The 57,671-nt window shown below is 42.0% G+C and carries 54 protein-coding genes, 1 riboswitch and 1 other annotated feature (1 of these 56 cut by a window edge); of the genes, 45 read left to right on the top strand and 9 right to left on the bottom strand.

Features of this window, described 5'->3' with window-relative positions; genetic code table 11:
- Positions 1-135 precede the first annotated feature (135 nt).
- The 3 genes from TV75_RS14000 (at position 136) to TV75_RS13990 (ending at position 1,757) form a co-directional block, all read left to right on the top strand.
- Positions 136-675: a GNAT family N-acetyltransferase gene (locus TV75_RS14000; protein WP_044339406.1), complete on the top strand. Its 540-nt coding sequence runs from the start codon at positions 136-138 to the stop codon at positions 673-675.
- A gap of 84 nt (positions 676-759) precedes the next feature.
- On the top strand, positions 760-1,128 hold the full coding sequence (locus TV75_RS13995; RefSeq protein WP_044339405.1) for an iron chaperone: 369 nt from the start codon (positions 760-762) through the stop codon (positions 1,126-1,128).
- A 35-nt stretch (positions 1,129-1,163) separates the two neighbouring features.
- The gene (locus TV75_RS13990) at positions 1,164-1,757 is read left to right on the top strand and encodes a YdeI/OmpD-associated family protein (protein ID WP_044339404.1); all 594 of its coding nucleotides are present in this window, start codon (positions 1,164-1,166) and stop codon (positions 1,755-1,757) included.
- 554 nt (positions 1,758-2,311) lie between these two features.
- Here the strand turns inward: TV75_RS13990 and TV75_RS13985 are convergent.
- Positions 2,312-3,253, bottom strand: coding sequence for a DMT family transporter (locus TV75_RS13985; protein ID WP_044339403.1), 942 nt, complete (start codon positions 3,251-3,253; stop codon positions 2,312-2,314).
- Positions 3,254-3,464: 211 nt separating this feature from the next.
- On the opposite strand from TV75_RS13985, the gene TV75_RS13980 reads away from it, so the two are divergent.
- From TV75_RS13980 to ileS, 3 genes are all read left to right on the top strand, one after another.
- Positions 3,465-3,941 (top strand): Lrp/AsnC family transcriptional regulator, encoded by a 477-nt coding sequence (locus TV75_RS13980; RefSeq protein ID WP_044339402.1) that lies wholly within the window; start codon positions 3,465-3,467, stop codon positions 3,939-3,941.
- 335 nt (positions 3,942-4,276) lie between these two features.
- Positions 4,277-4,366, top strand: a complete 90-nt coding sequence (locus TV75_RS22385) for a putative holin-like toxin (RefSeq protein ID WP_219927342.1) — start codon at positions 4,277-4,279, stop codon at positions 4,364-4,366.
- A gap of 282 nt (positions 4,367-4,648) precedes the next feature.
- Positions 4,649-4,905, top strand: a binding site (T-box leader).
- Between the two features lie 49 nt (positions 4,906-4,954).
- The gene (gene ileS, locus TV75_RS13975) at positions 4,955-8,047 is read left to right on the top strand and encodes an isoleucine--tRNA ligase (RefSeq protein WP_044339401.1); all 3,093 of its coding nucleotides are present in this window, start codon (positions 4,955-4,957) and stop codon (positions 8,045-8,047) included.
- Between the two features lie 240 nt (positions 8,048-8,287).
- On the opposite strand, the gene TV75_RS13970 is transcribed toward ileS, so the two are convergent.
- From TV75_RS13970 to TV75_RS13960, 3 genes are all read right to left on the bottom strand, one after another.
- Positions 8,288-9,160: a DMT family transporter gene (locus TV75_RS13970; protein WP_044339400.1), complete on the bottom strand. Its 873-nt coding sequence runs from the start codon at positions 9,158-9,160 to the stop codon at positions 8,288-8,290.
- An 80-nt stretch (positions 9,161-9,240) separates the two neighbouring features.
- Positions 9,241-9,885: a peroxiredoxin-like family protein gene (locus TV75_RS13965; RefSeq protein ID WP_044339399.1), complete on the bottom strand. Its 645-nt coding sequence runs from the start codon at positions 9,883-9,885 to the stop codon at positions 9,241-9,243.
- 27 nt (positions 9,886-9,912) lie between these two features.
- Positions 9,913-10,473 carry an NAD(P)H-dependent oxidoreductase gene (locus tag TV75_RS13960; protein WP_044339398.1) on the bottom strand — a complete coding sequence of 187 codons (561 nt, stop codon included), beginning with the start codon at positions 10,471-10,473 and terminating at the stop codon, positions 9,913-9,915.
- Positions 10,474-10,732: 259 nt separating this feature from the next.
- On the opposite strand from TV75_RS13960, the gene TV75_RS13955 reads away from it, so the two are divergent.
- The 16 genes from TV75_RS13955 to TV75_RS13880 all read left to right on the top strand — a co-directional run bounded on the left by TV75_RS13955 (position 10,733) and on the right by TV75_RS13880 (position 26,137).
- The gene (locus tag TV75_RS13955) at positions 10,733-11,050 is read left to right on the top strand and encodes an ArsR/SmtB family transcription factor (RefSeq protein WP_044339397.1); all 318 of its coding nucleotides are present in this window, start codon (positions 10,733-10,735) and stop codon (positions 11,048-11,050) included.
- 376 nt (positions 11,051-11,426) lie between these two features.
- Positions 11,427-12,707 (top strand): ABC transporter substrate-binding protein, encoded by a 1,281-nt coding sequence (locus TV75_RS13950; protein WP_044339472.1) that lies wholly within the window; start codon positions 11,427-11,429, stop codon positions 12,705-12,707.
- A 92-nt stretch (positions 12,708-12,799) separates the two neighbouring features.
- Positions 12,800-13,690 (top strand): carbohydrate ABC transporter permease, encoded by an 891-nt coding sequence (locus TV75_RS13945; RefSeq protein ID WP_044339396.1) that lies wholly within the window; start codon positions 12,800-12,802, stop codon positions 13,688-13,690.
- Between the two features lie 15 nt (positions 13,691-13,705).
- Positions 13,706-14,515, top strand: coding sequence for a carbohydrate ABC transporter permease (locus TV75_RS13940; RefSeq protein ID WP_044339395.1), 810 nt, complete (start codon positions 13,706-13,708; stop codon positions 14,513-14,515).
- A gap of 11 nt (positions 14,516-14,526) precedes the next feature.
- Positions 14,527-15,267, top strand: a complete 741-nt coding sequence (locus TV75_RS13935; protein ID WP_044339394.1) for an MBL fold metallo-hydrolase — start codon at positions 14,527-14,529, stop codon at positions 15,265-15,267.
- Positions 15,268-15,382: 115 nt separating this feature from the next.
- A complete protein-coding gene (locus tag TV75_RS13930) occupies positions 15,383-16,168 on the top strand; it encodes an HAD-IIA family hydrolase (protein WP_044339393.1) in 786 nt (261 codons plus the stop codon).
- A 246-nt stretch (positions 16,169-16,414) separates the two neighbouring features.
- Positions 16,415-17,332: a proline dehydrogenase family protein gene (locus tag TV75_RS13925; RefSeq protein WP_044339392.1), complete on the top strand. Its 918-nt coding sequence runs from the start codon at positions 16,415-16,417 to the stop codon at positions 17,330-17,332.
- A gap of 39 nt (positions 17,333-17,371) precedes the next feature.
- Positions 17,372-19,003 (top strand): L-glutamate gamma-semialdehyde dehydrogenase, encoded by a 1,632-nt coding sequence (pruA, locus tag TV75_RS13920; protein ID WP_044339391.1) that lies wholly within the window; start codon positions 17,372-17,374, stop codon positions 19,001-19,003.
- A 106-nt stretch (positions 19,004-19,109) separates the two neighbouring features.
- Positions 19,110-20,381 (top strand): PucR family transcriptional regulator, encoded by a 1,272-nt coding sequence (locus TV75_RS13915; protein WP_044339390.1) that lies wholly within the window; start codon positions 19,110-19,112, stop codon positions 20,379-20,381.
- Positions 20,382-20,871: 490 nt separating this feature from the next.
- Entirely contained in the window at positions 20,872-21,618 is a 747-nt protein-coding gene (locus TV75_RS13910) for a class I SAM-dependent methyltransferase (protein WP_044339389.1), read from the top strand.
- A gap of 157 nt (positions 21,619-21,775) precedes the next feature.
- Complete coding sequence (locus TV75_RS13905) at positions 21,776-22,549, top strand: nucleotidyltransferase domain-containing protein (RefSeq protein ID WP_044339471.1); 774 nt, start codon at positions 21,776-21,778, stop codon at positions 22,547-22,549.
- A gap of 198 nt (positions 22,550-22,747) precedes the next feature.
- Positions 22,748-23,446, top strand: a complete 699-nt coding sequence (locus TV75_RS13900; protein WP_253275543.1) for a DUF402 domain-containing protein — start codon at positions 22,748-22,750, stop codon at positions 23,444-23,446.
- A gap of 153 nt (positions 23,447-23,599) precedes the next feature.
- Positions 23,600-23,923, top strand: coding sequence for a hypothetical protein (locus tag TV75_RS13895; RefSeq protein ID WP_253275542.1), 324 nt, complete (start codon positions 23,600-23,602; stop codon positions 23,921-23,923).
- 90 nt (positions 23,924-24,013) lie between these two features.
- Complete coding sequence (locus tag TV75_RS13890) at positions 24,014-24,955, top strand: alpha/beta fold hydrolase (RefSeq protein ID WP_082051283.1); 942 nt, start codon at positions 24,014-24,016, stop codon at positions 24,953-24,955.
- A gap of 84 nt (positions 24,956-25,039) precedes the next feature.
- Entirely contained in the window at positions 25,040-25,534 is a 495-nt protein-coding gene (locus tag TV75_RS13885; protein ID WP_044339387.1) for a hypothetical protein, read from the top strand.
- A 162-nt stretch (positions 25,535-25,696) separates the two neighbouring features.
- Complete coding sequence (locus TV75_RS13880; RefSeq protein ID WP_044339386.1) at positions 25,697-26,137, top strand: SMI1/KNR4 family protein; 441 nt, start codon at positions 25,697-25,699, stop codon at positions 26,135-26,137.
- 193 nt (positions 26,138-26,330) lie between these two features.
- Here the strand turns inward: TV75_RS13880 and TV75_RS21560 are convergent, their stop codons facing one another.
- On the bottom strand, positions 26,331-29,315 hold the full coding sequence (locus TV75_RS21560) for a lamin tail domain-containing protein (RefSeq protein WP_172655770.1): 2,985 nt from the start codon (positions 29,313-29,315) through the stop codon (positions 26,331-26,333).
- Between the two features lie 382 nt (positions 29,316-29,697).
- Here TV75_RS21560 and TV75_RS13870 point away from each other — a divergent pair, with 382 nt between their 5' ends.
- Complete coding sequence (locus tag TV75_RS13870; protein WP_253275541.1) at positions 29,698-30,231, top strand: MgtC/SapB family protein; 534 nt, start codon at positions 29,698-29,700, stop codon at positions 30,229-30,231.
- A gap of 46 nt (positions 30,232-30,277) precedes the next feature.
- Here the strand turns inward: TV75_RS13870 and TV75_RS13865 are convergent, their stop codons facing one another.
- The gene (locus TV75_RS13865) at positions 30,278-30,799 is read right to left on the bottom strand and encodes a glycerol-3-phosphate responsive antiterminator (RefSeq protein WP_301280431.1); all 522 of its coding nucleotides are present in this window, start codon (positions 30,797-30,799) and stop codon (positions 30,278-30,280) included.
- A 316-nt stretch (positions 30,800-31,115) separates the two neighbouring features.
- On the bottom strand, positions 31,116-32,288 hold the full coding sequence (locus TV75_RS13860) for an iron-containing alcohol dehydrogenase (RefSeq protein WP_044339384.1): 1,173 nt from the start codon (positions 32,286-32,288) through the stop codon (positions 31,116-31,118).
- Positions 32,289-32,805: 517 nt separating this feature from the next.
- Positions 32,806-32,912: riboswitch (SAM riboswitch) on the top strand.
- Between the two features lie 112 nt (positions 32,913-33,024).
- Here TV75_RS13860 and TV75_RS13855 point away from each other — a divergent pair.
- From TV75_RS13855 to TV75_RS13835, 5 genes are all read left to right on the top strand, one after another.
- Complete coding sequence (locus TV75_RS13855) at positions 33,025-34,050, top strand: methionine ABC transporter ATP-binding protein (RefSeq protein WP_044339383.1); 1,026 nt, start codon at positions 33,025-33,027, stop codon at positions 34,048-34,050.
- The gene (locus tag TV75_RS13850) at positions 34,040-34,702 is read left to right on the top strand and encodes a methionine ABC transporter permease (RefSeq protein WP_044339382.1); all 663 of its coding nucleotides are present in this window, start codon (positions 34,040-34,042) and stop codon (positions 34,700-34,702) included. The genes TV75_RS13855 and TV75_RS13850 overlap by 11 nt, the downstream gene beginning before the upstream one ends.
- Before the next feature lie 11 nt (positions 34,703-34,713).
- Positions 34,714-35,550: a MetQ/NlpA family ABC transporter substrate-binding protein gene (locus TV75_RS13845; protein ID WP_044339381.1), complete on the top strand. Its 837-nt coding sequence runs from the start codon at positions 34,714-34,716 to the stop codon at positions 35,548-35,550.
- A gap of 12 nt (positions 35,551-35,562) precedes the next feature.
- Positions 35,563-36,759 (top strand): M20 family metallopeptidase, encoded by a 1,197-nt coding sequence (locus tag TV75_RS13840; RefSeq protein ID WP_044339380.1) that lies wholly within the window; start codon positions 35,563-35,565, stop codon positions 36,757-36,759.
- A 118-nt stretch (positions 36,760-36,877) separates the two neighbouring features.
- Positions 36,878-37,180 carry a DUF5661 family protein gene (locus tag TV75_RS13835; RefSeq protein ID WP_044339379.1) on the top strand — a complete coding sequence of 101 codons (303 nt, stop codon included), beginning with the start codon at positions 36,878-36,880 and terminating at the stop codon, positions 37,178-37,180.
- Positions 37,181-37,324: 144 nt separating this feature from the next.
- On the opposite strand, the gene TV75_RS13830 is transcribed toward TV75_RS13835, so the two are convergent.
- Positions 37,325-38,077, bottom strand: a complete 753-nt coding sequence (locus TV75_RS13830; protein WP_044339378.1) for a DeoR/GlpR family DNA-binding transcription regulator — start codon at positions 38,075-38,077, stop codon at positions 37,325-37,327.
- A gap of 498 nt (positions 38,078-38,575) precedes the next feature.
- Here TV75_RS13830 and TV75_RS13825 point away from each other — a divergent pair, with 498 nt between their 5' ends.
- The 13 genes from TV75_RS13825 (at position 38,576) to TV75_RS21890 (ending at position 49,947) form a co-directional block, all read left to right on the top strand.
- Positions 38,576-39,286: a ribulose-phosphate 3-epimerase gene (locus TV75_RS13825; protein WP_044339377.1), complete on the top strand. Its 711-nt coding sequence runs from the start codon at positions 38,576-38,578 to the stop codon at positions 39,284-39,286.
- Positions 39,283-39,843, top strand: coding sequence for a 6-phospho-3-hexuloisomerase (gene hxlB / locus TV75_RS13820; RefSeq protein ID WP_216593410.1), 561 nt, complete (start codon positions 39,283-39,285; stop codon positions 39,841-39,843). Before TV75_RS13825 ends, hxlB begins: the two co-directional genes overlap by 4 nt.
- A 41-nt stretch (positions 39,844-39,884) precedes the next feature.
- A complete protein-coding gene (locus TV75_RS13815) occupies positions 39,885-41,069 on the top strand; it encodes a mannitol-1-phosphate 5-dehydrogenase (protein WP_044339376.1) in 1,185 nt (394 codons plus the stop codon).
- 16 nt (positions 41,070-41,085) lie between these two features.
- Positions 41,086-41,523 carry a PTS sugar transporter subunit IIA gene (locus TV75_RS13810; RefSeq protein ID WP_044339375.1) on the top strand — a complete coding sequence of 146 codons (438 nt, stop codon included), beginning with the start codon at positions 41,086-41,088 and terminating at the stop codon, positions 41,521-41,523.
- Between the two features lie 119 nt (positions 41,524-41,642).
- Positions 41,643-43,064, top strand: a complete 1,422-nt coding sequence (locus tag TV75_RS13805; RefSeq protein WP_044339465.1) for a PTS mannitol transporter subunit IICB — start codon at positions 41,643-41,645, stop codon at positions 43,062-43,064.
- 426 nt (positions 43,065-43,490) lie between these two features.
- Positions 43,491-44,471 carry a LacI family DNA-binding transcriptional regulator gene (locus TV75_RS13800; protein ID WP_044339374.1) on the top strand — a complete coding sequence of 327 codons (981 nt, stop codon included), beginning with the start codon at positions 43,491-43,493 and terminating at the stop codon, positions 44,469-44,471.
- A gap of 6 nt (positions 44,472-44,477) precedes the next feature.
- Positions 44,478-45,368, top strand: coding sequence for a ribokinase (gene rbsK / locus TV75_RS13795; RefSeq protein WP_044339373.1), 891 nt, complete (start codon positions 44,478-44,480; stop codon positions 45,366-45,368).
- Positions 45,365-45,751: a D-ribose pyranase gene (gene rbsD, locus TV75_RS13790; RefSeq protein ID WP_044339372.1), complete on the top strand. Its 387-nt coding sequence runs from the start codon at positions 45,365-45,367 to the stop codon at positions 45,749-45,751. Before rbsK ends, rbsD begins: the two co-directional genes overlap by 4 nt.
- A gap of 18 nt (positions 45,752-45,769) precedes the next feature.
- Positions 45,770-47,260 carry a sugar ABC transporter ATP-binding protein gene (locus tag TV75_RS13785; RefSeq protein ID WP_044339371.1) on the top strand — a complete coding sequence of 497 codons (1,491 nt, stop codon included), beginning with the start codon at positions 45,770-45,772 and terminating at the stop codon, positions 47,258-47,260.
- Entirely contained in the window at positions 47,253-48,206 is a 954-nt protein-coding gene (rbsC, locus tag TV75_RS13780; RefSeq protein ID WP_044339370.1) for a ribose ABC transporter permease RbsC, read from the top strand. The genes TV75_RS13785 and rbsC overlap by 8 nt, the downstream gene beginning before the upstream one ends.
- A 10-nt stretch (positions 48,207-48,216) precedes the next feature.
- A complete protein-coding gene (gene rbsB, locus TV75_RS13775) occupies positions 48,217-49,155 on the top strand; it encodes a ribose ABC transporter substrate-binding protein RbsB (protein ID WP_044339369.1) in 939 nt (312 codons plus the stop codon).
- 89 nt (positions 49,156-49,244) lie between these two features.
- On the top strand, positions 49,245-49,583 hold the full coding sequence (locus TV75_RS13770; protein WP_044339368.1) for a hypothetical protein: 339 nt from the start codon (positions 49,245-49,247) through the stop codon (positions 49,581-49,583).
- 187 nt (positions 49,584-49,770) lie between these two features.
- Positions 49,771-49,947: a hypothetical protein gene (locus TV75_RS21890; RefSeq protein WP_156142441.1), complete on the top strand. Its 177-nt coding sequence runs from the start codon at positions 49,771-49,773 to the stop codon at positions 49,945-49,947.
- 574 nt (positions 49,948-50,521) lie between these two features.
- Here TV75_RS21890 and TV75_RS13765 read toward each other — a convergent pair.
- The gene (locus TV75_RS13765) at positions 50,522-53,065 is read right to left on the bottom strand and encodes a helicase C-terminal domain-containing protein (protein ID WP_044339367.1); all 2,544 of its coding nucleotides are present in this window, start codon (positions 53,063-53,065) and stop codon (positions 50,522-50,524) included.
- Between the two features lie 226 nt (positions 53,066-53,291).
- Between TV75_RS13765 and TV75_RS13760 the strand changes: the two genes are divergently transcribed.
- From TV75_RS13760 to TV75_RS13745, 4 genes are all read left to right on the top strand, one after another.
- On the top strand, positions 53,292-54,458 hold the full coding sequence (locus tag TV75_RS13760; RefSeq protein ID WP_044339366.1) for an ABC-three component system protein: 1,167 nt from the start codon (positions 53,292-53,294) through the stop codon (positions 54,456-54,458).
- A gap of 2 nt (positions 54,459-54,460) precedes the next feature.
- Positions 54,461-54,973: a three component ABC system middle component gene (locus TV75_RS13755; RefSeq protein ID WP_044339365.1), complete on the top strand. Its 513-nt coding sequence runs from the start codon at positions 54,461-54,463 to the stop codon at positions 54,971-54,973.
- Positions 54,970-57,150, top strand: a complete 2,181-nt coding sequence (locus tag TV75_RS13750; protein WP_044339364.1) for a DUF3732 domain-containing protein — start codon at positions 54,970-54,972, stop codon at positions 57,148-57,150. Before TV75_RS13755 ends, TV75_RS13750 begins: the two co-directional genes overlap by 4 nt.
- A gap of 296 nt (positions 57,151-57,446) precedes the next feature.
- Positions 57,447-57,671, top strand: partial view of a deaminase domain-containing protein gene (locus TV75_RS13745; RefSeq protein WP_044339363.1) — the 5' end (the start) only. Its footprint extends 354 nt past the window's final position; 225 of the gene's 579 nt are visible here — the first part of the coding sequence; the start codon lies at positions 57,447-57,449; its stop codon lies beyond the right edge, outside the window.

Here is a 57,671-nt window from a genome sequence, read left to right as displayed (position 1 = left end):
GCAACCATTTTAAAGGAAAATAGTTGCCAATCGGAGAAAATAGAACATGACGGATTTTATGTGAGAAGGTAATATTTTAGTATAGAAGATATGATACCAAGTTCACGACTCCAAGAATAAAAGGGGAATTCAACGATGAATCTATTATATGAAGTGATTCCAGAAGAAAAGGCAGAACTCTGCGGTGATCTCTGCAATGAACTGATGGACTACCAACAATCAAAGGCTACCATTACCCCGGAACGGTTCGACACCATGAATTTTGATACAAGGATGCTGCCATCGATCCAAAGTGCGTTACACAATTACATAGTGGTGGTGAAGGATCCAAATAAGCATGACGAAATCGTCGCCTATGTGTATACCAATATCTCACCGAAAGAATCGTACTCGAATGATTTTGCCACGTTTTTCGATCTCTCATCGGTTAAGAAAGAGAATGTAGGCTGTTTATCCCAATTTTATATTAAAGAGGGGTATCGGCAATTCGGTGTGGGGTCCAAACTTTTTAACATGTCTATGGATTGGTTGAAAACCTACGAGGATGTCGAGGATTATTTTGTCTTTACATCGAATGGGAATCAAGAGGCGTTGGAATTCTATCAGCGGAAAGGATTCGCGGTTTCCCATGATATCCTGGACGGATTTATTACGGTTCTACGAAGTCAGAGGTGAGGATAGGAGGGGATTTTGACTATCCATGTTGTAAATTATATAGTTGAAAATAGGAGAAACATGACAAGAATAGGAGGGAATAAGATGGACGTATTTGCAACTTACTTATCAGGTATCGATCATCCCGACCATCGCAATCGAATGGAAGAAATCCTGAACTGGATTAAGGAGACATTTCCGCAATTGGAACCAGTCATAAAATGGAATACCCCGATGTTTACCGATCACGGCACATTTATCATCGGAATCTCCACGGCGAAGCAACATGTAAGCGTTGCACCTGAAGAAGTCACCATGACCCATTTTGCCGATCGGATCGAGCAAGCCGGCTACAGTGCCACCAAGGGCTTGTTCCGGATTAAGTGGAAAGACCAGGTGGATTACACATTGCTTGAGGATATGATTACATATAATATTCAGGATAAAGCAGCATACACGGGCTTTTGGCGGTAGATAACACGTGGATTTCATATTATAAGGAGTGTTCCATGATGATAAAGCCTAATCGTAAGGTTGATGGTTTTATAAAAAAGACCAAGACGTGGAAGGAAGAATTTGAGAGGTTGAGAAGCATTCTCCTAAGTTTTGAGGAACTGGATGAAGAGATCAAGTGGATGCACCCTTGTTACACGTTAGAGGGGAAAAACATCGTTTTGATGCATGGATTCAAAGACTATTGTGCACTTCTGTTCCACAAAGGAGCTTTATTGAAGGATCCCCAAGGGATTCTCATTCAACAAACGGAGAATGTACAGGCAGCGCGCCAGATCCGGTTCACGAATGCTCAAGAAATCATTGAAATGAAACCAATATTGGAAGCGTATGTCCAGGAAGCCATTGAAGTCGAAAAAGCCGGATTGCAAGTGGAATTGAAAAAGCCGGAAGAATACACGCTCCCTGAAGAACTTCAAACCAAATTCGACGAAGTCCCAGCCTTAAAGACGGCTTTTGAAGAATTGACCCCGGGGCGTCAACGGGCCTACCTTCTTTATTTCTCAAAAGCCAAGCAATCCAAAACCCGCGAGTCGAGGATCGAAAAATATATGGAACATATTCTTGATGGTAAGGGGATGAATGATTAGAAGGGACGTGGGGACAGGTTCGTTGTCCCAGGTCCCACATGAATAATTTTGATGAATGCTAAATAGGTATATAGAAAGACTGATGGTACAAGTTCCATTTGCACTGAGCTCTGGATTGGGGCTGATTCTATGTATCGAAGCAGAAATAGAGACAAGATAGTGAATATCGTCATTTTATTGCTGGTGTGCATTCTCATTTTCCACATCTTCCGAATCATTCTCCACGTGAAAGTTTACTTCGTATATAGCATGGGGATGGGGTATCTATTATTTCTTGGACTACTCATTTTTCTCATTTTATTTCTTGTTTTTAAAAGGTGAAAAGAAAGTCTTATGAATGAAGGCGAATAACTAAAAAGATCAGCCAGGTGATCTCTTCGGTTATTCGCCTTTTTTTAGTTAATAGATTTTGACCTTCATAACAATAAATAGCTCAAAAGCGGGAGGTCTAATACGAAAAGGATGAGCAGGAAGGTTCTACTCATTTTAAGTATCGGCTCAGAAATAGAAGTTATTGAGCCAGAACCTTTCAGGGAGATTATGACTGCTGCTTTCTATGAAGTCTTGACAGATTCACTTGATACCATTTTTGAAGGGACTCTGATCCCGGTTTCTTTGATAATAATGCGAGGCTTGGACTTGAAAAGAGAGAACAAGACACAGCCTGCTATGACAATGAAACTGCCGACAGCTTGAAGCACATTCATCTTTTCGCCGAGAAATACGAAAGCCAATAAGGCAGTGAAAACAGGGTTGAAGTTCAAGAACAACCCTGAAGTACTCGGTCCCAGGTTATTCACCCCGATATTCCATAATACCATGCAGACAACCGTCGAAATAATGCCGGTATATAAGATTGACTGCACGAAAGAAACATCAACATTGGTCACTCGGAACGTAGAAAGATTAAAAGGAAGAAGGATGAGAAGACCAAATAGTCCGGAGTATAAAATGGACATCATGGGTGTGACGGTCTTCATTGCCCACTTACTGCAAACGGAATAGATCCCCCACATCACAACCGCAGCCAGCATATAGAGATCCCCTTCATTAAATTGCAGGGAATAGACCATCTCCACGTTCCCTTTTGAAAGGACAAGCAACACGCCAAAGAGTGAGATGAACATGGATGACAGTTGAAATGCGTTCATCTTTTCCTTCAGAAAAATAAAAGAGATTCCGGCAATGGAGAACATGTTTAACGTTGAGATCAGGCCGACATTGGTGGCAGAGGTTTTTTCCAACGCCATGAATTGCAGTGCCTGAAAAAGGGCTACCCCAGTCAGGCCCATGAAAAATAACGGCAGGATTGATTGAAGGGGTGGAACCAGCTTTCTTTCTTTCCACCAGACAATCGGAAACAGGCAGACGATGGCGATCGCCCATCTTAATATGGTCAATGTTCCCGGGGATGCGTGTTCCACGAGTGTTTTCCCCACAATGAAATTGCCTCCCCAGAGAAGGCTTGTCAGTAATAATAAATAATAATATTTCACGTCATTCAGCCCCTTTTTAAAGAGCCACTGTGCACAATGACATTGTCTATAAGAATAATTTTAACATTTTACTGAGAATACAAAAGAACATATTGTATAATGGTGAATAATCGAAATAAATGAAAGTTTAGTAGGATTTAAGATTGTATAAATTCATTTTTACATAATTTTATCAATGGTTTTTGGAACAATTGAAAAAGGTGGATGGAGAATGGAAACGATTGTAAGCAGGGTTTTGGACCAAATGGATCTCAAGCTATTGGATTTGCTGCAAAAGGACGGGCAGCTGAGCAATCTTGAATTATCGAAGCGGGTCAATTTATCGGCACCGGCCGTACACGCACGAATCAAGCGGCTGGAGACGGAAGGGTATATCAAGAAACAGGTAGCCATTCTGAATCACGAAAAACTCGGATTTGATTTATTATGCTTCGTGTTTATGAGCACGAATGAACACCGGACAGAAAAACTGGAAGCAGTGGAGGAGACATTGGAATCCATGGAAGAAGTCCTGGAATGTCAATGCTTGACCGGGGAATATGATTATCTCTTAAAGGTGGCCTGCAAGGATCGCAAGGGGCTGGAGCTCTTCATCAGAAGGCTGAATGAGATGGGGATCACGAAGATTCAAACGAGCTTGGCGTTGAGGGAGATCAAGGATTCTACGGTGTTACCGATACAGGGGTAAAACTAAATCCGGCGGGGAAATGGTTACGGGTCTGCCCCAAAGTCCATTGGCGGAATGCTGTGAGGCAGACCCGGCTGTTTATGATGAGGTTGGATCTACATATATCTTTTTGCAGCTTCTCCACTCATTCCGATCTTCCGATTTCTTTGTCGTTCTGTCCTATTACCTTTATAAAAAGAATAGAGGACGAGCATCGCCCCCCTTCCAAATTTCCGGACTGGTCCATTCGGAAGGGCGTAATCAATCGAATGCCTGTGATATAATGGAAGTACACAACATAATACGGAAGATGGGGTAGCGGCTCACACTCCCGAGTGAAGGGAGGTGATACGCTAATGATTGCTGTAGGAGATGTATTACAAATCATGATTGCCTTTGGAACATTGATTGTAGCAATTGTCGCGGTTACACAAAAAAAGAAGTAACCATCGTCCCCACCGCTCATGAGGATCATTGATGATTACTTCGTTTCGATTGACTCTAAAGTGAGCCGCTGCACTTTCGATGCAGTTTATGTTGTGGAGGAGTCCTGATTGCCGTCAGGCTCCTTTTTTAGTGTACTTAATTACTTTTATTATATACATAAGTTAATACATTAGTAAAGAATAGTGAATAAATGGATGCAGCACAGTCTATAATAAAAAAATAAAAATATTGACAAATTTATCTTGTATCATTTACATTTGTTCTAACATATATTGGATCACTTACATTCCATGACGAGAACGAGTAGGTATGGAGTCTGTTCTACAGAGAGTTGGCGATTTGGTGGAAGTCAACGTTCAGATCATATTGAATATCCTCTCCGAGAAGCAAAGCTGAAGGTACTTTAAGCTTTGACGGGTTTCCGCCGTTACAAGGAACGCGTATGATTGTACGTTGCATGAGCGCTGTCACGTAAACTTGAATTACAGTTTATGGACAGAATCAGGGTGGTATCGCGGGTTACAAACTCGTCCCTAACACTAGTTAGGGGCGGGTTTTTTTATTTATCTAAAAGAAGGTGTGATGACATGAAAAAGGTGAATGTGAACGAAAAGTCGGTCGAAAGAGAGCAGCGGATCCAGGATTTCTGGAATTCGAATCATATTTTTGAAAAGTCAGTGACAAACCGTGAAGGACAAAAGTCCTTTGTGTTCTATGAAGGACCGCCGACAGCAAACGGCCTTCCTCATGCGGGGCATGTCCTCGGACGGGTGATCAAAGACTTCGTTGCCAGGTATCAGACGATGCGTGGATATCAAGTCAAGCGTAAGGCGGGTTGGGATACCCATGGACTGCCGGTGGAATTAGGCGTCGAAAAGAAAATCGGCGTCTCCGGCAAGCAGGAAATCGAAGAATATGGTGTAGAGAAATTCATTGATGAATGTAAAAAGAGTGTGTTCGATTATGAAAGACAGTGGCGTACTTTTACCGAGGCGATTGGGTACTGGGTTGATATGGATGATCCCTATGTAACCCTTCAGAATGATTATATCGAAAGTGTCTGGCACATCCTTTCGAAGATCCATGAGAAAGGTTTGCTCTATCAAGGGCATCGGGTCACGCCATATTGCCCAAGCTGCCAGACGTCCCTCAGCTCCCATGAGGTAGCTCAAGGATATAAAGATGTAAAAGATCTTTCCGCGACGGCTAAATTCAAGGTGGAAGGAAAAGAGCATGAATACTTTCTGGGCTGGACGACAACACCTTGGACGCTTCCGTCAAATGTGGCACTCGCTGTCCATGAAGACGTGGATTACGTGAAAGCCAAACGTTTGGATGAGACGTATATCCTGGCGAAAAACCTAGTTAACGAGGTGCTGGGAGACGACTTTGAAGTGGTAAGTGAGCATAAAGGACGCGAATTTGTTGGAGCTTCGTATCAACCGCCATTCGACAATCTTACGCTTGAGCGTGGTCATGAAGTGATTTCGGCAGGGTTTGTAACGGACGACAGCGGAACAGGGATCGTTCATCTGGCTCCCGCTCACGGGGAAGATGATTACAATGCCATTAAAGAAAGCGGATTGGACTTTGTCAATATCGTGGATGAGAAAGGTTGTTACACCAGTGATTTCAAGCCTCTTGAAGGGGAATTCACAAAGGACAGCGACATCAAGATCATCAAAATGCTGGCAGAAAGCAACCTTCTCTTTTCCAAGGAAAAGTATGAACACAGCTATCCACATTGCTGGCGATGCGACTCACCACTCATCTACTACGCAATGGAGGGCTGGTTCATTAAGACAACAGCTGTGAAAGATACCATCATCAAGAACAATCAATCCGTCGAGTGGTATCCTGATCATATGAAAGAAGGTCGTTTTGGGAAATTCCTCGAAAATATGGTCGATTGGAATCTGGGGAGGAACCGTTACTGGGGGACTCCGCTGAACGTCTGGGTGTGCGGGGATTGTGACCATCAGTTCGTCCCGGGTAGCGTTCAGGAGCTGAAAGAACATGCGAAAAGCGGTTGGAGCGATAACCTTGAGCTTCATAAACCGTATGTCGATGAAGTTACAGTGGAATGTCCGGCATGCTCCCAAGAGATGAAGAGGACGAAAGAAGTCATCGATGTCTGGTTTGACAGTGGTTCGATGCCGTTTGCTCAGTATCATTATCCATTCGAGAATGAAGAATTATTCAAACAACAATTCCCCGCGGACGTCATCGCAGAAGGGGTGGACCAGACGAGGGGATGGTTCTACAGTCTGTTGACGGTTTCGTCGCTCTTCACAGGGAAAGCTCCTTATAAGCGTGTCTTATCACTCGGGCATATCCTCGATGAAGACGGACGGAAAATGTCTAAAAGCAAAGGGAATGTCATGAATCCAATGGAACTGGTTGAGAAGTTTGGTGCTGATGCCCTTAGATGGGCATTGCTCGCAGACAGCGCCCCATGGAATAATAAGCGCTTCTCAGAAAACGTCGTCAGCCAGGCAAAATCAAAGTTGGTCGACACGCTCAATAACGTACATTCCTTTTACACCCTTTATGCCGTGATCGATGGGTTTGATCCTGAAAAGCATGAAGCCGGAACTCCTTCCTTACTTGATCAGTGGATGGTATCACGACTGAATACGGTGATCACAAACGTAACGGAACATTTGGATTCATATGACTTTACTGCGGGAGCCAGAGAGTTATCAATCCTGGTTGATCAGGTGAGTAATTGGTATATCCGCAGGTCCCGTGAACGCTTCTGGAGCGAGGGGCTGAATGAGGATAAACTGGCGGCATACCATACATTAAGTAAGGTGTTGGTGAATGTAAGCCGATTGCTGGCTCCATTTACACCGTTTATCGCAGAAGATATCCACATGAATTTAACAGGTGAAAGCGTACATCTGGCTGATTTTCCAAGAGCTCAACAAGATGAGGTCAAACCAGCCCTTGAAATGGAAATGGATCACGTGTTACAAGTCGTCGAGCTTGCCCGGTCCGCCCGAAATATGACGAGCATCAAAACGAAACAGCCCTTATCAGCACTTACGGTAGTAGGTTCCAAACAAGATACAGAACGCCTTCAGAAATATGAATACATCATTAAAGATGAAATCAACGTGAAGAACGTTCAATTACAGGACACCGCAGGAGATTCTGTACAGTATGAAGTGAAACTGAACTTCCCGACAGCCGGTCCGAAACTAGGTAAACTCGTAGGCGTCGCGCAGAAGCATTTACAAACGTTATCCTCTGAAGAAGCAAGGAAGGTTGTGGAACGAGGGTATGTTGACTTTGAATCTCCAGCCGGAGAAAAGGTTTCAGTCGAGAAGAATGATCTCATCGTTCATCAAAAGACACATCAAGGGTTGGAAATGGCTTCGAACACAACTTTCAGTGTTTTCCTGGATACGACCATCACAGAGGGCTTGCGTAAAGAAGGGAAGGCCCGTGAGCTTGTTCGCGCCGTCCAGCAATACAGAAAAGAACTGAACCTGCCTGTGGAAAAGCGTGTGCACCTTGTGCTGGATGTCAATGATTCAATGAAAGAGGTAGTGGAGCAATTTGAAGATTTACTTCAGGGCAGTCTCTTGATCAAGAGCATGACGTTTGAGAAACGGGAAAGTATGAAGGTAGTCGATATCGATGGGGACAGTTTAGGGATCTATGTAGGAGTGTAACTAGAATATCCTTTTTAGAGGGCTTATCCATTACAGGATAAGCCTCTATCATCCTAACACCTGAAGTCTTATCTTAATAAAGGGGAACATATGTGAGAATGATTACTATCAGTTTCAATCATTACCAGAAGACAAATTCTAAATGGAATGGTGGAATTGCATCGGTCTGCATTTGGTTCTTCGGGCGATTCGTTGGAGGCTTTTCGCGAGTACTTTAATGCTCATGAAAAGCCTCCTATATTAGTACTCTTGTATTTTAGGAGTGCTTTTCCAATTCACTAGAAAAATGCCAATAAAGATAAATAAGCCCCCCAGAACAACATTGATCTTTATCACTTCATCTAATAGCAGATGACCAAATAGAACACCGAAAAACGGTGCGAGAAACAAAAATGCACTAGTTTTTCCTGGATCTCCAATTTTCAGTAAGTAGAACCAAATGGAGAATTGAACAATTGAAGCCATGATGGAAAGCCACAACACAATTCCAGTTGAAGTCCAATTTATCAGCATGCTTGGCTTTTCAAACACGATGCTTAAAAAGAACAAGAAAATTCCTCCAAATAACATCTGGTATGCGGTTAAGGCCCAGGTATTAAATCGCTCTCCCACCACTTTAATGAGTGTGGTTGCCGTCGCCCAGGATACAGCCGCTAAAAGACTGAGCCCAGTCCCGATCTTGAAATCCAGATGTCCTCCTAACGTAATAAATACGCCAATAAATCCTACCAGCACCCCTATCCATTGAGAAAGCTTGTACCGTACCCTTAAGAAAATTGTACTCAGAACAATGACAATTAAGGGGTTGGTAAAGGTCAATATGGAAGACTCACTAGCTGAAATAGTTCGCAAACTAATAAAGATACAGCCCATCACCCCTGCCGATTGAAAGAAGCCTATAACGGCAATAAGCAACCAATCCTTTAACTTTCTAGGAGTAGGTTTACGTAAAAGGCCTACAATTATGGTCATAATGATTCCGGCTAAAATGAATCTTAGAGAATTCAATAATAATGGAGAAATGTATGTAATTCCTATTTTTCCTATGGCAAACCCCGACCCCATCAAAGATGTCGTGATGATGACCAACATCCCATATACATACTTGTTCATTACATGATCCTCCCATGTGAACATAATATAACAATGAAAAAGGGAAGGATTAGACCTGCCCTTTCTCATTGTTATTAATATTAATTCTTTTTAAGCTTTTGAATAACAGTTTCAGGATCCATTCGGAACATATAATCAGGATTCGCATCTGCTAGAAGGATTGTTCTGTCCTGATTAATGATAAACGTGCCTGAAACCGGTAATCTCCAAGGGTTTTCTGTATTATTATACGTTCCTAAATCGATATTGAAATCATTCTTATACGTATGAATGAGGTGATCCGGTAATTCAAACAAAAGATTATAATCGCTTAATACTTCCTGCTTTGGATCGCTTAATACTTGGAAAGAAAGATTATTTTTTTCTTTTGTTGAAAGAGATTGATCTGGCATCTGGGGACTTATGGCAATCAATAGAGCTCCAGCGTCCTTTATTTCATCAAGGATATTCTCGTATGCACGTAATTCCAGGTTGCAATACGGACACCATCCACCTCGATAGAAGTTTAAGATGACTCTTCCGTTTTTCAGTTCTTCGGATAGTGTCACTCTCTCACCGGCTGCATTGACAAGGGTGAAATCAGGTGCAATGTCTCCTTCTTTAAGACCTGTTGCCACGCCGGACTCTATTAAGTTCTTTGTTGCCTTCTCTACACTCTCTTTCACATGCTCTGGAGCATTGGCAAAAAAACGTTCTCTAACTTCCTTCAGTTCATTAGTAAGCATCTTATATCCCTCTCTCCTGTGTAGAACTTATATCTCTAAATGAAAAACTTCTTTTAAGTGTTGACGGAGTTCTGTTAAATACTTATCGATGTCAGGGTTTGCAACGACATCTTGAGCACCAAAGCTCTTTAATGGCTCCATCCCAACAAAGCTTTGAGTACGGTGAAGATGTTCCAACGCTCCTTCTAAGTCTTGCCCTTTAAAGAAGCCCTCTGGATGATTGTATTCACCCTCTGGTGCATTCCAAGTGGTAGAGAACATATATTTTTTCCCTGTCATAAGACCGCCTTTACCATATCCTTCTTCAGATCCGCCAAAGAAAACCCCGTATTCATATACTTCATCAATGTATTTCTTAAACATGCCAGGTAACGAAAACCAATAAATCGGAGTTTGATACACAATGGTATCAGCCCATTTGAATTTTTCTTGTTCTTCTTTAATGTCATATCCATCTTGAACCACAGTTGTTTTAACTTCATATTTTTTGGATATTTGAGAGACCATTTCATCAAATATCGTCTTGTTCAACCTTCCTGGTGAGAATGGATAATACTCATGTCCATTAATTAGTAATATATTTTTCATGTAAATACCTCCTGAATGTTATATAGTTCGAAAACCATCGAATCGTTTACGATAGTATCAAATAAAAAATGAAAATGCAACTGTTCTACTCTCAACTTTCGTTTTCATAAAAGATGGGATCCGTTTGGTTCCTTAGGTAAAAGGGTTCCCCCTTGAACATGGTCTATATGAAAGATTAATAGACATGTATTAAAGTGAATCTATCGAGAGGACTAGCAATTCCCTTGATTTAGTAACTATAAACGAATAAAATGGAACTATGAAAAAACCATATCAACCACCAATTGAGTCCATAACGATCACTAAAGTTTTCAATGCTTTAAGTGAACCAAACAGAGTGAAAATCATTAGATGCTTAAGCGATAGCTTTGAAAATAACTGTACTTCCTATTCCATGAAATTAAACTTGCCAAAATCCACAGTATCTCACCATATCAAAGTACTGCGTGAGGCAGGATTAATACAGGCAAGAATAGAGGGGAAAGAGCATATTTATTCATTGCGCCAGGAGGAAATTGAGACGAAATTTCCAGGGTTACTCAAAATGATTACTCAAATAGGAGAACAGAATATTTAAAAGTTATACGCAAATACAAGGAAATCCCTAACGAATGGATTGTTCGTTAGGGATATTTTTTTGTATTTCACTACTTGGGTTTTTATATTGAAAAGTAAAACTGTTTGCTCAAGTTAGGATACGTCCATTCTCAATACAGCTATCCCAGCTGTATTTTTTTGTAAGGAATTCATATTATTGTTTTGTAAAAAAAATGAAATCCCATTGCCAACTTTTAGTTAATATTGTATTATTGTGAATAATCAGACATATATATTAGACAGGTTTTAGTCTAAGGGTAGAGATGCGGAGAATCCCTGTGACCAATAAAATGCATGCCACATTTTTGTGCTGCAGTTTATTGTTCATGGGTTTTTTTATGAAAAAAAGGGGAGGAATGGGCATGAAAAACAAGGTTTTATCATTCGTTTTAGTGTTGATGGTTGTTCTTGCCGGATGTGGCAGCAGTGATACCGCCGGGGGTGAGACGACGGAAATCGATTTCTGGTTTCCAGTAGCGGTTGGCGGGGATGTAGCGAAGATCGTTGATGGGTTTGTGGCTGATTTCGAGAAAGAGAATCCTGACATCAAGGTAAATGCGAAATATGGTGGCAGTTATGCTGAAACGATGACACAGGTCATGGCATCGGCACAGGCAGGAAATTCACCTGAGCTTGCTGTACTATTCTCAATTGACCTGTTCACATTGCTTGAGAACGACTTGATTGAGGAATTGACGCCGATGTTCGAGAAAGAGTATTTGAATGATTTCTATGATGGATTCATGGCGAACTCTTCCATCGATGATAAGGTGTACAGCCTGCCATTCCAGCGCAGTACCATCGTCCTTTACTATAACAAGGACGCCTTCAAGGAAGCCGGACTGGATCCGGAAGCGCCGCCTGAAAACTGGGATCAGCTGGTGGAATACGGGAAGAAGCTGACGAAAAATGGAGGCAAGGATCAGTGGGGACTCGAAATTCCGAGCACCGGCTACCAGTACTGGATGTTCCAGGCTTTAGCGCTTCAGACCGGAGACAACATCATGTCTCAAGATGGAAAGGAAGTACACTTCAATGCACCATACTCGAAAGAAGCGATGGATTTTTGGTTATCCCTTGGAAAGGAACATAAAATCATGCCCGAGGGTGTCATTGAATGGGCGACGGTTCCTTCTGACTTCCTGAGTGGAAAAACGGCGATGATGTACCATACGACCGGTAACCTGACGAACGTGAAGAACAATGCGGACTTTGATTTCGGAGTGTCATTCCTGCCGGCGAACAATGAGTATGGTTCCCCTACTGGAGGAGGAAACATCTACTTGTTCAAAGATCTTCCAAAAGAGAATAAGGAAGCGGCCATCAAATTCATGAAATTTCTTACGGAGCCTGAGCGTGTTGCCCAGTGGTCGATCGATACAGGTTATGTAGCCACAACCGAATCAGCTTATGAGACCGACTTGTTGAAGAAGTATGTAGAGGAATTCCCTCCTGCACTGGTTGCCCGCGAGCAGCTCGAGTACGCAGAAAGTGAACTCGCAACCTATCAAAATGGTGAGGTGCAGAAAATCTTCAATGATCATATTCAATCGATCCTGACGGGACAAAGCCCGGTTGACGAAGGGTTGGACAATGCACAGAAGAAAGCGGAAAAAGTATTGGAGCCTTTTCAGTAATAAGATAGTGACCGAAGAGTGAATGGAGTGAGGCTCAGGTGGGCTTTGTGTTTACTTGAGCTCCTGCTTCACAAGAAAGGTGGGGACGATCAATGACGACGAAGCAAAGAAAACTCAGTACCGGGGCAAGAAATAATCTGTTTGCCTACGGGCTGCTGTTTCCTTCTTTCATATTTTTGAGTTTATTTACGTTTTACCCGACGCTCAAATCGATCCAGTTAAGCTTCTACAGTGGCCCGATGACCAGGCTGCAATTTTCGGGACTTGAACAATATAAAGGAGTTTTGGAGGATGAGATATTCCGGAAGGTCATTCTGAATAATATCCTCTTCATGATCGGTACAGTACCGACAAGTTTGTTCCTGGCGATGTATCTTGCCATCTGGCTAAATAAAAAAATGGCCGGAAGCTCTTTGCTTCGTACGTCATTTTTCTACCCGACGATTGTTCCGTTGATTGCGGTGGCAAATATTTGGCTTTTCATCTACACCCCTCAATATGGACTGCTCGATAACTTTCTGCACATGTTCGGCAGGGGGGACACGAACTGGCTGGGGGATCCGGGTACCGTCATGATCGCGATGATTGTCATGATCATATGGAAAGATGCTGGATTCTTCATGATTTTTTATCTGGCAGGTTTGCAGAATCTACCGAGGGACGTGTACGAAGCGGCTGAGATGGAAGGGGCGAAACCGTTCCAGATGTTCCGTCATATCACCTTCCCACTGCTGATGCCGACGACGCTGTTCGTCATGATTGTGGCGATTACGAATTCATTCAAAAACGTCGACCACCTGTACATAATGACCAAGGGTGGACCGGATAACGCCAGCAATCTATTACTCTACCATATCTATGAAGCGGCATTCACGAATTGGGATCTAGGTAAAGCAGCGGTGCTCACCGTGATTTTAATCGTCATCATGCTCGGTATCACAGCATTCAATTATTTGTATCTAGATCGGAAAATCCATTATTAAGGAGGGGAAGATTCGATGAAAAAATTAAACTATGGCATCATCATTTTTTTAGGGATCCTTTCATTCATCCCCCTTCTTTGGGTCATCATCACCTCTTTCTCTCCCGGGAATCAAGTGATCAATGGAGGTTTTCCGTTCTTGGTCTCGAATCCAACGGTTGAAAACTATGTCAACGCGTGGAAGACTGCACCCTTTTTGCAGTATTACTTCAATACATTCGTCATCGTTTTTGGGGTATTGATTGTCCAGTTAGTCACCGTTACGCTTGCGGCATATGCGTTTGCACGAGTGAATTTCAAAGGGAAGAATGTACTGTTCATCCTGTTCCTACTGCAGCTGATGATTCAGCCTGAAATCCTGTTGTTCCCGAACTATCAGGTGATCAGCCAGCTTGGGCTTGTCAATACAAAACTCGCCGTCATGATGCCATATTGGGCTTCTGCATTCGGGGTATTCCTCATGCGCCAGACGTTCAAACAGGTCCCGTTCGATCTTGATGAAGCGGCAAGAATGGACGGGTGTAAATGGTATCAAACACTGTGGCATGTTTACATCCCATCGGCGAAACCGACCTATATAGCATTCGCCCTGGTATCCGTCAGCCATCATTGGAGCAACTTCATGTGGCCGTTGATCATCACGGATTCCGTCGAGTCCCGCCCATTGACTGTCGGACTGGCATTATTTGCTCAATCATATGAAACGGGGGCACAATGGGGAATGGTCGCTGCCGGTACGGTAATGGTCATCATGCCTTTAGTGCTCGCCTTCTTCCTTTTTCAGAAACAATTCGTATCAAGCTTTATGCACTCAGGAATTAAATAGGGGGTGATCTGATGCACATTCATTTCTTAGGAACGGGGAGTGCCTACCCTGGTTCCGAACGCGACAATACATCGATCTGTTTCTCCAATGATGACTATTCTGTGCTGGTCGATGTCAGCGGCAATCCTTGCAGGAAGCTGAAGCAGCTGGAGGTGGATTTAGGGGAGCTCGATGCAGTGGTGTTCACCCATTTTCATATTGACCATATTTATGGATTGCCGTCCTTGCTGTGGGGGATGTGGCTTGAAAATAGGAAAAAGCCTTTAAGGATTCTTTGTGATGATCGGAATGAGAAAAAACTTCAGGAATGGCTGTCAACGATGGAAGCAGATCAGTGGCCGATTGCTTTTACCATTAAGGTTGAAACCTTTGACGGTGATCGTGAAAGTGAACTTCTTGCTGGCGGCGGGATGACGTTTTCGTGCTTTAAGGCCCTTCATTCTGTTCCTACTGTGGGGCTTGAAGTGCGATATGCCGGCCGCGTCGTCGTGTATTCGAGCGATACGGAGATCAACGCACGAATCCGACGGTATGACCATATAGATATGTTAATCCATGAAGCGACTTCTGCCCGTAATGTGGCAGGCAACCACAGCAGTCTCGTTGAAGTTGCAGAGAAATATGATATGGATAAGATCGGGAAAATCGTTCTCGTCCACTTATCCGACCAAGAACCGTATGAAGAAGAGGTGGCAAAGTTAGGCACTTCAAAGGTCATCATTGGCGAAGATCTGATGACACAACGGGTATAAATGAATAGATACAAGGATAAAGATCAGGAGATTCCTTGGGTATGGCGAAATCCAATTGTTCAATTGGAGAAATCGTCATGCGCAAGGGATTTTTTATTTGAAAGAGGGGGTACAGATGAAAAATCTCAAAGGATATATTTTTGACTTGGATGGCACCGTATATCTTGGCACGCAATTAATAGAAGAAGCAGACACCATCATCAATTCTCTTCTTGATGAAGGGAAGAAGGTGCTGTTCCTCACAAATAAGACGATTGAATCCCGACGGCGTTATGTGGAGAAGTTGAACGGCTTCAATATCAAAGCTACCCTTGAGAACATTTTGAATCCGACGCTTACGTTGATCGACTATTTATCTGAACATCATCCAGATGCCACATTGTACGTGATTGGTGAGCAGCCGATCAAGGATGAATTGACGCTTGCCGGATTCAAGGAAGGAATGGCTCCATCCGAGGTGGATGTCGTCGTGCTCTCGTGGGACCGGGATTTTCATTACGATCATTTGAATTTTGCCTATCAGGCGATCAAGCTCGGTGCGAAGATGATCGCGACCAATCCTGACAGAACCTGTCCAGTGGAGGTTGGCGATGTTCCGGATTGTGCCGGGATGATTGGTGCAGTGGAAGCCGTTGTGGGGAGAAAGATTGATGTCCAGATTGGAAAGCCTTCTAAGCTGACCATCCAGGCAGCTCTAAAAATATTAGAACTTAAGCCGGAAGAGTGCGTGATGATCGGCGACCGCCTTGAGACGGATATCCGGATGGGCATCGAAGCCGGGATGAAAACAGCACTTGTGCTCAGCGGGGTCACGACCGAGGAGGATTTGAGGGGAACGGTTTGGACGCCGGATTATGTGTTGCCTTCAGTTAAGGGGTTGTTATCGGATAAAAAGATATAAGAAAAAGAGAAGCTGTTATGCCGGGCACCCAAGCAAAACAACGAGCTTGAACGTCAAACTCGTTGTTTTTTTATGTAATCAACACCCCCTTTTGTGTTTCCACCATAAATCAACCCACAAATATTTGTGGCTCGAGCACGTTGTTTCGGAGCCACTATTCCAGCTATAATTTTCTTAAGATTTACATTTCTTCGTTTAATCACCTCACACTTGAGGTAACAGTCACTATAAGGAGGTGTTGTAATCATGGAAGCAATCAGTAAGCGTTTTTTCTTGTTTCTTTCTCACAATAAGGCGTTGGATAAGATGGCCAAACGGTGGGGGTCAAGATTTGGGGCTAATAAGCTTGTAGGGGGAGAAACCTTTGCACAAGCGATTCCATTGATTACGCAATTGAACGAAGAGGGGTTCCAGGTTACGGTCGATCATCTTGGTGAGTTCGTCGATTCCACAGAGGTGGTGCGGGAGAATGTCCAAGGATGCATCCAGAGTATCAGTGCTATTGCGTATCACGGGCTGGACACTGAAATTTCTGTGAAACTGACTTCCCTGGGATTGGATATTAGTCAAGATCTTGTCTTGGAAAACATGGAGTTGATTCTCGAGAAGGCGAAAGAAAGCGGAATCACGGTCACCCTCGATATGGAGGATTCCTCGAGGTGCCATGCCATCCTTGACGTTTACAAGAAGCTCCGTCAAAAGTACGACAATGTGGGGACGGTGATTCAATCCTATCTCTATGTTTCAGAGAAGGATGTGGATGAACTCAATCAGTTCTCCCCTTATTTGAGGCTTGTGAAGGGTGCATATAATGAATCGGGTAAAGTGGCGTTCCAGGAGAAGAAAAAGGTGGATGAGAATCTGAAACATCTCATCAAGAAGCAGCTCTTGAACGGCCATTATACTGCGATCGCAAGCCATGATGAAGCGATCATTGATTACACCATCGGATTAGTGAAAAAGCACAATATTCCGAATGACCGCTTCGAGTTCCAAATGCTTTACGGAATGCGGAACCAATTGCAATCCGAATTGTTAGAAAAAGGATACACCGTCCGCATCTACCTGCCATATGGCGAGGATTGGTTCGGGTATTTCATGCGACGTCTGGCGGAACGGCCGGCAAACATCGCATTTGCATTAAAAGGAATCTTCAGCAAGTAACATCCAGACAGAATGAAATCAGAAAGGAATGTGAAGAGAATGAGTAACGGAATTTACAACATCCCAAAACCTACAAATGAGCCTGGTAATACATATGCCCCAGGTACGAAAGAAAGAGAAACGTTAAAAGCTGAATTAGAACGCCAAGCTGGTATCGAGGTTGAGATCCCTGTCATCATCAATGGCGAGAAAATCAAGACAGATACAGTGAAGCAAGTGGTAATGCCACATGATCACAAACATGTATTGGCTACCTATTCACAAGCAGGTGAGAAAGAGCTTCGCGATGCAGTGGAAGCGGCAATGGCTGCGAAGGATTCTTGGTCCAATATGCCATGGCAGCACAGAGCATCCATCTTCTTGAAAGCGGCTGATTTAATCTCCGGTCCATACCGCGATGTCATCAATGCAGCTACGATGTTAGGTCAATCCAAAACAGCGTATCAAACTGAAATTGATGCTGCACAAGAATTAGCGGATTTCTTACGCTTTGGCGTTGATTATGCAAACCAAATCTATCAAATGCAGCCAGATAGCATGAAAAACATCTGGAATCGTTTAGAATACCGTGCGTTAGATGGTTTCGTATTAGCGATCTCTCCATTTAACTTCACAGCAATCGGTGGAAACCTGCCTTCAGCTCCTGCCATCATGGGGAATGTGGTTGTGTGGAAACCGGCAACAACGGCTGTACTATCAAACTACTACTTCATGCGAATCTTGGAAGAAGCTGGACTGCCTAAAGGCGTTATCAACTTTGTCCCATCACGTGGTTCACAAGTATCAGATGTGGTGTTAACAGACCCACGCATGTCTGGTTTCCACTTCACTGGATCAACAAGCGTGTTCCAGACGATTTGGAAGACAGTCGGCGAAAACATCACAAACTACAAATCGTATCCTCGTTTAGTTGGGGAAACAGGCGGTAAAGACTTTGTCTTTGCTCACGAAACAGCTCAAGCAGACAAAGTTGTCGCTGCACTTGTTCGTGGTGCATTCGAATACCAAGGTCAAAAATGTTCAGCAGCTTCTCGTGCTTACATCCCTGCAAGCATGTGGGAAGAAGTGAAAAATGGTGTCGTTGAAGAAACAGCGAAGCTTAAAGTAGGGGATGTAAGAGACTTTAGAAACTTCATGGGTGCGGTCATTGACAAAGCTGCCTTTGATTCTATCACAAGCTACATCGACTATGCGGCTGATTCTGAAGAAGCTGAAATCATTGCCGGTGGTACGTATGATGATTCAGTTGGATACTTCGTTCAACCGACTGTCATCGTAACAACGAATCCAAACTTCAAAACGATGACCGAAGAAATTTTCGGACCGGTATTAACGATTTATGTATACGAAAATGAACAATTAGAAGAAACACTGACTTCAGTGGATACAGCTTCTATGTATGCATTAACGGGCGCAATCTTTGCGCAAGATCGTGAAGCGATCATGCACTTGGAACGACGTCTTTCCGGTGCAGCTGGTAACTTCTACATCAATGATAAACCAACTGGTGCCGTGATCAACCAACAACCATTCGGTGGTTCACGCGGTTCCGGTACAAACGATAAAGCAGGCTCTATTTTCAACATGATTCGTTGGACCAGCCCTCGTATCATCAAAGAAAACTTTGCTCCAACAACAGATATTGTCTATCCGTTTATGGATGAAGAATAAATCGAACACGATAAGCTCTCCCGATCAGGGGGAGCTTTTCTTTTTTTATTCGGGGATTTAACGCTATAATAGGAATCATAAACACTCGTGGAAAGGTAAGATTCCTATGGAAGCAATTGATGTAATCCTCCAAACCGAAGATATTCATAAAGCGACGGAATTGATCAGCTCAAAATTAGGCAATCCCGTCATCATAGAAAACAAAAATTTCGAACTGATTTCATACAGTTCCTCTTCTAATAAATTCGATCAAACACAGCAAAAGACGATCCTCACGAAAAAATGTCCGGTCTTCATCATCGATCGACTGAAAAAAGAGGGAATCGTACACCAGCTTGAAAAACATTCCGATCCGATCCGGGTTCAAGCGATGGAAGAGTTAGGATTCCACCAGCGTGTCGTCATCGCGGCAAAGTACCTGGGGAACACGATGGGATATATCTGGGTCCAGGAATCCAGCCGTCTCCTCGAAAATGAAGAGCTCGCTTTCCTTGAAGAAATCTCCCCTCACCTGGGAAACCTGATCAATGATATGTACGCAAAGGTCAATATCAAAAAGGACAGAAAAGAAGAAGTACTATGGCATCTCCTGCAGCACGAGTACGGAAGCGAAAGCCAACTCCGTCATGATGCATCCCTTGTCAAGCTGACACTGCCGGAACGGTTCACGGTAGCAGTTTATTCGATTGCATCGTCGCAATATAAGCCTATGCTCGACCAACTTGAAAAGCTGGTCCAGGAATCCAGCTTCCATACAAATATTTACACCTTACGAACGGAATACCAAGTGATCCTCGTTCTCTACGGCAAAGCAGACACACCGTCTTCTTCCCTGGAATTAGCCAGAGATCTAGTTGAAAAGGTGAAAGAGCAAACAGGCGAGGAAGAATTCTACAACTTCCTGATCGGAATCGGTAAGGAATACACAACGTTATATCAAATGAGAAAGAGCTTTTTGGAAGCGTCAGAAGTCATTGAAACGGCTAACTTCATCAGTCCGCGACCTGAATCGATGCCCCGGGAATTCGCTCAATTGGGCATTTATCGGTACCTGCCAACGCTTTATGAGAAAAACACATCAAAGGACTATTACAGTGATGATTTGCTGGTATTGATTAAGAATGATGTGAAGAAACAGACAGACCTTCTTAAGACACTTGAGGTGTACTTGGCGAATGATGGGAAGGGTAAACAAACCGCGAATGAATTGTTTATCCATCCGAACACGTTGAATTACCGGATTAAAAAGATACAGGAACTGACTACGATTGATTTTAATGATTTTAATATGAAGGTTTATTTGTATACGGAGTTGTTGTTGTTAAATAATGTGGAAGCTTATTATCAGCGATACAAGGATGCTTTGAAGGGGATTTGACCATCTTAGCCTGTGAAGAATTTATTCCAATGGGGTATTTACAGTGAAGAATAATGTAAATGTAGGATATACCATATTTAAACCAACAGGTGTGAAGCACAATTTTACAAAGGTCGATCTAACAAAGAAACAAGTAACAGGAACCGTTTCATACAATAAAGTATTTCGGATCCAAAGAAATATTATGATGAAATGTTTTAATTCATGATAAAGGTACAGAGTGTTATTAATTCAAGCGGTTGCTATATAGCAATCGCTTTTTTCTTTTTTTCATTTGTAGAGAGGGGACGGTTCCGTCTCTACTTTTTCATTTCTACAATTCCCCCTGAAAGCCAAAAAGTAGAATAAGTAACCTCCCCGGTTTGCAGGTTGTTATGCCGTTAAAGGGCCATTTAATTGAAGAAACGTTAATAAAAAAATTAGCTTTTGCAGGAAAATGACGACTTATGTAGAATGTATGTTCTTATGATTATTAAGGAGGTTTAAGGGAATGGATGTCAAGTCTCTTACTATAAATAAGCAAAGTTGGGATGAAGTAGCACATCGTTTTTTTGGTCGAAATCCCCTTCCCGAATATGGGCCACTGGCACCTAGTGAGGAAGAGTTAAATTTATTTGGAAATGTTACAAATCTAAAGGTATTAGAAATTGGTTGTGGTAGTGGGCATTCTCTACAATATATGGACCAAAAGAATGCTGGTGAATTATGGGGGTTGGATCTGTCGAGTAAACAGATTGATGCAGCAAAAACATTATTAAAAAATTGCAATTCACCGTTAAAGTTATTTGAATCTCCTATGGAGGATAATCCTGGTTTACCAACTAATTATTTTGACATTGTTTTTTCTATATACGCACTTGGATGGACAACTAATCTAGATAAAACATTAGCAAATGTTAATAAATATCTAAAGCGAGGTGGGATATTTATCTTTAGTTGGGAACATCCAATTTATAACCGAGTATCTAATACAAATGGTACCCTAACTTTTAATAAATCCTATCATGAGGAAGGTTCCTATCATCATGAAGCTTGGGGTCATCCTGCAATCATGCAACAATATAGAATAAGTACATATATCAATACATTGATCAACAATGGATTTAAAGTTGAAAGAGTTGTTGAGGATGTTTGTTTGTCCGATGAAGATATCCAAAGACACACAAACAGATGGTATTCTTATGAGAAGGCAAAAGCGCTGCCTACAGCTGTTATTATCAAAAGTACAAAGTTGTAGTTTGAAATAATTTTTAGAAGTGAGATTCTTCATATTTCGTTTCCTTTTCTTCGACTATAGGGATAGTGGAAAAAGCAATAAGAGAAAAACTTTTAAAATGATAGGCTTTTAAACAGGGGGAGATAAAATGATTTTAGAAGATAAAAGGAGACCATATATGGTTTTGGAGAAGGTTATAAAGAAGACCAATATTCAGAGTGAGTACAAGACTTTTGTAGAGGAGTATACAGCTAGCTTGCTTTCAGAGTTCAATGGGAAGATTCACAGTATTTATATGTGTGGCTCAATTCCTAAAGGTACTGCTAAGCCATTTAAGTCCGATGCAGATTTTACAATAGTATGCGAAAGACCAGAAGATATAGATTATGATAGAGTATCATGTCTGAAGGACCAGATTTTACAAAAATATCGATTAGTAACTAAGGTTGATACGGTTATTTGTTCACTGGATGATGTAAGAAGTAAGCCCAATGAATGGGGATTTTGGATCAAGATAATCTGTGTTTGTATACATGGTACTGATATTGGCGAAGAAGTACCGCCTATTCTTATATCACCTGAGTTCATATTAGACTTGAATTCAGACACTCAAGAGGCAGTGAATCGCGTTCGCGGTTTTCTATCTAATGCCAATGATGACACACTGAAATCTAGATATACCAAAGGTTACTCAAAGAGATTAATTCGTGCATTATACTCTTTGGTTTTAGAAGATACAGGGGTTTGGCAAGATGACATTACTAAGATGAAGAGTGCCATATCAGATTATTGCAATATTGATTCAGCTTTAGTTGACTATCTGTATGCGTGTTACTTGGATAGTAATGTAGATGTTGAAGAATTTCTGGGGATTGCAGAAGAAGTATATAGTTATATTGAGAAGGCTTTAACTGCATTGGCTGCTTCCAGAACTACTCCTTCAGAAATATAAGTTTTTCTCGTGCAATCTCGCTTATTGGCAGATAATTATCGTTGCATTTGTAGCTGGATTTTTATTGGGTTTGAATAAACATAACAATTATCATGATGAACATATATTAGAGAATAAAAAACTGGTACAAACATTAATTTTGATATCCAATAATTTTCTATCCGTTGATAAAGTATATGAAAAAGGACAAGGTTTGGGATGCTGATTATTAACTATATTATTACAAAGCGTTATTCAAGTAACGGGGGCGTGGATCTAAGAAGGATTAACGCTTTTTTTGTTGAAGTTATTGGATTTAAGGGCAGAATAGTTGAAAAAGAAATTACTATGCCATTTTATGAATGGGGATATTTAATGCTGAAAAGGAAGTATGGCGACCGTGCTAATTGGAAGCGAATTGATAAGAGGAAATACGCACAAACCTATCTAAATAATAATGAATTCAACGGATTTATCACTTTATTAAACACAATTAAAGTTAAAGAACCATTAATAACTCATTATGAAGATAAAGAAATATGTATTGTTGATAATGGTTATATGTGGCTTCAACAGTTTCCTTTGGAGAAAAATCATTCAGTAACAACAATGTTTGATGCCGATGGGAACGTCGTACAATGGTATATTGATATATGCCTTGAAAATGGAGTAGAAAATGGTGTTCCTTGGATGGATGACCTGTACTTAGATGTTGTGGTTCTACCTTCTGGGGAGGTCATTATACTGGACGAAGATGAACTAGAAGATGCTTTAACAAGAGGTTTGATTTCGAAGAATGAATATGATTTGGCTTGGGGTGAAGTGAGAAAAATTACGAAACAAATAAACACCAATGAATTTGTTTTAACGAAACTATCAAATGCACATAAAAGAATTCTGGAAAAAGAACTTGTATGATGTTGATGAACTAACGAGTGCTTCTGCGAACAAGCAGTCGCCCTGCAATGTTCAATTATTGGGCAGGTTTATTGAAGAAGCAACATATAGGATTGAAACTTTTATCAGAAAAATCCGTATAGTTATTAAAGTATTACACAAGGGGGTGTCAATTTGGATACTAATGTCCAAACATCTCAAAACGTTCGAGTGGTGACCAAACAAGAAGTGAGTATGAGGAAATTACTAAACATAATAGGAATATTCATTTTTGCTGGATTAGCATTAACTAATCTAACAAATCCACTCCCTTCATCGGATTACACCAAAGAATTTTTACTATTTATTGGTGGGAGTGCTATAACCTATTATACTTTAGTCAATGTCTACTTCATTGGAGAAATAGGTAGAAGGGTAGTTCTTACAATTCTTTTTGTATTAGGGTCTCTTAGCATATTTATGGCTATCTACCTTGCGACTAAGCCAATATCACACTAATAGCGATCTTCAATTATAGGGGGCGTTGATCTAAGAAGGATTAACGCTTCTTTTTGTTGAAGTTATTTATTGGACTATAGGAGCAGTTTAATGAAGTCATTAGCAGGCTACAATCTCCAATTTTTAATAAGGAGCAAAGTATTTATGAATTTTTTGAATGGGGAGTTCACCGTTAATTTAAATGGAATTGATCATTGGGTAAAAGTTGAGGGCATTGAAAATAGAACAATACCATTGATTATTATTCACGGGGGACCAGGCGGTAATCACTATGTTTTTGAAAGAACTGCAGGACCTTTGTTATCGCAAACAAGGACAATAATTTATTATGAACAGCGTGGATGTGGTAGGTCCAAAAAGCCAGAATCGGATGAAGATTATACAATTAATCATCTTATTAGTGATTTTAAAGAATTAAAGAGATGGTTAGGGGCAGAAAAGGTAGATCTTCTTGGATATTCTTTTGGCGGAGAGTTAGCCCTTGAAATTTCAAGTGCACTCCCTGAAGAAATAAACCAAATTATTCTGTCAGCTCCTAGTTTAATGAATACTGATATTCAAAAAATGATTCAAATAACAGGTTTTATGTCCATAGCACCCCCCTCTTTATATAAAGAAATTTCTATGCTTCATCAAGAAGGAATGGTTTTAGGAGATATCTATAACAATGTTTGGGAGCTAGTTGATCCTGAAACTGTCGATTCATTATTATTTGAGAATAAAAAAGTGGCAGGAAGAAACAGAGAGTTATGGGAAGAAAGTAATATGATGAATACAGGCTTAATGATGAACGCCCTCACAAACAATCCGTTAGAAGTTCCTTTATTATTTCGCTTAGAGGAATTAAAAAATCAAACGATAATAATTACAGGAGTATTTGATAGAAATACAGGTATACCTATTTCTAAAATCATACATAAGAAACTTAGAAATAGCAGCCTAGTATTATTTGATAAAAGTGCACACTTTCCTGACTTAGAGGAAACAGGGAAGTTTGTAGAGGTAATACAAAACTTCTTAGAAGCTAAATAACTAACATTCAATATAAAAGGGCAATAGCTGAAGATCGTGAGCAGGTCATCAGTAATATCGATACTCCATTAAAGGAGCAGTTTAATGGAATATCGAAAACTTAATAAATTTGGCTTTCGTCTAATTCATAAAGGGGGCATAAAAATCAAAAACTGTATGTATTTAATTATGGTTGTTTTGTTACTTGTAGGATGTTCTCCTGACTCTAGGGACTCAATTGTTTATGAGAAGCTAGAAGTGTCACAGGAAGAAGCTGTTCCAGAAAGAATACTTTTAACGAGAGAAGAAATGGACAATAAAAAAATGCGATACAGTGAGGTAAAGATAGCAGAGGTGGGTGAAGAAGCAGCTAGGTTGTCTGTTGCAGATAGTTTTTCTGGGTTAAATGACCACTTTTCTTCAGGAGTTATGGATGTTTTAGATGGAGAAGACAATAAATACCGTGCAATTTATATTGGGGAGAATTATCAAGAAAACTTTAATGCTGAGAACGAGTATGAGAAAGCAGTTCTAAAATTTTATCGGTCAAAGGACAAGGAAGATGAAAGACCCTTTATCGATTTTATGGAAATGGATTAGATTTTGAGTTGTTCCTTTAAAGAGGGCTATAGCTGAAGATCGATTGGGTAGCTGAACTTTAGCTTTTTTTCTATGTTCAGTTATAGGGCAGTTTAATGGAAGAAGATAACGTAAAATAAAGTTGGATTTTCTCTATAAACTAATAGGGTAGGTGTTTTTTAAATGAAAGAAGATGTTAGAGAACTAATTCATACAAGGAAATTAGGGGTAGCTGAATCCGATATAAAAGCAGCAGAAGATAAGTTAGGTGCAGTTTTTCCAGAACAATATAAAGAACTTTTCAAGTTGGTTAATAATGCAGAAATAGGTGAATGGATACTTTATCCTATCAAAGACAATAGAAATCCTAAAAAGACCTGTGATGATATTGTTAGACAAAATGCTGAAGTCAGAGAAGATTATATGTTGGAAGATTTAATTGCAATAGGTGATGACGGTTCGGGAGATAGATTATGTCTAAAAGTAAAAGACGGAATAATGGGGGATATAATTTATCTTTGGTATCACGAAGATGGAGAACTTGAAGAATATGCTCCTGATTTGAAAGAATTTATAATTTCAATATCAAAAGAAGAGAATGAGGATGATTTTGAGGATGAATAAATTCGTATTCAACTAACGGTAGCGCTAACGGAATAAGAAGATATTAAAATAAACCCCCAGACTCTTAGTTCTGGAGGTTTAACTGCTAAATACATTGTTATTTAACTGCTATTTCTGCTGTGAAATTGGATGACAATTTGTTTTTATTTCCTAAACGGACCCCCTGAAATTGATCGCCACTTCCTTTTACGTGCTATTCAATCCCCTTATCATCCTTCATCAATTTCTTCATATCGATCTTAAGCATCCGGTCCATCGGATAGGTGGTCGTATAACGATATTTATCTGCCCCAGATTCAAAAACGACATAGAGCTCTTTTTGTACTTCCACGATTCCCTCAGGCATCGGAATGGCTTCTATGCTCTGACGCGGTTTTGCCGTGTGGCCATCAAGGAACCAGAGAGGTACTTGCTTTCCATCAATGGTTACATGGGCATGAGGGTCTTCTTTTAACGGGTATTCATATCGGTATAGAACGCTGTCGTTGGCTCTTCCGTAGGAGGTGCTGAGAGTGACGCCGTTCCTTGCCGCCTTCTGCATGATCGCTCCCTGGACTTTTCCTGTTGTAGAGAGAACGTAATCCGGCACGGCATTGTGGTCAGGCGAGCCATTCCAATGCTCTTCACTAAGCATGTCGTTGTTCCGTTCCAAATCAAATCCGATCATCCAGGCGTAATGCATTTCCCCTTCCCGGTTCTCGATATGATGAGAGGGATCGGTCGGGTAGGCGTTTGCCTCATAGAATTCCCCGACCCAGAGGATGCCTTCATCATATACGGTGTAAGCTGCTTCGACCGGTAATGGAGTTTGTTTAGTGAACTGGATTTCTCCGTTATTTTCTGCTTGTTCCAGGTCGCTTAAATTGAAGCTGAACAAGTGATTTTCGGATGCTACCCAGCCGTGATCACGACTGACGGTGACTCCGCCTGCATGACCGGTATACGGTGTGCCGTCCGTATTGTAAAGAACAACGGATTTCACCAATTCTCCAGTTGTACGATCTGTTACGGTAATGGTACCCGGCCGAATCCCATCATCGACGTAGCTTACGGTAAGCAGCCAGTCTTTTTTCTTATAATAGGTCAATCCTTGAGGAACGAGTCCCTGGGATAGTCCTGCGATCACCGGTCCGTCGGAACTGATATCCCATAAACCTTGGTAGGCGGGATCTTTTTCATGTTCCCACCGTTCCAGCTGCGTGATGATCTGGTGTTCCGGTGTGACGGATACAGAATCTGATTTCTCCGATACATTCCCTGATGTATCCTCTGCACTTACTTGTAACGAGTATGTTTGATTACCAACCAATGTATAGAGTGTAAATTCCGTCTTGGATGGATCTACGGAGTATTCAAGTTCGCCATCTTTGTAAATGTGATAACGGTATAGATCGGATTCAGGTGAAGCTTCCCAGGTTAAAACGGCTTCCCCGTTGCCCGGAGCTGCCTCAAGGTTGGTCGGTGATTGCGGTGGTTCTTCATCTGACACGGGACGATCCGGTGCTTGATCTTCAACAACCCATCCCGGAGTCGGATATTGGCCAGCTGCCAATTTTTCCATTGTCCGGGTATTATCTTTTGGATAGGTATAAGTGACGGTTTGTTTTAGAGAAACGTCCTCTCTGGTATATTCTGCTCTGACGACTTCGAGTCCATCAGGGTCATAAACGGTCAGGGTATTGCCACCGTTGACCAGGCCGGCGATATCCCCGAGGACGATCGTATCCTCTTCTTGAAGATATTTGCTTTTGTACGAATAGAAATAGTTATAATTGAAAGCTTTGAGGGAAATAGGGTTGATGGCTGTATTTCTAGTCCAAATCACCACTGTATCCCAAGGCTTCAAGATGTGAGTGTCCCGGATTTCTTCATCCCAGTTATAGGAAGCGAATCGATACCCCTTCAGATCGATCGGGTCCGGGCTGTTGTTATATAGCTCAAGGTATTCGAAGGCATCATAACCTGCGTAGTTATCGGTGTTCGGAATCAATTCGGTGATCAGCAGGTTGGGTGTCGGTACGTTTTCTGTCGGACCTGTGACGAGTGGTGCTGTAGCTTCCGATTCGTTTCCGACTTGATCGAGTGCCGTTACCTCGAAAGAGTACTCCCTGTTCAATTCCAGAGGGGAGATAATCAAACTCTTCTTGTCAGGGGCGACTGTACCGTAAAGTGTTCCGTTAATGTAGACGCGGTATCCTGCAAGATCACTTTCTGTATTGGTGGTCCACAATAACTTGACATGATCACTGCCTGGAGTTCCTTTCAGTCCGGTTGGGGTGGCAGGGGCTTCACTGTCCACGACCTCCTGTGGGACAGCCCGGACTTCTTTTGTTGCCGGGGATTCGTTACCTTCCGAGTCCACAGCCGTCACCCGGTATGTGTATACCTGCCCATTTTCCAATCCATCGATGGTTGAAGTGGTCGTGTCCGTTGAAGTAGTCGTTCCATCCGAGTGGTAGATCGTATAGGAGACTGCACCTTCTGAAGCTTCCCACTCAAGGGTGACCGATTGGTTGGCGGGAGTTGCAGTCAGGTTGGTTGGTGTCGCAGGACCTATCACTTGTTCAGCCAGCAGGGTGCCAGGAGTCGGTTCTTCATCGTTTCGGAGCTTCTGCATTGCTGCTGAGCTAGTTGCCTTGTAAATGATACTTCGGTTTGTGATGCCATCGACTACCCTATCATTGATGAGCGCAGTACTGAGAATATTGTCCTCCGCATCCGCAATCCCTACCTGGCGAAGGCTGCTGTCATGCAGTCCCTGACCGGAAGTCGTCAGTTTGATTTCGTATACGTCATCGGGAGTGAGGTACATGTCATAGTTGGAGTTGAAGTCCCACAGCGGTACATCAGGATAAGCGAATTTCTTTAACCAGAGGACCAGGGATTCTTTCGGCTGGATGGTTTTGTCTTCGGTGGGCCATCGGTTGGCCGGGCTTGAGAAGTTACTCGTGAAGTATTGGAGTTGATAATCTTGTAGATTGATGGCTTCTGAGGTCGTATTATAGATTTCGACGTACTCATAGGGCTGTCCGGAGCCAGCGGATTTGGTGACGATTTCTGTGATGACAAGAGGCGGGGTGGTTTCATTCGCACTCGCGCTGTGAGCATGAAGCAATAAGAGTCCTGCGATTCCTAAAGCAAGAAGGGCGACTATAGGGCTGATAGATCTGTTTTTCAACTTCATTTCCTCCTTTTAAAATCGTATTTATGTATAAATGAAAAGAACCCCATGGCAATGGAGTGCACGATCATCGTACACACGAATTGACACAGGGTTCTCCTCATCTCTACCCGCTATATAATCTTACTAACTCCATCATACAATGGGAGATTGAGAGTGGCAATGCACATTCTTTAAAATTTAGAATTTTTAGATATATCATTGAAATGAGAGAAAGATTGATGTATGATTAAAGGAATATTAAGAGGAATGAAGCTTGGTAGGAAGAGGAGAAGAGATCACCTATGAAGCGAACTGTATGGTTTTTTCACTTTGGAGTGGGGAAATCAGGCATTCGTTTTGTGGCGCGATCTCTTTTTCATTTAAGGAGGATGGCGGCATGGCGCATTACATGAATGAAGCAACGGAATTTTTCTGGCAGCATGATATCTATTTCAGGATACTGGTCAGTGCTGTATTAGGGTTCATCATCGGATGGGACAGGACATCGAAAAATAAACCCGCTGGTTTAAAAACATATACATATGTATCGGTGGCCTGTACATTGATCACAATCGTCTCGATCGAAGGGGCGAATATGCTCAGTCAACCGGACAGCGGAAAAGTGATGGATCCGTTTCGTCTGGCGGCGCAGATCGTATCGGGGCTCGGTTTCCTCGGAGCCGGTGTGATTCTGAAAGATGGATTGCGGGTGAAAGGACTGACGTCGGCTGCGATGATTTTCTACGTTGGGGGAATCGGGATTGGTATCGGAGCGGGGTTCTATTCCATTGTCATCTTTGCGACATTCGTAACCTTTATCATTACGAAGATAGGAAACTTCTTTGAAGAGCATGAAATCACGTCATTTCCTCTTCCATGGACACGGAAAAAAAGTAAGACAGAAGAGGAAGAAGAAAAAGTAGGAACATAAATACAGGTGGAGCTCAACTTAACAGGGGTTGAGCTCTTTTTTTTGGTTAAAAATCCAGATTCCAGAGCTTCGGATCACCTGAAGAAATGGCGAGGGCACCGGCTCTTAGTCCATTCAGAATATCTTCCTTATTACTGATCAGGCCACCAGCGATGATGGGCAGCGTAGTCATGGTCGTCAGTTTATCAATGATGGACGGCATGAGACCAGGAAGGACTTCAATCGCATCCGGCTTGCAGTTCTGTGCGATATCAATTCCTTTGTCAAGGGCATTGCGGTCGATAAGAAAAAGCCGCTGTATCGTCATCAATCCTTCTTCCTTTGCATATTTGATCAGGTTGCTCCTCGTCGTGATGATGCCAGCGGGCTTCCAGATTTCTGCTATGTATTTAATGGCACTCTTCGTATTGGACAGCCCATCGATGAAATCAATATGTATAAACGTGGTTTTACCGGCTTCCTTCAGTTTTTTCAGATACCCGTCCATTGTAATCAAATTACCGGTTAGGATGAAAACGATGTTGGCGTTTGACTGTATGGCTTTGTCGAGGTCCTTTTCTTCCTTGATGGAAGCGATGACCTGGGATTGAACGATGTCGATAATGTTTGGTTTTATGACCGTGGCCCCCTTTTAATAATCTGAATAGTGTTTTTTCTTTTAGTATAGCATAGTTGTTTATGGGGGTTGAGAGGAATAAGCAAAGGTAGAGTGAAGGTCCTTCCTCTACCTTTGCTTATCGTATCTACCTACGATCACCCAAAATGCCGTAAATCGGAAAGAAAAAGAGGAAGAATAGAAGGCGGGGAAGAATCATGTTCACCAGTAAAAAGCAGAGCCCGGTAAATTCCCTAAGCTCTGCTTTGCTTATTTGTTCAATTAATCTTTACGCTTTCACTAAAGATTCCTTGCCATAGAAAGCGGCTTTAAATAGCTCTTTCATTTGTTCTTCACTAGTCTCACGTGGATTGGTGCCTGTGCATGGATCTTCCATAGCGTTTTTAGCCATTGTATCAACATGCTTGTTGAACTCTTCTTCGGATACACCGTAGTCCTGAAGGGTAGTAGCAAGACCGAGATCTTGGTTCAATTGATAGATATATTCAACAAGAGAATCAGTCAATTCGGTATCGTTATTGCCTTTCAGGTTAAGACGGCGGGCGATTTCAGCAAAGCGATCTTCCACGACCTCACGGTTAAACTGGATGACGTAAGGCAGGTAAATCGCATTGGCATAGCCATGCGGAATGCCGAACGTTGGACCACTTTTGTGGGCAAGACTGTGCACATTACCGAGTACAGCATTGGCAAAGGCCATGCCTGCCATTGCTTGAATAGTGTGCATTTTCTTAGCAGCTTCCTGGTCTCCCTGATAAGAAGCAAGAAGATTATCTTTGATCACTTCGGCTGCGCCTAGTGACAGGATATCCGTATACATTGTGCGCGGTTTAGCTACATATGCTTCGATTGAATGCGTGAATGCGTCCATACCGGTATAAGCAGCAATGTGCTTCGGCAGTTCTTTAATCATAACCGGATCGATAATGGCGACATCCGGTGTTAGTTCGAAGTCAGCAACTGGATATTTCACGTTCGTGGTTTCATCGGCAAGAACAGAAAGGTTGGATACTTCCGAACCACTTCCGCTTGTCGTCGGAATACCGGCGAATTTCGCTTTATTGCGAAGACGCGGCAGTTCGAATGGTTTAATTGCATCTTCAAAAGCAAGGTCCGGGTGCTCATAATAGAGCCAGATTGCTTTGGCAGAATCCATTGCTGATCCTCCGCCGATGCCGATTATCCAATCCGGCTGGAACTCCTCCAGGTCTTTTGCTCCTTTTTTAACCATTTCAAAGGTCGGCTCTGTATTGTAACCTTCCAAAACTTTTGTTTCTATATTGGCAGCTGCTAGGTGTTTCTGTACCTTGGTGAGGTTTCCGTTACGTTTAACAGAACCTCCTCCAATAACAAGTGCGGCTTTTTTACCTTCAAAAGACCGTAACACTTCAAGTGCATTCTCTTCGAAATAAATATCGCGTGGAATGGTAAATCGACTCATAGTAAAAATAGCCTCCTTAAGTTTTATTGATTGATTATCGTTTTTAGTGAAAATATTACCCCTGCCGTTCATCAGAGGGCAATGGAATGTAATATTCCCATTTCTTGAATGTATAAAACATCCAAGATTGCTCGCAAAGTATCTGGAAAGTTTCATAACGGACTTGTGGTAAGAACGAATTCACATACGAATGGAAGGTGGAAATCAGCATGGTACTTGCTCCAAATTTAAGATCTCTCCGATTTTCATAAGATGGAAATTAACTTTAAGTCTCTTTTTTAATTTCTGCTATTTTTTTGTGGTTGGGCAGAATAATAAAAATATTTTCTTCTAGTAAATTAGTGAATTGAAACGAAATGAATGTATTAGCCAATTGAAGACTGGTTATAGTGACCCTAGTTGAATAGTCCTATATAATACAAAATATTCAAAAACAGGTTTGACAAACCAATTATAATCATTTACCATTACCCTAATGCTAAAACGCATCATAACTTTAACTTAATAAAGCGATATCTTCTTATCCAGAGAGGTGGAGGGACTGGCCCTGTGATACCTCGGCAACGGGTTCTTATATGAATACCGTGCCAATTCCATCAAGTCATTTGACTTGAAAGATGAGAAGAGCGGGACATATACATATTTTTGTGCCTCTCTTCTTATGAAGGGGGGCACTTTTTTATTTGAGCCATGATCGTCAACAAGAAGAATACATAGCGAAAGGAGCAAGTCTTATATGATCAGAGTTCAGAATGTTACGAAAGTATTCGAGACGAAGGACGGCCCATTTACGGCATTGAAGAATGTTTCCTTCGAAGTGAAGAAGGGAGAGATTTATGGTGTGATCGGATTCAGCGGGGCGGGAAAAAGCACGCTTGTCCGCTGTCTCAATTTTTTAGAGAAACCATCATCGGGTGATATTTTCATAGAGGGGCGCAGCCTGAAAGATCAGTCGGCAATCGATCTGAGGCAGGAGCGGCACCGCATCGGAATGATTTTTCAGCACTTCAATCTGTTTCAATCCCGGACGGTGGCAGGGAATATCGCCTATCCTCTGAAACTTGCAAAATGGCCAAAAGAAAAGATCAGCGAGAGAGTAAAGGAGTTGCTCGCGTTTGTAGGACTTGAAGATAAAGCGAAGCATTACCCGGATCAACTGTCAGGAGGGCAGAAGCAAAGGGTGGGGATAGCAAGAGCCCTGGCGACATCGCCTTCGATTCTACTCTGTGATGAAGCAACATCTGCACTTGATCCTCAGACGACTGAATCGATTCTGAATTTATTAAAGAGAATCAACGCGGAGTATGGCATTACGATTGTGATGATCACTCACGAAATGGGGGTCATCCGGGAGATCTGTGATAAGGTCGCGGTTATGGAAAATGGGGAAATCGTTGAAGAGGGAAGCGTCTTCGATATCTTCTCCAACCCGCAGAACCCGACGACGAAAAACTTTGTGAAGAGTGTCATGAATGATCAGCTGCCGGCATCGGTTCTTGACAAATTGAATGACAGCACAGAAGGGCGCATCTGCCGCCTCATTTTCAAGGGGGATTCGACGGGCACGCCGATCCTATCCGAAACGGCAAAGAAATTCGATGCCCACATCAATGTGTTATTCGGCCAGATCACGGAACTCCAGGGCAAGCCGTTTGGGAATCTCATCGTACAGATCATTGGCAGCAAGAACGAAACGGAAGAGATCCTGGATTATTGGAAGAATAGATTATTCGTGAGCGAGGTGGAGAAGCGTGCAAGTTAACTGGGAATTATTCTGGCCAAAAATTATAGAAGCGACATGGGATACCTTGGCAATGGTGTCATTCTCCCTTCTATTTGCAACGTTGATTGGGCTTCCCCTCGGCATCATCGTTGTGGTGACGAGAAAGGGGCACTTACTTGAAAATAAAGTCGTCTTTTCCATATTGAGCAGCATCATCAACGTGTTCCGCTCGGTCCCGTTCATCATCTTGATGGTGGCCATCATCCCCTTTACAAGATTGGTAGTGGGTACATCGATCGGAACGGCGGCAGCGGTCGTGCCGCTTGTCGTATTTGCGGCACCGTATATTGCAAGACTGATAGAGAGCGCCCTCCTTGAAGTGGAACCGGGTGTCATTGAAGCGGCGGAGTCCATGGGGGCCGGGCCGTGGCAGATCATCTTCGGAATCCTCATTCCGGAAGCATTGAGTACACTGGTCCTGAATATCACGATCGCGACCATCGGCCTTGTTGGTGCATCGGCCATGGCCGGGGCAGTCGGAGGCGGTGGTCTTGGAGATCTGGCCATCGCTTACGGATATCAGCGATTTGAAACATCCGTCATGATCGTGACCGTCATCATTTTAATTGTGATGGTGCAGGGACTGCAGACAGCAGGAAATACATTATCAAAAATCATCAGAAGACGTTAGGAGAGAGGAATATGAAAAAATCAATCAGCCTGGCAAGTATCGCCATTCTATTAATCACCCTTATATTGAGCGGCTGCTCGGGAGACAGTGCATCCGGCTCAGGTGAAAAAGAAGTTGTTAAAGTCGGAGTGAATGGATCCGGGGTGCCGATTTGGGAGTATATGAAGGAGAAAGCAGCGAAGGAAGGAATTGAAATCGAGATTGTGGAGTTTGCCGATTACGTGAGACCGAACCAGGCACTGGCCGATGGGGATATCGACCTGAACGCCTTCCAGACGATTTCGTATTTTGATTCTTTCGTGGAAGAACATAATCTGGATCTTGTACCGATCGGCTCGACGATTATCGCGCCGATGGGAATCTATTCGGAAAAATATAAATCGGTAGAAGACTTACCGAAAGGCAGTAAAGTAGCCGTTCCTCAAGAAGCGACGAACCTTGGTCGTGCCCTTCTCCTGTTGGAAGAAGCAGGGTTGATCAAGCTAAAAGAAGGATTTGATCAGTCACAGGGTCTCGAAGCCATCAAGGAAAACCCGAAAAAACTTGAATTCACACCGGTCGTCGCTGCCCAGACCCCGAGGGTACTGCCGGATGTGGCGGCATCGATCATCAATAATGGTGTGGCGGTTGAAGCAGGGATGGTCCCGGTTGACGACAGCATCTATATCGAAGGGGCGGAATCCAAGCCGTTCATCAATATCATTGCCGCACAGGAAAAAGAGAAGGACAACAAGACCTATCAAAAGATTGTGGAGCTCTATCAGCAAGATGACGTAGCAGAACATATCAAGAAAACATACAAAGATTCCCTGATCCCGACATTCGTGCCGGTCAGTGAATTACATTAGGAGGGAAAAGAGATGAGTCAACCAGCAGCGATTGCCAATCGTAAAAACAACATTCTCTCGGCAGTGGATCAACTGGCTGTGAAACTCGTGTCGACCAGCCATCAGATCCACGACAATCCTGAAATCGGTAACGAAGAGTTCTTTGCTTCAGAGACCTTGACCACCCTCCTTGCAGCCAACGGGTTCTCCATTGAACGGGGAGTGGCGGGCCATGAGACTTCCTTTGTGGCACGCAAACATTCAGGAAAAGAAGGGCCGGTGATCGGCTACCTGGCTGAATATGACGCCCTGCCTGGACTCGGTCACGCCTGCGGTCACAATATCATCGGGACGGCAAGCTGCGGGGCGGCCATCGCCCTGTCCTCCGTACTTGATGAAACAGGAGGGGAAGTGGTGGTGTTCGGGACGCCTGCCGAGGAAGGCGGTCCGAATGGAAGTGCGAAGGGCAGTTTTGTTAAGGCGGGCTTGTTCGAAGGAGTGGATGCCTGCATGATGGTCCATCCGTTCAACAGGACAACACAGACAGGGAAAACCCTTGCGGTGGACCCGCTTGATTTCGAATTTAAAGGAAGGTCTGCCCATGCGGCAGCTTCTCCTGAAGACGGCATCAATGCCCTTGATGGTGTGATCCAGCTGTTCAACGGCATTAACGCCCTTCGCCAGCACGTGACCGATGATGTAAGGATCCACGGCATCATCACCCACGGCGGGGACGCACCCAATATCGTCCCTGACTATGCAAAAGCCCGCTTCTATATACGTGCTGCCACCAGGGAAGCATGCAATGGAGTCACGAAGAAAGTGAAAGCCATCGCTGAGGGATCGGCACTTGCCACGGGTACAGAACTGAATGTCATCAAAATCCAAAATGAAGTCGATCACTTTCAGCTCAACCGCCGTTTCGATCAAGTATTCCAGCGCTCCATCGAGTCACTGGGGGAATACTTCGACGATACAGAACGAAAGGGACTCGGTTCCTCCGATGCCGGAAACGTCAGCCGGGTGGTCCCGACCATCCACCCCTACATCAAAATCGGCCCCGAATCCCTCGTCGTCCACACGAACGAATTCAGGGAAGCGGCCAAATCCAGCGAGGGTGACCGGGCGCTTGTGATCGGGGCGAAGGCACTTGCGCTGACGGGGTATGAACTGCTGACGGATGAGCAGCTTTTAGAGGAAATATGGGAAGAGTTCCGTGCAAGTAAGTAAGGTTGGAAAGACAGCCAAATAGGGGCTGTCTTTTTTGTGTGAAAGCTTGTCCTTTATAGAATAACTAGCATATTGGGCTCAGACCCTCGGCACGGTGAACCATTAATGTACCGGGTTCATGTACAGACCTACTGCCACTCAGCCAAACACTTTCAAGACCAGCTATTCTAAAGAGGAAGTAGCAGCCATAGCATTACTGTTAGGCATCGATTTTACCACCAGTAAATTTAATTTAACTGAGTTTTGGATGGGAGTAAACACTGAACTTGAACACGGAAAAAAATACAATCCAACAAATGTAACGGCGGATGATCCCATTACTACCGGGAAAATTGCATTGGCTCATTTAAACGAATTTCCTGATTATTATAGAAGGTTGAAAGTTCTTGAAGATGAGGCAAAAGCGTATTGGAACAAATGAAATGACAAGTAGGTGGGGACGTTCTACACCTATTTGAAACTTTTAATGGGATTGTTTATAGAATCAGGATGGTATCGTGGGTATTAACTCGTCCCTAACAATAGTTAAGGACGAGTTTTTTTGATGTTCTTGTATTCAGAAATCCTATTCATTTATTACAGTTATTTGTTGGCTTTCATATAATCTCGTAATATCAGGTTGAATATTATCTGTAATCAGATAAGTTAAGACGTTTAAAGGAGAAACGATGTGATTAGAAAACGTGTTTAATTTATCAGATGTCACCATCCCGAGCACTTCATTTGATATGGAGACCATCTTTCTTTTAACAGCAGCCTCGGCTAAGCTGGGTACACTAATCCCAATATTAGGATCAATTTTATGAATGCCCATTACGTATAAATCAGCCCTCAAATTATTTAATGACTCCACCGTATCTATCCCTAAATTCACCATGGATTCTTTAAAAAGGGTTCCGCCGATCATGATCACTTCGATATCATGATGATTCATTAAGGCAGTAGCAATCGGAGGACTATTTGTGACGACTGTTGCTTTTAACGTTAAGGGCAGTTGTTTAACAAGATGTAGATTGGTCGTTCCACCATCAATTAACAGAACCATGTTATCCCTAATGAATTCTAATGCTTTTTTTGCTAAATCTATTTTAACTTCATTCAAAACGTCCTGCCTTGTGGTAAAGTCTACAACCGGTGGACCTATTCTTAAAGCTCCGCTGTGAACCCTCCGAATTAACCCTTTGTTATCCAGTTCTTTCAAATCCCTGCGTATGGTATCTTCTGAAACGGAAAGACGTTGACTTAAATCAGCTGCAATCACTTTCTGCTCTTCATTTAAGATCTCTACTATTTTTTGTTGACGTTCAAGTTTTAACAATGGCTTTTCACCCTTAATTAAATATAAATATTATATTTAGGCTCTTTTCGTAAAGATTGTTGCTTTTTTAACATAAGGTCTGCTTGAGCTCTGTCAATCAGTATGTGTTGGACCTAAAAAAAGATTATTTGCTAAAAGTCTTATTTTTCACTAATTCTAACGAGGATTTATGCTCAGAAAGTTGATTGGAGCGGAAGGATACTCGACTCCTGCGGGAATAGCGGGAAAGTTGAGACCCCACAGGGCAAAGCCCGAGGAGGCTAAACTCACGCCCCGCGGAAAGCAAGCATCCTGCAGCGGAAATCAACTACTGCTTGCTACCTTAAGATAACCTCAAACTTTACGAAAAGAGCCTATATGTAAATACTACCACAACTCATTATCTCCACGCCAAACAATTATAAACGTGCATAAATTTAATAAAAACATGCAAATTATATATTTACTTTTAATTGAAATCGCTTTATACTTGTAAAAACAGAACAAGGAGGCACTAACATGCAAAATAGAAAAATATCGATTGCTCCATCGATTATGTGTGCGGATTTGTGTAATTTAGAAAAGAGTGTGAGAGAGATTGAGAGAGTGGGAATCGACACTTTACATATAGACATCATCGACGGTTCATTTAGTCCCAGTATGCCACTCGGGATCGACACAGTTAAACAACTGAGAAAAATCACAAATATGGATTTTGATGTTCATATCATGGCCAAGGAAAATGAGTTTTTCATTCAAGAGATGATTGATATCGGTGTGGAACAAATCACATTTCATATAGAGAGCAGCGTTCATATCGATCGTTATGTCAATTTGATCAGAAATAGCGGAGCGAAAGTGGGAATTGCCTTGAACCCTGCCACTCCATTATCGGTTCTGGACTATGTGCTGCCTCAATGCGATACGGTTTTATTAATGTTAATCAATCCTGGTTTTGCAACGGATAAGGGAGAAAAACAGATATCTTATGCAGTGAAAAAGGTAAAGGACCTTCATCGATACATTCAAGAGAAGGGCTTGAGTACTAGAATAGAGGTAGATGGAAGAGTCTCCCTTGAATCAATTCCTAGTTTAGTAGATGCAGGTGCGGATATCCTGGTTGCCGGGAGCACAAGTTTATTCGTTAAGGGTAATAGTTTAGCTGAAAATAAACAGATCATGGAGAAGGGGATCTCAGAAGGGATTTCTTTAGGGGAGGTAGTGAGATGATGAATTATAATCAAGTTCAAAATGAAATTACAGAAGAGATAGCCAATACATTAGGTCAGGTTAATAGTGAAAGTGTGGCAGAATTAGTATCAGAGATTAAAAAAGCAGAAAAAGTATTTTTTGTGGGAGTTGGCAGAGTCCTGCTTTCTTTGGAAGCGGTTGCTAAACGATTGGCGCATCTTGGTATCAACACATATGTCGTGGGACAAATCACTGAACCGGCAATTACTGAAAATGATTTGCTGATTGTGGGTTCGGGAAGTGGAGAGTCTGCTTTCCCTTTGATCATTGCTAAAAAAGCAAAACAATTCAATGCCAGGGTCGCTCATATTGGAGCAAATCCTGACTGTTCCATGAAGGAATTTACGGATCATTTTGTAAGGATCCCAGTTAGTACAAAATTGCAATTACCTAATGAAATTCCTTCTGTTCAGCCTATGACGAGTTTATTTGAACAAAGTCTATTATTGTTAGGTGATTCTATTGCCTTAATGCTGGTTCGAGAACAAAATATAGAGATGCATAGTCTGTGGAAGTATCACGCTAACCTGGAATAGGTTATAGGCGTGCGAAGTAATTTGCAGAATGGAGGAGAATGATGAAAGCGCTACATTTTGGGGCCGGAAATATAGGAAAGGGATTTATCGGGTATCTGCTTAACAAAACAGGTTACGACGTTTGTTTTGTCGATGTTAATCAAAAAGCGATTGATCAATTTAACGATAATAATAGATACCTTGTTGAAATTCTGGATGATGCCCGTAAAGTCGAATCCATTTCTCCTGTTTCGGCGTTAAATAGTTTAACACAAAGAGAAGAAGTGATGGAAAGAATCGAAAATGCAGATATCATTACTACCTCAGTTGGGGTCAGTAATTTGTCCCGGATTGCTGATGTCATCTCAGAAGGTCTTTTGAGAAGGGTAAAAAAGAACAAAAACAAGTTGGACATTATTGCGAATGAAAATGCGGTCAATGCATCGTCCACATTGAAAGGTGAAATAGAGAAACTTGTTTCGCCAGGAGAGATGGATGAAATCCTGACATTGGTTGGCTTTCCAAACGCTTCAATCGACCGTCTTGCTTTGTCAAAGGAATCCGAGCAGGCTCAAATTGCTATAGTAGAACCTGAGTATGAGTGGGTCATTAACCAAAAAGAAATGGCCAACCATAAACTCCCCATGATTAAAGGTGCGACATATGTTGAGGACCTAAAACCTTATATTGAAAGAAAATTATTTGTCGTTAACATGGCGCATGTAACAACTGCGTATATGGGATATATTCACAATGAATCAACCATCCAAAGTACGCTAAAAAGACCAGAAATAGAGCAGTTTGTCAGGGCGATAATGAATGAAACAGCTCAATACTTCATAAGGAAATACAACGTCAAACAAGAAGAAATGAATAATTATATTAAAAAAACAATAATTCGATTCAAAAATCAGAATATTAGTGATAATATTTTCCGAGTAGGAAGATCCCCTATCAGGAAACTTGGGTATAATGAACGTTTAGTGAAGCCAATGCGAGAACTAGTAGAATTGGGCTTACCATCTAAACACCTGACCTTGGCCGTTTCTGCCGGTTTTATCTATGAGAATCCTCAAGACGAGGAATCTGTCACGATGCAGCATTTCATTCATAAACACGGCATAGAACAGGCAATCGAGCATTTTACGGGAATAAGGGATGATAGGATTCTATCTATTTTAAGGGATAACTATTACAACTTGAAAGAGAAACAAAGGGAAAAAGTATCTTCTGTATTAATCGATTAAGAAAGGAATTGGGATCATGCTCAGTCATTATTTAGAAAACACAATCAACTTGATGGATTCAGTATCCTCTTGGGAGGAGTCTGTTAGGGTAGCTGCAGAGCCCCTTTTGAATCAAGGGAACATTAATGAAAGTTATATACAGGATATGATCAGTAATATCCACGAATTCGGCCCCTACATCGTTATTGTACCTGGAATAGCCATGCCGCATGCTCAAAATAAGGGTGGAGTGAACGAGAATGGGGTTTCCTTATTAAAGTTACATACACCAGTCCTTTACCCGGAAAATAAGGAAGTCAATGTTGTATTGGTATTAGCCGCAACTGACAGTACGGGTCATCTTGATTTAATTTCAGACCTATCTACTGTATTAGCTGATGAAGAGGTTAAGGACAGTTTAGAGGTGGCTGAAAGTAAGGATGAAATACTAAGACTAATTAGGGGTGTCGAGTGATTAATAGCTTGATAAAGATGAATCCCCTACGCTAAGGTGAAGTTTATTCTTTGATCTATAATGCAATTTTATGACATCTAAATGGAAAGGGTGGAAATTGTATGTCAACTCAAACCGTGATGGAACAGACTCCTGTATCGAAGCCGTCAACTCGTGCGAAAATACAAGCAATGGGTGGATTCTTAACCAATATGGTGCTGCCTAATATAGGAGCATTTATAGCATGGGGAATACTGACAGCGCTTTTTATTCCCACAGGCTGGTTGCCGAATGAATATCTTGCAGAAATGGTTGGACCGACCATTACGTACTTATTGCCCCTGCTCTTAGCTTATACCGGTGGTAGAATGGTAGGCGGACAAAGAGGGGCCGTCATGGGTTCGATCGGGGCCATCGGATTAATTATTGGTTCTGATATCCCTATGTTCTTAGGGGCAATGATCATCGGACCGATTGGTGGTTGGGCGATCAAACGTTTTGATAAGCTGCTGGAAAATAAAATACCTGCTGGATTTGAAATGGTGATCAACAACTTCTCAATTGGTATTTTAGGCTTCTTTTTATTACTCCTTTCTTATACCGTTATCGGTCCGGTAATCGAAGCGGCTAACGAAATGGTTACTGCTGCGATTGAAGCATTAGTTGGAACCGGTTTCTTACCGTTGCTGTCCCTTATAAATGAACCAGCGAAAGTTCTGTTTTTAAATAATGTGATTGACCAAGGGATCTATTATCCACTTGGTATGCAGGAAACACTTGAAGCGGGTAAATCCATTTACTTTACTGTAGCATCCAACCCTGGACCAGGTCTTGGCTTGCTATTAGCTTTTACTGTATTCGGGAACAAAATTTCCAGAAGGACTGCACCCGGTGCCATTATCATCCACTTCTTTGGCGGAATCCATGAACTATACTTTCCATACGTACTAATGAAACCACTTACAATCCTGGGTATGATTGCCGGGGGGATGTCAGGTGTTGCTACTTTCCAACTTTTCGGTTCCGGTCTTGTAGCCGGTCCAAGTCCAGGTTCAATTTTCGCATACTTAGCATTAACGCCTAAAGGGAACTTCTTGGGGATTATTCTAGGTGTAGTGGTGGCGACAGCAGTTTCCTTTCTTGTGACATCCCTTGTCTTGAAGTTGGATCGAAAAGATGACGATGAAGCTGCCTTAACAGAGTCTATTGAAAAGTCTAAAACGATGAAGAATGAAGGAAAACAAATTTTAACTAAAGCTCCAGAGGAAGCAGCCAGCAAAAGCATCAATAAAATTTCATTTGCTTGTGATGCCGGCGCTGGAAGCAGTGCAATGGGCGCCACAACCTTTAGAAGAAAGCTTGAAAAACAGAACATTGACGGCATCGAAGTAAAACACTATAGAATTGAAGATGTCCCAAAAGATTCAGACATCATTGTCGTCCATAAAAATCTGTATGATAGAACGAGACTTTCGTTTGAAAACCATGAGATTATTACGATTGAGAATTATATCGGTGATCCTAAACTTGAAAAGTTGTTAGTTGACTTAAAGGAGCAATAAGGGTAGCGACGTAATAGGGTATTACATTAAGCTATCAGGCACTGGAGAGTTGAAAAAAAGTAGAATAAAGCGAATGAGCATCCTTCGGGGTGCTTTTTTGTTTTGACGTAAAATGAAGTTAACCGATGAACAAAAGAGAGGTCGCTCATTATTAAAGTAAGAAAGGGATCATTCCTTTTACAATAGTAAATTCAATTTAACTTAGTTTTGGATGGGAGTAAATATTGAACTTAAACACGGGAAAGAATACAACCTGACAAACCTTACAGGGATGACCCGATCACTACCGGGGAAATTTTAACTGCTTGTGAATCCTCAAACAAACAGTGGTGAAAAATTAAAGGTTGCAAGCGATTACAAATTTATGTTACCTTATGTGTAACCGGTTACACAAATAACCAACCAAACGAACAGGAAGTGACGCACGTGGCAACAATCAAGGATGTGGCGAGTGAAGCGGGGGTGTCAGTGGCGACGGTCTCCCGGGTGCTCAATGATAACGGCTATGTAGGAGCCGAGACGAGGAAGAAAGTGATGGTGGCGATCGAGAAGCTGAATTACAGCCCGAACGAGGTTGCCCGCTCTCTATATAAACGGGAGTCGAGACTGATCGGACTGCTGCTTCCCGATATCACGAACCCATACTTCCCGCAGCTGGCGAGAGGGGTCGAGGATGAAGTGAGTGAGGCCGGATTCAGGCTCCTCCTTGGAAACAGCGACGAGAACATCCAGAAAGAGCTGGATTATATCCAGACCTTTGTTCAGAACAATGTCGTCGGCATGATTTCTGCGACCAATCATGTGGAGCATGACCAGCTGTATAGTGAATTGAATCTCCCACTCGTTCTCCTTGACCGGACCACGGACAACTATCCGGCAGTGTATGCGGACGGACGCAAAGGAGGACGCCTGGCGGCTAAGACCTTAGTGGAAAAAGGAGCGAAGCGGATCACCGTCATGAAGGGACCGGCCCACGTCAAGCCGGCACAGGACCGATTCCGTGGAGCCGTCGAGTACCTAAGCGGGACGGACGTCGATTTCACCGTGATGTCCACGACCTCGTTCTCCTTTGAAGACGCAAAGGGCTGGGCAGAAGAACTGTTCGCCACCTATCCTGATACGGATGGGGTCATCGCGAGCAATGATATCGTCGGGATCGCGATTCTCCATGAGGCCTTGAGGCTTGGGAAAAAGATTCCGGAAGACGTCCAGATCATTGGCTACGATGACATCCCCCAGAGCAGCCTTTCCTATCCGGCGCTCTCCACGATCAGGCAGCCGGCTTACGAAATGGGCAGGCAGGCCGCGGCACTTTTGATTAAACTGATAAAAAAAGAAAAAGACATCGATACAACCGTTCAGCTTCCGGTTGAACTCATACAGCGAAACACAACACGAAAGGGATGAAGGAAGATGAAAAAAGCGAAAATTGCCGTGATTGGCAGTTCATCCATGGATTTGGTGGTCACATCAGCGAAACGCCCCGGTGCAGGGGAAACGGTACTGGGCGACAGCTTTGACACCGTACCCGGAGGAAAAGGAGCCAACCAGGCCGTTGCCGCAGCAAGGCTTGGAGCTGACGTGTACATGATCGGATGCGTAGGCGATGATCCATACGGCAAAGAGATTTTGGAAAACTTTAAGAGCAACGGTGTTCATACCGACTATGTGGAACCGGTTACAGGTCAGAAATCCGGAACCGCTCATATCATTCTCGCTGAAGGGGACAACAGCATTGTCGTCGTAAAAGGGGCCAATGATCTTGTGACACCAGAGTACGTCGAGAAAACAGCCGATTTCCTCAAAACATGTGATCTCATCATGATCCAGCAGGAAATCCCGGAGGAAACGGTCGAGTACGTGGCACACCTGTGCAACAAAATTGAGGTACCACTGCTACTTAACCCGGCACCGGCACGGAAGATCTCAGAGAAAGTCATCATTGGTGCCAGCTACCTGACACCAAATGAACATGAAGCAGATGTGCTCTTTAATGGAATGAAACCGTCAGAAGCGCTGAAACAATATCCTGACAAAGTCATCATCACCGAAGGAGCAGCCGGAGTCCGCTACCATAGCGGCACAAAGGAAATCCTCGTTCCTTCCTTCAAAGTCGAGGTCGTCGATACGACAGGGGCAGGCGATACTTTCAATGCCGCATTCGGAACAGCCGTTGCTGAAGGACAAACAATGGAAGAAAGCCTCAGATTCGCAAACCGTGCCGCATCCCTTTCCGTGACCGGATTCGGGGCACAGGGCGGAATGCCGACAAGAGACGAAGTGGAAAGGAAGCTGGCAGAATGAAACGACATGGCATCTTGAACAGTCACATAGCAAAAGTATTAGCCGACCTCGGCCACACTGATACGATAGTCGTGGCCGATGCCGGTCTCCCAATTCCGTCAGACGTCGTGAAAATCGACCTGGCATTGAAACCAGGAGAGCCATCCTTCCTTGACGTGGTCCAACTGTTAAAGGAAGAAATGGTCGTCGAAACCGTAACGCTTGCAGAAGAAGTGGAAACGAATACAGGGGTCCATAAACAGATGACCTCATGGTTTGACGGGATCCAGTATGTATCCCATGAAGAGTTCAAGAAAGAAACCCATAAGGCGAAGGCCGTCATCCGGACGGGGGAAGTCACACCGTACGCGAATTGTATCCTTCACGCGGGAGTCATTTTTTAAAACAAAGGGGGTAGTAGCATGCAGATCAGCATGAAGAATATCCATAAAGCATTTGGGACGAACCAGGTCCTTGAAGGCGTGGACATCGAGATCCAGCACGGTGAGGTCCATGCCCTGATGGGGGAAAACGGTGCCGGAAAGTCGACCCTGATGAACATCCTGACGGGTCTTCACAAGAAAGATCAGGGAACGATCACCATCGACGGGAAGGACATGACGTTCGATAATCCGAAGCAGGCCGAGGAATTCGGCGTTGCCTTCATCCATCAGGAGCTGAACGTCTGGCCGGAGATGACCGTCCTTGAGAATCTTTTCATCAATAAGGAACCGGTTACACAATTCGGTCTCATCAATACGAGAAAAATGAAAGCGATTGCGAATGAGCAGTTTGAAAAGCTGAACATTTCCATCCCCATCACAAAAGAAGCAGGACAGTGCTCCGTCGGTCAGCAGCAAATGATCGAAATCGCCAAAGCCCTCATGACGGATGCAAAAGTCATCATCATGGACGAGCCGACTGCGGCCTTGACGGACCGGGAAATCGAGACGCTCTTCACCGTCATCCGTTCCCTAAAGAAAGCCGGCGTGTCGATTGTATACATCTCCCACCGGATGGAAGAGATCTTCACGATTTGTGACACCATCACGGTCATGCGGGACGGACGCACGGTGGATACGACGCCGATCCCAGAAACCAACTTCGATGAAGTCGTGAAGAAAATGGTCGGACGTGAATTAACAGACCGCTTTCCAAAACGCCAACCAAAGCCAGGCGAAACGATGCTTGAAGTCAGGAACCTGACGAAGAAGGGACTTTTTGAAAAAGTGAGCTTTGAAGTACGTTCAGGCGAAATTGTCGGCATGTCAGGATTGATGGGGGCAGGACGGACGGAAATCATGCGCACCATCTTCGGACTCGACGGACGATATGAAGGCGAAATCCTCGTGAACGGGAAACCGGTCACCATTAAAACACCAGATCAAGCAGTAAAGCTCGGTCTTGGATTCATCACCGAGGATCGGAAGGATGAAGGACTCGTCCTCGACTTTTCCCTGAAGGATAATATCGCTCTTCCAAGCCTCTACAGCTTCACAAAGAAAGGCTTGATCAACGATAAAAGCGAACAGGACTTTGTGGAAATGCTCATCAAACGGCTGACGATTAAAACTGAATCAGCCCGGACTCACGCAAAGAACCTTTCGGGTGGGAACCAGCAGAAGGTAGTCATCGCCAAATGGATCGGGATCGGTCCGAAGGTGCTCATCCTCGACGAACCAACAAGGGGAGTCGATGTCGGGGCGAAACGGGAGATCTATCAACTGATGAACGAGCTCACCGACCGGGGCGTCGCGATCGTGATGGTATCATCCGAGCTGCCGGAAGTACTAGGAATGAGCGACCGCATCCTCGTCGTCCATGAAGGGACCATCGCAGGAGAGCTATCAAAGGAAGACGCAACACAGGAAAAAATCATGACATTGGCGACAGGAGGTCACGCACATGAATAACGCACTCAAAACGAATCACGTCGGCAATCTGATGCAAAAGCTCGGTCCACTCCTCGGACTGTTTGTGCTGATTGCGACCGTATCCATCATCAACCCTAGTTTTCTAGAACCCTTGAACTTATTGAATCTATTACGACAGGTTGCGATCAACGCCCTGATTGCCTACGGGATGACCTTCGTCATTTTGACCGGGGGAATTGACTTATCCGTCGGCTCGATCCTCGCCTTATCCAGTGCCCTCATGGCAGGGATGATGGTATCGGGAATCGACCCGATCCTTGCGATCTTGATCGGCTGTATCCTCGGAGCCGTGATGGGAATGGTCAACGGATTATTGATCACAAAAGGAAAAATGGCACCATTCATCGCAACACTTGCAACAATGACGATGTTCCGTGGTTTAACGCTTGTATACACAGACGGAAATCCAATCACGGGACTCGGTGACAGCTATGCATTCCAACTGTTCGGAAGAGGATACTTCCTTGGAATCCCGGTACCTGCCGTCACGATGATCCTGACGTTTGCGATCCTTTGGGTGATCCTGCATAAAACCCCGTTCGGCCGAAAAACGTATGCCATCGGTGGAAATGAAAAAGCAGCACTTATCTCAGGAATCAAAGTACCACGCATCAAAGTGATGATCTACTCCCTGACCGGCTTACTGGCAGCACTCGCAGGAGCAATTCTGACGTCACGCCTGAATTCAGCCCAGCCGACTGCCGGTACATCCTATGAACTAGATGCCATCGCCGCCGTCGTCCTTGGCGGGACAAGCCTGTCAGGCGGACGCGGACTGATCGTCGGAACACTGATCGGTGCACTCATCATCGGAACGTTAAACAACGGTCTGAACCTGCTCGGCGTCTCATCCTTCTTCCAAATGGTCGTAAAGGGTGTCGTCATCATCATCGCGGTTCTCATCGACCGAAAGAAAGCAGCGTAGGAGGGATACTATGAAAAAAGCATGGTTACTACTAATCAGTTTGTCACTCCTATTCCTCGGCGCCTGCTCCCTGCAGCCGCCGGAATGGGCCAAGCCAAATAAAAGCTCAAACCCGGAAGACATTAAAATCGGACTATCCGTTTCAACACTTAATAACCCATTCTTCGTCTCCATGAAAAACGGGGTAGAAGACGAAGCGAAGAAACAAGGCATGGAAGTCGTCGTCGTTGATGCCCAGAATGATGCTGCAAAACAGATCAATGACGTAGAAGACCTTATCCAGCAGGGTGTCAACGTCTTACTCATCAACCCGACGGACTCAGCGGCCATCTCTACTGCCGTCCAGTCGGCCAACAGCCTGGGCATTCCCGTCGTCACCCTTGACCGTTCAGCGGAAAAAGGAGACGTCGCCACACTCGTCAGCTCCGATAACGAAAAGGGAGGAGAAATGGCCGGAGAATACCTCGTTGAGCAGCTTGGTGAAGGAGCAAAGGTTGCAGAACTGGAAGGTGTCCCTGGAGCATCCGCCACCCGTGAGCGGGGAGCCGGGTTCCATAACATCGCGGATGAAAAGCTCGATGTAGTAGCCAAACAGACGGCGAACTTTGATCGTACCGAAGGATTAAATACGATGGAAAACCTGATTCAGGGGAATCCAGATATCAAAGCGGTGTTCGCTCATAACGATGAAATGGCGTTGGGTGCACTGCAGGCGATCCAGAGTTCTGGTCGTGACGTTTTAGTCGTTGGATTTGATGGAAATGAAGATGCGATGACTAGCATTCGTAATGGTAACCTGTCTGCGACTGTTGCTCAGCAACCTGAGAAGATTGGTTCGTTGGCCGTTCAGGCTGGGGCTGATGTGTTGTCAGGGAAGAAGGTAGACAAGAAGATTCCGGTGCCGTTGAAGTTGGTGACGGAGGAGAATATAGAAGATTCTTCAGAATAAATTGTAGTGGTAAACCTCATTCGTGCATTTGTACGAATGAGGTTTTTTTCCTTTATTGCTAAAAGTAGTGGAGAAAAGGTAGATATTTAATGTTAGATGATAATACAAAAAAACCAGAATTTGCATCAACTGTAACACCTACACAGGGATTGAAAGCCAACATGCGTGATAATTATTTGGAGAGAGAACTAGTAGGTTTATTACAATTTTCCCATGGTAGAGAATTACAAGGACATTGGGGTAGTGCTATTAAATCAGTTGGAAATTATGTAAAGGAAAATGGTAAAACATTCAAGTGTACCTTAAGGTGTCCACCTCTTCTATATGCTTTAAATAATGGATTAGGATCAGAAACAACACCTACTCAGAATGAGTCTAAGGGATTCAAGTTCATCCATATACAAGCCGATGTACCAGTTCTAGACTAAATTGATAAAAAGATCTCCTTTGGTCTTGTTTATTTTGTTTAATAAAATATTGATTTTTGTAATAGATTAATATTCCCCTTTATAAATAAAGAATATTAAAAACTATTATTCACTTTATATAGTATAAAATGAGACTCTTATACCTATACTGAAGTGTAAGAAGTCTAAACTCTAAGGGGGGTCCAAGATGGGGAGAGCTAAACGTGATATGGAAGAAAGAGAAGCAGCGCAGGCCAGGAAGATAAATTATCTTAAGGAAATTAAAGGATATACAGAGTGCGTTGAATGCACAAAATTATTTATAAGCCCTCATGGTTCGCTTATATGTGATGAATGTTTTGGAGAAAAACTTAGAAAAGAATAAGGAGCATGAAGCTCCTTATTTGTTTATCTTTGGGGTCTGACCCCATTTTATTTCACCTGGAGGATCTTCACCTCTATATGTGGATTCTGTTGAATACCATGAATGAGGATGGGACTCAGGTATATGTTTGGTAAAAGGTGCTATATTCGGTCAATCTTGAAATTTTGAGAGATTCTGTGTTTTACAGTGGTTCGCTGTATACAACTTTTTTTGCATTATTGTATTAAAAGGCTGAAGCTGTAAAAGCTTATCCTCGTCAATCTTCTCTAATGACACATCACTGCTCCAACGCCAGTTACTTACTAACCCGTATGACTAAGGTGAAAAAGTTAACGCGTTGGGATATTCATGGAACTAATCTATTTATAGTATTTATGTATAATATTGGGGTCTGACCCTCTGTACGATGAAGCATTAATGTACTGGGGGTCAGACCCCGATTTTTCAAAGTACCCTCCTGGTGCAGATCTTTGTACAAGTTAGATTTTTATCGAGCACGTAAAAATTCTTAGAGTGTAGAAACATTTACTAATGGGAGATAATAAAATCGATTAAACCTATTAAGAGTTCTATTTTAACTTTCCTTTCTCTTAATAGGCCGATCAGGAAGACTTTCAAATATACCTTGGAAACTAAGATTTGATTCTTCTAATTTTCTTCTGAGAGTTAGTACGAATGTTGCACTCTCTGATGTTGTATATGAATCATACAATATTGCTTTTGTTCGTTTTGCCAACTCTATTATTTCTTCTGGTGTCCAAATATGCATTTCGTTACCTGGGCTAGCAGCGGGATTAGCTGCAACAATTGGACCAACTATCATTAATTTTCTAAAACGATGAGATTTTGGAAACTCTTCTTCGTACCAAATATTATGGTTGTGAGACTGCCCAACATCTTTTTTTGAATATTGGGAGGTATCAACTTTGTCCTCTTTGCTTTCTAGTAAAATGTCAAATTCAGGTGAAGCCCAAAATACATCAGGTCCACGACCTATGTTACTCAACTGGTCTGGGCGGCTTGATTCAAATCCTAGATAACGTCCTAGCCAATAAAGAGCTGTTTCATACTGGTTAGATGAGCTTTTTAATGAAAAAATAGGTGCTAGTCGCCCATCCATTTCACTAAATGATCCATAGTTAAAGTCACCTCTCTCACTTAACACTTTTGCAATTCTCTCTGGTTGGGAATCACCAGTAGCTATGACTGGTAAAGAAGGAGTAGGTGCAGGTTCTAGGTTTAACCTCCCAAGGGCTCTATAAGTACCTCCAGATCTATTGAAATATCTCTCCGCAGCTGAATAATTTTCACTTAATTGATAAGCATATCCTATCCAGTGTGCATGCCAAGCAGCCTGAGCTTTATCATTCACATAGAGTTCTTCAAGAGTCTCTTCTAATGAGCGAGCTGCACGTGCATAATTTCTGTTCCATAAATTTTTGAGAAAGAGACGTTCAGCTCTAGCCACTTTGGTTTGGTGTGTTTCTTCGACTTCAACTTTACTTTCAACTTGGGAGGTTACAGAGAATTGTTGAACACGAGTCTTGTGTAAATTTGTCCATCCTTTATTACGGTTGGAGTTTATTACAGTAGAGACCAACCCAGCAAGGTCATCAATTGATTTTAATTCCTTAGTTAATTCTTCACCCAATTCTAATTGGGCTTTTGTAAAAGGTGATAGCACATTACGATTAGTTTTACGGGTAATCCAATCTGCCATATCATCCCCAAGTAAAAATACAGCTCCATAATCGTCGGTTCCACGAGATATTCGACCCATAGACTGAACTACCCGGGATGCTACAGTTCCTTGTAAGAACTTATTTTCACCTAAATTACTCCATAAAAACTTTTCCATTAATCCTGTACCTGAAGGAAGACCATCTATAATCAGTAATCTACAAGTATCACCTGGAAAATCCATACCTTCAAATCGTGCAGGGGCAACCAATATTCCATGGGAGGCATTTTTAAATTCGTCTACTTTATCTGAGAAGTCATCCGATGAAAATGATATTTCGTAATCACGCCACTTTCGTGCCTGATATTCACTCTTTGGGATAATTAAAACCTTTTCTTTTCTACTTAAATTAATAATAAATTCAAACATTTCTTCTTTAATATTTGGATTCATGTAAGGGGTCACAATTAATCTTTCAGATTCACCAGCACTCGTTTTTGGATCAATATGAATATCAGGGAGGAATCCAAATGTACGGATGAATTCAGGTTTATCTTGTACTGTTGCTGAAAGAAATACCTTTCTAGTTTGTTCAGACATAAAACTAAGCTCTTGGACAGGTGGTAAAAAAGGTGTTATTTCTATTGAGTTAGAAGTAAGAAAGACTGAACATAAATCTAAATTGTTTCTTAAATGTTCCCAAGAAAACATTGTAGACATTTTTTCGGTAACTTTCTCATTTGTTAATGTCTCGACAACTTTTCCAAATATCTTGCTCCAAACAAACAAAGGAATAAAGAGAACTGATGGATCATTTTTATATGTTACAACCTGATCAAATTCTTGTAAACGGTATGTACTATTAAAATAAGGGCGAACTAATCCAACTAAAGATGCGTATGTTTTAGGAAATTCATCCTCTGAAATTTTAAGTGTGAAGTTTTCCCTCACAATATGAGAAGCTACATGGGAATCGTCAAATATAATTCCTTTAATATCATTGCGGAATCTACGGTTTTTCCCGTTAAATAAGGTTTGATAGTTTGTCAAGCATTGAACATCACCTAGGTTAAACTCACGTTCATATTTCATTTCTCTATTAAAATATGTTGCTACTTTTAACCCAAGGCTCTCAGCAGCATCACTCGTTTGTTTAATAAGCTGGTTAGATCCGCACAAATAAAAAACTCTGTCCTCTAACTCGTTTACTAATGACTGACCATAGAGTAAACCTATTACTGTTTTTCCACCTCCAGTATTTAAATTCACTGCAATGTTATTGTGTTCTCTTTCATTAGAGAGTTCTTCAAGAGCTAGGTATTGACCACGCCATAAATCATTTACTTTGCCTTTTGGCAGACCATCGTAAATTTTAATTGGATTTACTTCTTTAGATTTTTCAGACTGATCAAGGAATTTACTAAAGTCAAAAGTCACTATGATACCTCCATAATAGTTTGTTATCTATTTTACCATATTAAACAAAATTTGTTATTTGGTTAGGGAGTAATCACTTGTTAAGCTTACTAATTCTAAAGAAAATCAAATATTATTAGTTTTTTTAGAAAAAATATGAGTTTATTAATTTTTATTAATAGGAAGGAAATGTAAGAAAATTGTCGAATAGATAACAATGATTTCTAATTATTTGGAGGGGAGTACCATGAGTACAGATCATTCTGCTTCTGGCCCAGCATTAGGATATGTATACCAGTTTGATCGTGCAACTTATAATCTCTTTCAGTCTTCAGTTGACGTTGTTGAAATAGGGATTGAGGATATTGATGACGTGAGTGTACATTATCATAACGGAAAAGAAATTAGAGAACAGGATAAATCGACCGTAAAGTCCAATTCGCCTCTTTCTGATAGAAGTGTTGCATTATGGAAGACATTACATATTTGGGCGGAGACAATTAAGAGAGACCCAACAATTCTATTAAATACAGAGTTCCACCTTGTTACAAATGGATCAATTTCATCTAAGTGTCTTGCCAAAAGAATAAATAATGTAAAAGAGATTGAGTCAGCAGAAATAATTTGTAATGAACTAAAGGAAATTATTCCTACTTTAAGGGAGGATTTAATTGGATATGGTAATACTCTTTTGAGTATAAGTGAAGAGCAACTGAAAAATCTGATCATAAAAATTTCAATATTTGATAAAATGAGTTCTGAATTTGGTGGTGACCTGGAAAATATACAAGCTCTTAGGGTTTTTGAGACAAACATGAAAGTTGGTATATTTGATCAAATGAAAGGTTGGGTAACTAGGAACATTAGGTATTCGGTTGAAAATAAGCAACGTCCGAGAATTACCAGAAAGGACTTTGATAAGGAGTTAAAAGGGCTATTCAGGAAAGTGAATGTTGCTCGGTTGACCGCATTAATTGAGCCATTTGATATTCATGTTGATATTAATAAGTATGACTCATATGGGTTTGTAAAACAGTTAGATTGGATTAATGCAGATGAAGAATTAATTAGAGAGTCAATTTTAGATTATTTGCATGCACAAGACACTCGTATGAAATGGTCAGATAATGATACAGTTTCTGAGACAACTCTTTTACTCTATGAAAACGATTTGAAAAGATGTTGGGAAACTGCAAGAAGAAGAGCAAATAGGCAACCATTTTCTTCTTTAGAAATAAAAGGGCAAGAGTGTTTGGATCTAACAATAGAAAATAACACTTATATTCATAATGAAATTTTGCCAAAGTCAATTTCAAGTGGAAATTTCCATGCATTGGCACATTTTAGTATGGAAAAAGAACCAGTTATAGGTTGGCACCCTAGCTTTAAGTCGCTATCGAAAGGAAAGTCTTAACTATGAGCGGGTCGCTTTTACAAGAATACGAAATAATGCAAAATCCTGCAATTGGAGCTAATGCAATTTGGGCATTTGCTCAGGGTTTCATATCCTATCCACAAGAGAAGCATGAGCATTTAACATTGTGGCACATATTTACTATACTTCCTTTAGTATTTCATGGCACCAGCCGAAAAGTAATAATAAAGAGGCGGGAGTCGTCTGGGCTTCGCTCTATACTTGACCGTGAACCCTCTATTTCATTAGCACAAAATGAAGCTATATTTAATCTTGAAAATCGTATAATGTCAATGGAGAAAAGAACTCTTCGTTCTCTAAATCTGGCTATAGCTTGTAATCTAGTCACACTTGAGAATGGGAACTTCACCTCTAGAAGTAACTTCAAGCTTCCAAAAAATGTTCAAGCGGAGACTAAAGCTGTATTAAAGGCAGCAAATAAACTAGGAATTTGGGCAGGAAATATGTCCATTTTTGAATATTTGACTATATTAGGAGTGGAGCCTAATAAATGAATTTTACAATATTGAAGATTATTATTTGGCCAAAGGATAGTAATAAAAATGTTCGTCTCCTTAACTTCAAGGAAGGTGCAATAAATTATATAACAGGTTCGAGTCGTAGTGGTAAATCGGCGATCATCGAAATTATTGATTATTGCTTAGGGTCAGGTGGTTGTTCTATTCCCAAGATCGGACCTATTAGAAATAATTCTTCTTGGTATGGGATATTAATCAGCACGGATGAGGGAGAAAAGCTATTTGCACGTAGAGACCCAGGCAAACAAAAATCAACTGGTGACTATATGATAAATGAAGGGATAAAAGTTGGTATTCCAGAAAGTCCCCAAAAAAATGCAAACCGCGATTTTGCTAAGAGCATATTAGAAAGATTGGCAAGGTTACCTCAATCTGATTCGGACTTTGATAACACAGGTAGTGGGTTCAAGGGCAGAGCTTCTATTTCAGATATGACAGCTTTTATTTTTCAACCTCAGAGAATAGTTGCTAACAATGAAACTATGTTTTTCGAAGGGGATATTGAAGAGCATGCAAGAAAATTAAGAGAAATATTCCCCTTAGTATTAGGAGTGGTTAATTCTGAAACCCTCATCAAACAGCATAGATTACGAGAGGTTAGACGTTTAATTGATCGGAAACAAAGGCAATTGGAATCTTTAAAAATAAGTATTGAAAATTTTTCGGGAGAAGTACGGGCTAGATATTTGGTGGGGATACAATATGGTTTATTGCCCTCAATACGTGTTGAAGAAACAGACACAAAAATCTTGTTTGAAAGACTCAAAGATATAATAATCTCTTGGAAAAAGAGCTCGTTTTATATGAATGAAGATAATGAAAATTTGAATGCTGGTAGACTTTCATGGCTTCGTGAAAGAGAAATTCATCTTCACTCAGAGCTTACAACATTAAGAGTTAGACTAACTCAGTTAAAGGAGCTTTCACTCGCAAGAGGGAATTCAGAAGTAAATATTGCCAGGAAAAGAGATCGGCTTTCATCTACGTCTTGGTTAACTGAGAGAATAAGTCAAAACCATTCTTGTCCTTTATGTGGAAGTAGTAGTGAAAATCCAACCAATGAACTTAAAAATCTGATTGAATCCACTCAAAAAGTAGAAGCGCAGTGGAAGTCTATTACACTTGTTCCACCGATGCTAGACGCAGAAGAAGTAGACATTCGAAAACAAATCACCAACAAAGAGTTAGAAATTAAACAAGTTAGATCTGAACGTGATTATTTACAAGTGGAAACTGAAGAGATGAAAGCAACAAGAGAGCAAATTGCAATGTTCGTTGGTAGGACTGCCGAGTTTATTAATCTTCACGATTCCCTCACTGATGAAGGAGAATTAGCTAATGATATTTCTCAATTAAAAGCAGAAGAGGAAGAGTTAGTTTCCACTGTAGACTTTGAAACTTTTGTGCAAAGGAAAGAAGCAGCGCTATATAAGTTTACAAGGTTTGCAGGTCATTATGGTTCAATCTTAGATTTAGAGACAGGTGACGACCTAATCCAACTTGATACCAATAAATTAACTATTCGTGTTATCAATGAAAAAGGTGATACTGTGTGGCTTAGAGAAATTGGAAGTGGTGCCAACTGGCTTGGATATCATATAGCGACTATGTTAGCATTACATGAGCTTTTTATAAGTCAAAATATCCCTTATGTTCCTAGTCTATTAGTCATTGATCAACCAAGCCAGACTCATTTTCCAGATAATACAGAAAAAGATTCGGAAAAAGAAGAATTGCAAGCTGTAAATAAAGTCTTCAAAGCCTTATCTTCAGGTATAGAAAGAACAAATGGTGCTCTTCAAGTTATTGTTAGTGAGCATGCTGGACAAAGTGTAGTCGAAGGACTCGATAATGTTCACCTTGTTGAAAGGTGGAGAAAAGGCCGTAAGTTAATACCTTGGCATTGGAGTAAAATAATGCCTGAAAATTTAATAGGTAAAAACGCTAACTATGCAGCTGAAGATTTACTTGGATCACACATTGAGCCTTCAATAAAAAAGATAGTAGGTCATGAAGAAGCTAAATTTACAATTGAAGAAGCTGAATTTGATAAAAATGGTATTGCCTTTAAAGTTAAAGCATTTCCCTTAGATACTCCTCCTATTTATATTGAGGCCCATATTGACTTTGATTTACTCGTAGAATTGGCTTAGCCAAAAGAATTAACCTAAGAATCCCGTTTTACGTCTAAATAGCTCGTAAATATTAGGATAATAGAGTGGTATACAGATTATTAATTTTTAGAGAGTTTATGGAAAAAAATAAAATTAAGTGATACTTAATGAGGAGGGGCTATATGGTGAGAGAGGTGTAATTTTCGGATGTTTTAATAGTGAAAATGCACTATAAAATATTTATACATATCAATATCCTGTAAAACAGTAAATTAAAGTTAACATTAATAAGTTACTTAGAGAGTGAATAAAGTCATTTATTGGGAGATATTAAAATGAATGTTCAAGAATACAATCAAAATGATCTAGTCATTAATGAAATTATTAATGAATATAATTTAAGGCTTCAAAAGCTATCCGAAGACCAAAATATCAATGAGGATGATAGATTTAATTACGCACGCGCAATAAATGGTGGGAATTTTGCATGCGCTTATTATATTACTAATAACGAAGCTAAAAAGTATATTGCTCATAGTGGATTTAACCGAAAAGACAAA

This window comes from Rossellomorea aquimaris (genome assembly GCF_000935355.1).
GTDB lineage: Bacteria > Bacillota > Bacilli > Bacillales > Bacillaceae_B > Rossellomorea > Rossellomorea aquimaris_B.
The sequence above is the reverse complement of the archived record's forward strand: the minus strand, read 5'-3'. Positions and strand labels throughout refer to the sequence as shown.

Bases quoted from the DNA above. Each gene is read 5' to 3' on its own strand.
- TV75_RS14000 (WP_044339406.1), top strand. From the start codon at position 136: ATGAATCTATTATATGAAGTGATTCCAGAAGAAAAGGCAGAACTCTGC.
- TV75_RS13995 (WP_044339405.1), top strand. From the start codon at position 760: ATGGACGTATTTGCAACTTACTTATCAGGTATCGATCATCCCGACCAT.
- TV75_RS13990 (WP_044339404.1), top strand. From the start codon at position 1,164: ATGATGATAAAGCCTAATCGTAAGGTTGATGGTTTTATAAAAAAGACC.
- TV75_RS13980 (WP_044339402.1), top strand. From the start codon at position 3,465: ATGGAAACGATTGTAAGCAGGGTTTTGGACCAAATGGATCTCAAGCTA.
- TV75_RS22385 (WP_219927342.1), top strand. From the start codon at position 4,277: ATGATTGCTGTAGGAGATGTATTACAAATCATGATTGCCTTTGGAACA.
- ileS (WP_044339401.1), top strand. From the start codon at position 4,955: ATGAAAAAGGTGAATGTGAACGAAAAGTCGGTCGAAAGAGAGCAGCGG.
- TV75_RS13970 (WP_044339400.1), bottom strand. From the start codon at position 9,160: ATGAACAAGTATGTATATGGGATGTTGGTCATCATCACGACATCTTTG.
- TV75_RS13965 (WP_044339399.1), bottom strand. From the start codon at position 9,885: ATGCTTACTAATGAACTGAAGGAAGTTAGAGAACGTTTTTTTGCCAAT.
- TV75_RS13960 (WP_044339398.1), bottom strand. From the start codon at position 10,473: ATGAAAAATATATTACTAATTAATGGACATGAGTATTATCCATTCTCA.
- TV75_RS13955 (WP_044339397.1), top strand. From the start codon at position 10,733: ATGAAAAAACCATATCAACCACCAATTGAGTCCATAACGATCACTAAA.
- TV75_RS13950 (WP_044339472.1), top strand. From the start codon at position 11,427: ATGGGCATGAAAAACAAGGTTTTATCATTCGTTTTAGTGTTGATGGTT.
- TV75_RS13945 (WP_044339396.1), top strand. From the start codon at position 12,800: ATGACGACGAAGCAAAGAAAACTCAGTACCGGGGCAAGAAATAATCTG.
- TV75_RS13940 (WP_044339395.1), top strand. From the start codon at position 13,706: ATGAAAAAATTAAACTATGGCATCATCATTTTTTTAGGGATCCTTTCA.
- TV75_RS13935 (WP_044339394.1), top strand. From the start codon at position 14,527: ATGCACATTCATTTCTTAGGAACGGGGAGTGCCTACCCTGGTTCCGAA.
- TV75_RS13930 (WP_044339393.1), top strand. From the start codon at position 15,383: ATGAAAAATCTCAAAGGATATATTTTTGACTTGGATGGCACCGTATAT.
- TV75_RS13925 (WP_044339392.1), top strand. From the start codon at position 16,415: ATGGAAGCAATCAGTAAGCGTTTTTTCTTGTTTCTTTCTCACAATAAG.
- pruA (WP_044339391.1), top strand. From the start codon at position 17,372: ATGAGTAACGGAATTTACAACATCCCAAAACCTACAAATGAGCCTGGT.
- TV75_RS13915 (WP_044339390.1), top strand. From the start codon at position 19,110: ATGGAAGCAATTGATGTAATCCTCCAAACCGAAGATATTCATAAAGCG.
- TV75_RS13910 (WP_044339389.1), top strand. From the start codon at position 20,872: ATGGATGTCAAGTCTCTTACTATAAATAAGCAAAGTTGGGATGAAGTA.
- TV75_RS13905 (WP_044339471.1), top strand. From the start codon at position 21,776: ATGGTTTTGGAGAAGGTTATAAAGAAGACCAATATTCAGAGTGAGTAC.
- TV75_RS13900 (WP_253275543.1), top strand. From the start codon at position 22,748: ATGCTGATTATTAACTATATTATTACAAAGCGTTATTCAAGTAACGGG.
- TV75_RS13890 (WP_082051283.1), top strand. From the start codon at position 24,014: ATGAAGTCATTAGCAGGCTACAATCTCCAATTTTTAATAAGGAGCAAA.
- TV75_RS13885 (WP_044339387.1), top strand. From the start codon at position 25,040: ATGGAATATCGAAAACTTAATAAATTTGGCTTTCGTCTAATTCATAAA.
- TV75_RS13880 (WP_044339386.1), top strand. From the start codon at position 25,697: ATGAAAGAAGATGTTAGAGAACTAATTCATACAAGGAAATTAGGGGTA.
- TV75_RS13870 (WP_253275541.1), top strand. From the start codon at position 29,698: ATGGCGCATTACATGAATGAAGCAACGGAATTTTTCTGGCAGCATGAT.
- TV75_RS13860 (WP_044339384.1), bottom strand. From the start codon at position 32,288: ATGAGTCGATTTACCATTCCACGCGATATTTATTTCGAAGAGAATGCA.
- TV75_RS13855 (WP_044339383.1), top strand. From the start codon at position 33,025: ATGATCAGAGTTCAGAATGTTACGAAAGTATTCGAGACGAAGGACGGC.
- TV75_RS13845 (WP_044339381.1), top strand. From the start codon at position 34,714: ATGAAAAAATCAATCAGCCTGGCAAGTATCGCCATTCTATTAATCACC.
- TV75_RS13840 (WP_044339380.1), top strand. From the start codon at position 35,563: ATGAGTCAACCAGCAGCGATTGCCAATCGTAAAAACAACATTCTCTCG.
- TV75_RS13835 (WP_044339379.1), top strand. From the start codon at position 36,878: ATGTACAGACCTACTGCCACTCAGCCAAACACTTTCAAGACCAGCTAT.
- TV75_RS13825 (WP_044339377.1), top strand. From the start codon at position 38,576: ATGCAAAATAGAAAAATATCGATTGCTCCATCGATTATGTGTGCGGAT.
- hxlB (WP_216593410.1), top strand. From the start codon at position 39,283: ATGATGAATTATAATCAAGTTCAAAATGAAATTACAGAAGAGATAGCC.
- TV75_RS13815 (WP_044339376.1), top strand. From the start codon at position 39,885: ATGAAAGCGCTACATTTTGGGGCCGGAAATATAGGAAAGGGATTTATC.
- TV75_RS13810 (WP_044339375.1), top strand. From the start codon at position 41,086: ATGCTCAGTCATTATTTAGAAAACACAATCAACTTGATGGATTCAGTA.
- TV75_RS13805 (WP_044339465.1), top strand. From the start codon at position 41,643: ATGGAACAGACTCCTGTATCGAAGCCGTCAACTCGTGCGAAAATACAA.
- rbsK (WP_044339373.1), top strand. From the start codon at position 44,478: ATGAAAAAAGCGAAAATTGCCGTGATTGGCAGTTCATCCATGGATTTG.
- rbsD (WP_044339372.1), top strand. From the start codon at position 45,365: ATGAAACGACATGGCATCTTGAACAGTCACATAGCAAAAGTATTAGCC.
- TV75_RS13785 (WP_044339371.1), top strand. From the start codon at position 45,770: ATGCAGATCAGCATGAAGAATATCCATAAAGCATTTGGGACGAACCAG.
- rbsC (WP_044339370.1), top strand. From the start codon at position 47,253: ATGAATAACGCACTCAAAACGAATCACGTCGGCAATCTGATGCAAAAG.
- rbsB (WP_044339369.1), top strand. From the start codon at position 48,217: ATGAAAAAAGCATGGTTACTACTAATCAGTTTGTCACTCCTATTCCTC.
- TV75_RS13770 (WP_044339368.1), top strand. From the start codon at position 49,245: ATGTTAGATGATAATACAAAAAAACCAGAATTTGCATCAACTGTAACA.
- TV75_RS21890 (WP_156142441.1), top strand. From the start codon at position 49,771: ATGGGGAGAGCTAAACGTGATATGGAAGAAAGAGAAGCAGCGCAGGCC.
- TV75_RS13760 (WP_044339366.1), top strand. From the start codon at position 53,292: ATGAGTACAGATCATTCTGCTTCTGGCCCAGCATTAGGATATGTATAC.
- TV75_RS13755 (WP_044339365.1), top strand. From the start codon at position 54,461: ATGAGCGGGTCGCTTTTACAAGAATACGAAATAATGCAAAATCCTGCA.
- TV75_RS13750 (WP_044339364.1), top strand. From the start codon at position 54,970: ATGAATTTTACAATATTGAAGATTATTATTTGGCCAAAGGATAGTAAT.